Raw genomic sequence first — 57671 nt, 5'->3', positions numbered from 1 at the left:
GAACGATGCCGAATTTGTTCACGGATGTATTGCAGGAGGAAGACATTATCTGCATATTAATGCAAATGGTGATGTGGAGCCTTGTGTATTTATCCATTATTCAAACTGCAACATCAAGGATACTTCTCTTCTGGATGCACTGAAGAGCCCGATTTTCCAGGCTTATCACGACAACCAGCCATTTAATGAGAACATGCTCCGTCCATGTCCGATGCTGGAGAATCCGGAGATCCTGCGACGCCTGGTTGAGGAGACTGGCGCGAAGTCTACAGACCTGCAGTCCCCGGAGAGCGCAGATCATCTTTGCGGCAAATGTGATAAATATGCAGCCTGCTGGAAAGAAAGAGCGGATCAGCTGTGGGATGAGAGACAGAAGGAGAAGGCTGCGAAGGCTGGCTGCTGATAACTGAAAAATAGAAGTGAAACAGACTGGTGGGAACGCCAGTCTGTTTTTTTGAAAGTGCGTTAAAGCGGACGCATTCGGACAATGGGTATTACTCACTCACCGGCGCAACGCTACGATGAACTAATCGCAAACTGCGACTAAGGAGTTCCGGAGAGCCGTCACTCCTAAGTCTTCGTAAGCGCTGGATTTCATCTACGCTAAGGGCGCGCCTAAAATAGTTCGCTGGAGTAATACCCATTGCCCAAATGCTGTGTACTGGCAGAAACTGTTTAGATTCCAGTAATGCACTATATCAATTGGATACTTAGTAGTTATATGCACCTTCGTAAGCATTACAGTGTTCTTTACGTTTTGAATGATTTTCACATGTGCTGCACCGGTCGCAGAATTCCTGCTCGTAGCAGGTGGAACAGACGCAGCCTTTGCAAGCATCTCGGTCGTAGGCTGGGGTGCAGGTGTAGGGGAATTTATTATCGGTTGTCTTTTCTGACATTTGGATCACGCTCCTTTTTAATGTGATTATAGTTCAAAAAAATGTGCGGTTCAATTGAAAAAATCTGAAAAAAGAGGGGCGGATTTTTGGGCACTTTTTAATACTATAATATAGATTAAGAGGCAGCTGATCAGTCAGCTGCCCCATAATTTGTGGAGATTTAATGTGAAATTGTGTTTGAAGCTTATGCTCCAACTGTAAATTCATAGCTTCCGGATTCTAATGTATAAACAGCACAGGTGATTCCGTTATGCTCTGTCATTTCTACGAATTCAGCACCTTCTGGAACTGTTGTTACATTTGCCTGATCTTCAGAGATTGGAAGATACAGTGTTGCAGAAGTATTTGCGGGAACAGTTGCGGAATAAGAGAGAAGCTCTCCGTTATCTGCAGTCCAGGAACTCTTGATTTCGCCGTAGTTGGAGTTATAGCTTCCTGTTAAGGAAGTATACATAGAGCCAACCTGTGGCTGCAGTACAAAATTCTGATAGCCGCCTTCACTATCTGCGTAATCTGTTGTAATACCAAGCTGATATTCATACATCCAGGAACCAACAGAACCAAGTGCAAAATGGTTAAAAGAGTTCATTGCGCTGTTTCCACCATCCTCGAAAGCAAGCTCATAAGAATTCCATCTTTCCCAAGCTGTAGTAGCACCGAGGGTTACTGGATATAACCAGGACGCGTAGTCTGTACAAGTGATCATGTTATAAGCAGTCTCGCTGTTTCCGTTTCTGGAAAGTGCAGGAAGAATGTTTGGTGTTCCAGAGAAACCTGTTGTAATTGAATATGCAGGACAATCAATAGGATCACCACCATCCTGACCGAGGCTGGAAGCAGTTGCAAGACCGTTTCCTCCATTGCTCTGATTTGGATCAGCTGCCAGTTCTGCAAGACGTTTTGCTGCAAACTCTTTGTTTTCGTCATTAAAGCAGTTGAAGTTTAATGGTGTAGCATAAGAGGTTTGAGAATCAATAATTTCTCCATCTGCATTCTGAGTCATACCTGTTTCAGAATCTACATAAACTTCATTCCATTCCTGTTTTGCAAGATCATGGCGGTCACGAAGAGTTTGTGCATATTCTGTTTCGCCGATTTCGTCAGCCATAATTGCAGTTACTTCCATCATATAAATATAAATTGCATTGTTTACAATATCAGATGTAGTATTACCATCAATGGAAAGCCAATCAGCTAAACCAGTAGTTTTTCCAGATAGACCGGTGTAAGTTTTTCCATTTGCTTCAAAGTCAAAGCTGTCCATACCATCCAGCCATGCTTTCATAGTGTCAAAGTTTTCGCGGATGATCTGAGTATCACCATACTGAGTATAAAGCTGCCATGGTACCATGCATACAGCTGCGGCCCAGGTAGTGCCATCTGCAAATTCTACATCAGTAGAAGTAGTATAAGTCGGAACAGTACTTCCAATTCCTCCGTTATCGGCCTGGTCGTCTCTCAATGCAACCATCCACTGACGGAAGAAGTTCTCAACATCTGCATTATAGGTTGCAGTTCTGGAGAAGGCCTGTGCATCACCAGTCCATCCCATACGTTCATTTCTCTGTGGGCAGTCTGTCGGAATTGACATAAAGTTACCAACCTGGCTGCGCTGAATGTTAGAGAAAAGCTGATTTACATAATTGGTAATAGTATCATCTGTTGTTGTCGCTTCGTATGTACCGGTTAACTCCTGTACAGAAGAAAGAACAAGTCCCTGTACATTTTCTGTTGGGAGAGCTTCTGTGCTGGATGGAATGGTAATCTGGATATAGCGGTATCCACGATAAGTCAGGCTTGGCTGTATTGTAACATCTTTGTTTTCATCTTCAGCGCTTGCTGTGTAGAAATCTGTTGCCAATGCAGCTCGATAAGTATCATGGAGAACACGGCCGGCTACATTTGCATGGTAAGTTCCATTTTCTCCATAAAGTCCTGTATAATAATCGTTTGTATTCTGGGAATCCTCATTACCAGGATAGATGTCTTCGCCATATCGAAGAATAACGGTATCCCCTTCTTTTAACCAGCCCTTTGGAATAGTAATTGAAGGTACACCAACCATTGCAACACCCATATCATATGTATAAGTAGTTCCATCTTCACTGTGAGTTTCAAGAACTCTGTTCGCAGTAAGGTTTTCAAGAACATGGATAGGTACATCGTAGCGGGAAACAATATCGAAATCAATCCAGTCACGGGAACTGATTACATCTGGAGTTTCCCAGTCTGTAGTGTCATAATCAGATGTAGACCATCCCTCAATGGAGTCTTCTTTTTCTGCATTGTAACGCTCACCCTGGAAGAAACTACTATATTCAATTGGTCCATTATTGTATACCTGCCAGGTATCATCGTCAGAAACAATAACATCTTCAGTTCCGTCTTCGTAAGTAATTACAAGTTTTGAAAGAAGAGCAGGGTCATCACCAAAGAAGTTATAATTTCCGGGGCTGAAAGTCATGTAACCAGTATACCAGCCTCCACTGAGAATAGCACCGATTGCATTAGTACCTTCTGACAGCATGTCAGTGACGTCATAAGCGTGATAGCAAAGGGTATCTCTGTACTGGCTGTCAGCAGGATTAAACCAGTCATCTCCCATTCGCTGGCCATTGATGTACATTTCATAAATTCCCATTGCAGTGACATACATTTTTGCACTTGCAACTTTTTTTGTAACATCAAATGTAGTTCGAAGCATTGGCATGGAACCGCAGCTTGGATCTGCATACACAAAAGTATTTCCACTTACTTCGATATTGTCTCCATCAACCTGAATGCCTTCATTTCCATCAAAAATGCTGTAAGTTGCACCTGTAGTACTATTGAATAAAACATCCTGATCACTTTGGCCAATATCAATAATCTGATAATTACTGAAAGTTGCCTTACAACCATCTTTAGTGGAAAAACCAATAGAGTTAAGGTTTGGGAATGTGTTATAGTTGTTGCCGGTTGATAATGGGCTGACTGTTAAAGACGGACGGCTGGTTCCAAAACGTCCTTCCTGTTCGGGGCCTACGAATAATTCCTGATCATCAACTTTGATTGTAATGTTTCCTGTTTCACAGTAAATGTCAATATTATGTACATCGTTAATGTTTTCAGGAGTAAATAATTCATCGATGTTTGTATCTTCTGTATCAGCAGCTGAAATAGTTAAATATGGAGTATCAGCACTGTCTCCCTGTGCATAACCCACTCTGTATATGTTAAGTTTTGCGCCATTTCCAGCAGAAACACCATTAAAATCAAATTCCAGACGAATGTAGTTTTCACCCTCAACATTTTCAACATTCTGGAATTGATCATTAAGTCGATAGTCGTTAGCGCCAACAATAAGAGAAGCTTTGTTTCCTTCTGTAATCTGCATATCTGTATTGATATGCCATACACAAGCACTGGTTGCATCTAATGCTGTTGCAGTGGTTCCAATAAATTCGGCACCATCCCATCCTTCAAGATCGGGATTCATAATTCCGGTTTCAAAGCGGGAAGTCTGGGTGTATTCCTTTCCATCTTTGTCCCATACAGTAAGGGTCCACTGATATGCAGTCTCTGGTTCTAAAGAATCACCATTGTAACTGATATCAGCTGAGGCACTATCTTCCTGCTTCTGACTGTCCCATACAACATCTCCAGTTGCCTCTTTGGTGACGACAATTTGATAGGCGGTCTGCTTCTGACCGTGTAACTGAGAATCCATCTGCCAGCTGAAGACTGGTTTTTCATCTTCTACAGCAAGTGGTTCTGTATAATTTCCTACACGTAAATTGGAAATTTCAGTTGGGATACTTTCTGCCTCTGCCATAACGGCAACTCCTGATGAGGTTGCCATTAAAGCGGTAGATACGGCAATGACTGTTACACGTCCTAGTTGTTTTCTTTTTTTCATAGATACCCTCCATTCATAATTTTCTTGATGAGTTAATTATAAGAAAAGAGGAGTATCTTTTGGTTTTTTGTTTGGTATACAATTGTTGGATAATATTTGTTACCGAAAGTTTACCTTGCTTCATCGTAGGTTTTTTGCATTAAAGCCGTGATATGACTGACTGATATAGAGTCTCCTGCTATTTTCTGAGATATACCGTCTTCCAAAACCCATTCAACGTCACCAAGCCATCCCTGGTTACAGTTGATCGTATAACGTTGTTCAGCAAGAAGTGGTTGAAAAACATCCCAAATTCCTGTGAAAGCTTTTGAAGTAAAGGAAAAAGAAGAATGCAGTTTTTCCCAGATTTTTTTACATAAGTCGACATGTTTACTGCCGGAATAAATCGCAGTTCCGCCACCACTGGAAATAACGCCATAAATAGGAGAGCCTGTTTCATTTGCCGGTAAAGGAAATGCTCCAAGAGCATCTTCAGTCATTTTCTCTGTGAGGTAGGAAGAACTGAAGTTTCCGTTGAAAATCATGGCTGCATCGCCGTTTATGAAATGTTCAATGGCTTCAGCATTGCTCATACTTAGAGAATTTGACTGAACATAGTTGTTTTTATACAGAAGAAGATACTGATCAATTGTCTTATCCCAGGTATCTTTGGCTGTAAAAGCAGTTATACCGTCTTTTAGCTGCTGATTAAACAGAGGATTGTTTGCATATACCTGGTTTGCTGCAATTTGGTAGAGTCCAAATTGTAAGGAATAGGAATCCTTATTTCCTGAAATGATTGGAGTAATACCTGCCCGTTTTATTTTTTCGCAGACCTGTAAAAATTCAGGCCAGTTTTGGGGAATTGAAAGGTTGAGCTCCTGAAAAATCTGTTTATTATAATAAGTACATAAGGTCATGGAAACATGAGTTAAGGAATATACATGTCCATTGCAGCTGACAGGTTCTTTATTTTCAGCAGGAGCTTTTTGAACAAGTTCCAGATCATCAAGCGGTTCAAGATATCCTGCCGGGGCAAGCTTTTGTACTGCATTAGGTCCGGCAAGATTTGGCTGAATATTAAAAAAATCCGGCCCTTCCCCCATACTGAGTTTTGTGTTTAAAAGAGTATAATATTGTTCTTCTGGATAGGCTTCTACTGTAATTTCAATATCAGGAAAGTAGGGAAGTAATTGCTGTTCAAGTTTTTCTTTTTGCGTTTTTGCATAATCGCCAGTGCCGCTGACCATAAAGGTGACTTCTGTTTTTTCAGAAGTATTGTCTTGGGCTGACAGGATTTGTGGATAGGAAAATATACATAAGCTGCAGAGCGTGACTGTTGTAAAAAAATAAATTGTTTTTTTCATGAAAAGTCCTTTCTCTACCAAATTTTTAGTAGGTGTGATATGATTACAGTATAAATTTTATTTTGGAAAATGTAAACTGCAAAGAAATAATGAAACGAGGAAGAATATGAAGTTAAAGTATAGATTTTTCCTGATTTTTTCTGCACTATCATTAGTGCCGCTGCTGTTGTTTTTTTATATTGCCTATACTCATTATATTAGTTTGTCCAATACGCAGATTGTGACCACTTCATTAAATATTATGGATCAGGCTGTGAAAGAAACAAATTCTGTTTTTAGCGATATACAGCATATTCTGGAAACGGTGCAGTACGCAGCCCCTAATGAAGAATCATTTTTGCAGGAACTTCGTAAATTTTCAGATACAGATTCTGAAAATAGTGCTAAAGATATTTACGAAGCAAATAAGAGTTTGAAATCAACATTTCAAAATATGGTATTTTTATCAGAGTATATTAATGGTATTTTTGTATTTACGCCTTCTGGTGAGATTCTTGGCCAGGGGTATGGAAATGGTGTAGAAGTGCGGAGCGACTATAATCCTAAGGAATCGGAATGGTATGAAAATACATTAAGTCTAGAAGGCAAAATATATGCAGATGGGATTAAAAAAAGAGAATATCTTTTGAATGATACGCTATCTGTTTCTTTTTCCATGTGCATATATGATGTCTATTCCAGAAAATTCCTGGGAGTACTTTATGTTAACTGTGCGCCAGAGATTTTTTCGTTAGATAAAATAAATGTATTGCCAAAGTCTGCTGAATTTACGCTGAAACGGGCAGATGATGTGTTATATAGTACATCAGATGGTGATGTCGCAAAAGAAAATCAGGTTATTGAATATGAAAGAGATATTTCCTGTAATGGTGTAGTTTTGACGGCTGTTTTTGACAAAACCGAACTTGCCGCTGAGTATCGCATGATTTGGAAGCTTATGGTAGGTGCATTGCTGATTTTTTTGATTATATTTGTAGTTTTATCATATTTCCTAGCACAATATCTGACAAAGCCTATTACTGCTTTAAGCCGGATTATGGCGCAGCAAAAAGAGAAACTTATAATTTTGGAGTCACCATATTTTAATAGAACGGATGAGATAGGAACCTTATACAATCAATATTATAATATGTTGGAGGAAAATAAACGTTATATAAAATCTGAATATGAAAATAAACTGATTCTTATGGATACGCAGATGAAAGCGTTAGAATCTCAGATTAATGCACACTTTTTATATAATACTTTGGAGGCCATAAACAGTCTTGCAGAAATTGAAGGCGAAAAAGAGATTTCAACTATGGCACTGGCGTTGGGGGATATGTTTCGATATAGCATAAAGACGAAGGGTGCGGTAGTAACATTGGAAAAAGAGCTTTGCCATGTAGAGAACTTTGTTGCCATTCAGCAGATTAGATTTGACAATGCTTTTATTTTTAATATGGATGTACCTCAGGAACTTTTGTCCAGTCATATATTGAAACTGACTTTGCAGCCATTAGTTGAAAATGCTTTGTATCATGGATTGCTTAATTGTAGTATGGGAAGTACAATTACATTGTCTGCAAGAAAAGCAGGGGAGAAGCTTTATTTTTCAGTAACAGATGATGGAGTGGGAATTTCAGGGGAAGCTATGGAGCAACTGCGAAAATCATTAATGAAAAAAAGCAGTTTTGCAGAGCCGAACGGGGATGGAAATGGAAGTATCGGTTTGAAAAATATAAATTCCCGAATTCAATTATATTATGGAGAGCAGTATGGAGTAAACATTGTGAGCGAAACTGGAAAGGGAACGACAGTAACGATTTGTGTTCCTGAAATCGAGTAATCTGAGTGATAGAAAAAGAGGAATGGGAGATGTACACATATATTATAATTGATGATGAGCCGTTGATCCGTAGGGGAACTATAAAGAAACTGGAAAATTATCCTAATATAGAATGTATTGCGCAAGTGTCTAATGGAAAAGATGCTCTGGAAATTATGGAAAAGCAAAAGCCGGATTTTGTGATTACAGATATGAAAATGCCTATTATGGATGGAATGCAGCTTTTGCCTATATTATCTATACAATATACAGATACATTTATAATTGTGATTAGCGGATATAAAGATTTTGAGTATGCAAAAGAAGCATTGCGTGCCAATACATTAGATTATATTGTGAAGCCGTTCAGCAAAGAAAGTATATGGGAGGCGGTAACCCGGGTTGTAAATCGACTTGAGGACAGGGAAAATTTGAACCAGCAGATTACGTTGAATGAGGCAGAAAAAGAAAAGTTGAAGTATGAGTATGACCGCCAGATCCTGAAGAATATTCTATTTGGAATGGGGCAGGAAATTTCAAGCCTGAGTTCACAGAAAATGGCTCGAATGTCCGCTGAAAATTATGTACTTGTAACAGTAGTGGCAGAAGAGATAAACGAAAGTGAATTACTAGAGTTTATGTTTATGCGAAATATGGAAATGAATACGGTGATTTTGCAAAAAGATAATGTAGAAAATATGTGTTTTATACTGGTATTCTTTTCTGAAAAAGCATCTTATGATATTAAAATTAAATTATTGGAAATTAAAGATAGTGTAGAAAGGTTTTTTGAAAGCTGCAGGATACATCCATTTTATGGAATCAGCGGAAAACATAGTTCACTAAAGGAATTACATGAAGCATTTCTTGAGAGTACAGATGCATTAAATCAAATGACGATGATTCCTGAAAAAAATTACATAATCTATGAAGAGGGAATACATTCAGACTGTATAATAGTATGGCCTAAGGCGGAACAATTTATGTTTTTGATAGAGGCTGGAAAAATAGGTGAAGCTGAAGTGATTTTTCCAGAGTTGTTTCATTATTTTGCAAGAAATGAAAAATGTTGTTTAAAAAATGCTAAAAATTATTGCCTGGAAATGGCTGAAATCTTAAAAAAATCACTTCCGGATGAAATGCAATTGCATAAAAGTAAAGCTGCAAGTCTAAATCTCATTAATAATATGAATTTCATATTCAGTTTTAAAGAATTAGAAGAGTATTTCGGGAATCTTTTTAAAAACATGGCAATGGCATTTGAAAGTGCTGGTGTTTATTCCGAAAAAGATGTTTTAGATAATGTAAAGAAATATATTGATCTGCATTATGAAAAGAACATCACACAGGAATTTGTAGCTTCATTATTTAGATTGAACAGGAGTTATCTCAGTTCAGCGTTCAAGTCTCAGAATGGAATAAGCTTTGTAGATTATGTAAATCAAGTGAGAATAAGTCATGCTAAAGCTCTGTTAAGAAATACAGATAAAAAGATGTATCAGATTGCGCAGAGTGTAGGCTATGAAAATGTTAAATATTTCTTTCGGGTGTTCAAAAAAATGGAAGGGATTACTCCGGAACACTATAGAAATAATTAGTATGTTTAGGTATTAACAAAATTGACGAGGATATAGTTTTCTGCTATCATAAAATAATGTTTGATACAGAATAGAGAACGAGGTAAATATAAATGTGGATAGCAAATGGCTGGAAAGAATATGAAGTAATTGATACTTCCTGCGGCGAGAAGCTGGAGAGATGGGGGAAATATCTCCTTGTCCGTCCGGATCCGCAGGTAATCTGGGATACACCGAAAACTGAGCCGGGATGGCGCAAGATGAATGCACATTATCACCGCAGTTCCAAGGGCGGCGGAGAATGGGAATTCTTTGATCTGCCACAGCAGTGGGATCTTCATTATAAGGATCTTACTTTCCATCTGAAACCATTCAGTTTCAAGCACACCGGTCTTTTCCCAGAGCAAGCTGTAAACTGGGACTGGTTTGGGGATAAGATCCGCAAGGCTGGCAGACCAGTTAAGGTGCTGAACCTGTTCGCTTATACAGGTGGTGCAACTCTTGCGGCAGCAGCCGCAGGTGCATCTGTTACACACGTAGATGCCTCTAAGGGAATGGTTACCTGGGCGAAAGAGAATGCGGCAGCAAGTGGTCTTGCTGATGCACCAATCCGCTGGCTGGTAGATGACTGTGTGAAGTTTGTAGAGCGTGAAATCCGCCGAGGTAATCACTATGACGCAATTATCATGGATCCTCCTTCCTATGGAAGAGGCCCGAAAGGCGAGATCTGGAAAATTGAGGATGCCATTCATCCACTTGTGAAACTTTGCACAAAGATTCTCAGTGATGATCCACTGTTTTTCTTGATTAATTCCTACACCACCGGACTTGCTCCGGCTGTACTTACTTATATGCTGGCAACAGAGATGAAGAAGTATAAGGGACATGTAGATTCCCAGGAAATTGGTCTTCCGGTGAAGTCAAATGGGCTGGTATTGCCATGCGGTGCTTCTGGAAGATGGGAAGCGGTTTAAGAGTTGCTGCTCACTGGTAACGTTCCGCGAAGCGCGTTACTGTGAACGGAGTGAACAGTAACCGGTTTAAGGGGGATTTTATATAAAATAGAGCCAAACACTTGACAACCGACAATTTAGCATACTAAAATGGAAAAGATATACGAGGAGGATACACCAAACAGGCAACTGCCAAAGGAGGAATTTATGAAAAAATATACCGAAATGAATCATGAAGAGCTTCTGGCGCTGAAAAAAGAGCTGGATAAAGAATTCGAGGAGATCAAGGCACAGGGACTTGCCCTTGATATGTCAAGAGGAAAGCCAAGCAATGCGCAGCTGGCGCTTTCTATGGAAATGATGGACGTTCTGAGGGGCGATTCAGATCTGAAATGCGAGACCGGAGTAGATTGCCGTAACTACGGTGTGATCGATGGTATTCCGGAAGCCAAGCGTCTTCTTGGAGAAATGTCTGAGGTAGATCCGGAACACATTATCATATATGGAAACTCAAGCCTGAACGTTATGTTTGACAGTATTGCACGTTCCATGACTCAGGGTGTAATGGGAAATACTCCATGGTGCAAGCTTGACAAGGTGAAATTCCTCTGTCCGGTACCAGGTTATGACCGTCACTTCAAGATCACCGAATTTTTCGGAATCGAGATGATCAATGTTCCGATGACTCCACAGGGACCGGATATGGACATGGTAGAGAAGCTGGTAAGTGAGGATGCAGCCATCAAGGGAATCTGGTGTGTTCCGAAATACTCCAACCCACAGGGCTACACCTACTCGAAAGAAACTGTAGAGCGTTTCGCAAGACTGAAACCGGCAGCACCGGACTTCCGTATTTACTGGGATAATGCCTACAGCATCCATCATCTCTATGATGATAATCAGGATTTCCTGGTTGAGATTCTTGGGGAGTGTGCGAAGGCTGGCAACCCTGATCTTGTTTATAAATTCACATCCACTTCCAAGGTAAGCTTCCCTGGCTCCGGTATCGCAGCTGTAGCAGCTTCCAAGGCAAACCTGGATGATTTCCGCAGATATATGCAGGTTCAGACCATCGGTCATGATAAGCTGAACCAGCTCCGTCACGTAAGATTCTTCAAGGATCTTGACGGACTTCACGCCCACATGAGAAAGCATGCAGATATCCTCCGCCCGAAATTTGAGCTGGTGCTGGATACCCTTGACAAAGAGCTTTCCGGACTTGGAATCGGTGAGTGGACAAAGCCGCACGGCGGATACTTCATCTCTTTTGATTCCATGGATGGCTGCGCAAAGGCAATTGTAGCCAGAGCAAAAGAGGCTGGCGTTGTCCTTACTGGCGCAGGTGCTACTTATCCATACGGCAAGGATCCGAAAGACTCCAACATCCGTATTGCTCCATCCTTCCCTACACTTGAGGATCTTGGCAAAGCAGCACAGGTATTCGTACTTTGTGTGAAGCTTGTCAGTGTAGAAAAACTTCTCGGCTAAAAGCGTGCTGCTGTGAACGGCAGCCTTTCCGTAAAAGGTGGACCATAATTTTCTAACAGGCTCTGAAACCGGAAATTCGCGCATAGAATGTAACCATGCCAGATCAGGAAAAGTACCTGGTCTGGCATATAAAAAGAGGCAGAGTAATCTACTGTTATCTGTGAACAGTAAGCATCTGCTTTTTATTGTCTTTACCCGTCTGCATTTGGAAGGCAGAAATAAATACCGGCTATGGAGTTTATTTCCCGCATAAGGTAAATAGAAGATGTGGTCGTGTAAAGGCAATAAGAATTCAGCATAAGCAGGGAGGAATTTATGGCAAAAAATAAGGAAAAAGCAGGCGCAGGAAGAACGATTGTTATTTTACTTGTGGTTTTGCTGCTGCTTTTTACAGCAGGCGCTTATGGATATGGCGTGTACTACTTTTCCAGTCATTTTCTTCCAGGCTCTATGGTGAATGGCTTTAATTGTTCCTACATGACTTCAGAAGATACCGAGAAGCTTTTGAACCAGCGTGTGAGTGCTTATGTTCTTGCTGTGGAGACCATGAAAAACGGCCAGGAAGCCATTTCCGCCCAGGATGTGGGGCTTTCCTATGTGTCTACTGGCATTGTGAAGCAGCTGATCAGGGATCAGGACCGCTTTACCTGGTTTCTGGCCTTTAACCAGGATAAAAATTACGATATTTCAGAATCCCTCAGTTATAATGTGGAGCAGCTGCAGCAGGCTGTAGACAATCTGAACTGCATGCAGGCCGGGAATGTAGTCCAGCCTGTAGACGCCCAGATCCAGGATACCGGAGATTCCTTCGAAATCGTTCCCGAGGTGGTTGGAAATGCCCTGGACCGCACCAAGACAGAAGAAGTGATTGCCGCAGCAATGCTCCGTGGGAAAACCTCTGTAAATCTGGAGGACGAAAGCTGTTACCGGAAACCATCTGTGTACAGCTCTGATGAGCAGCTGAAATCCAACTGTGACAAAATGAACCAGCTGGCTAAGGTGATCATAACCTATGACTTTGCGGACCGCACGGAGACTGTGAACCGGAGTGTGATCAGGAACTGGTTCGGCTATGATGAGGATGGAAATGTGATCCTGGATGAAACTCTGGTGAGACAATATGTGGCGGAGCTTGGCATGAAATATGATACCATGGGACAGACACGTACATTTCTGACCTATGATAATCGGGAAGTGGAGGTAAAGGGCGGCGACTACGGCTGGGTGATCGATCAGGACGAGGAAGTAAAAGCTCTGATCGCTGCCATCGAAAGCGGTGTAACCCAGGTACGTGAGCCTGTTTATCTGTATTCCGGTTACAGCCGTGGAACCAATGATATTGGCTCCACCTATGTAGAAATCGATCTGACAAACCAGCGCCTGGTTTTTTACCAGAAGGGAACCCCGATCGTGGATACCCCGATCGTAAGCGGAAACCCTGATATTGAGGGCTGTGGGACTCCTACAGGCTGTTACGCACTGGATGCCAAGGAATCCCCGGCAGTACTTACCGGAGAGGACTACGAGGCAAATGTGACCTACTGGATGCCTTTTGCCGGAAATGTGGGAATCCACGACGCTTCCTGGCGTTCTGAGTTTGGAGGAAATCTTTATCTGTGGGAGGGCTCCCATGGATGCGTGAATGTTCCATATGACAAGGCAGCTGGGATTTATGCGAATATTGAGGTTGGTATGCCTGTGGTTGTTTATGAGTAACTATTCAGCAGGTAATATTCCGCGAGGTGTTTTGTGTGAACAAGGTTCACAGAAAACCCGGGAACCACAGCGCGAAATTATGCGGATGCATGATTTCTGTGCATCGCGAAGGGTGTAACTGTGAAGGAACTGAACAGTTTCGTTTATGAATAAAACAAAGGAGATATAAAATCATGAAGATAGTAGTTTTGGCTGGTGGAACCAGTACGGAGAGAGAGATTTCCATCGTATCCGGTACCGGAATCTGTGGAGCACTTCGTCAGAAGGGCCATGAGGCAATTCTTGTAGATATTTTTTGTGGTGTAGAGAACGTTGACTGGGAGAATCCTTTCCCGGCTGAGTATGATGTGGAGAAGGCTGCGGCATATATGAGCAGCTTTAATCCGCAGATCAAAGAGATGGAGAAAACCAGAAGAAGCTTTTTTGGTCCCAATGTTCTGGAGCTTTGTGAAAAATGCGACATTGTATTCCTTGGCCTTCACGGTGCAAATGGTGAGGATGGCAAGGTACAGGCAGCCTTTGACCTGATGGGAATCCGTTATACAGGAACTGGCTATCTCAGCAGTGCCATGGCTATGGATAAGCGCATTACCAAGGAAGTTTTCCTGATGAACCAGGTTCCTACCCCAGGCGGATTTACCATGACCAGGGACCATCTGGAAAAAGACGTTGCCAAACATGGCCTGGAGTTCCCGGTAGTCGTAAAAACAAGCTGTGGCGGTTCCAGTGTAGGTGTCTATATTGTAAATGGCCAGAAGGAGTACGAGGATGCGCTTGCTGATGCAAGCCAGTACGGGGCTGACATTGTGGTTGAGGAATATATCAAGGGACGTGAGTTCTCTGTTGCAGTGGTAGACGACAAGGCTTATCCCATCATTGAGATCGCACCGATCCAGGGGTTCTATGATTACAAGAATAAATACCAGGCAGGTTCTACTGTCGAGACCTGTCCGGCTGAGATTTCCCCGGAGTTGACTGCGAAAATGCAGGAAAATGCAGTAAAGGCAGCGAAGGCACTTGGACTTACCGGTTACAGCCGCCTGGATTTTATGATGAAAGAGAACGGAGATATGTATTGTCTGGAGGCAAACACCCTTCCGGGAATGACTCCTACCAGTCTGATCCCGCAGGAGGCGAAGGTGCTGGGCATGGATTACCCTACACTTTGTGAGGAGCTGATCCGTATTTCTTTAAAGAAGTACGAATAAAGATATAACGAAAAAGCATGAGGTGCCCTATTGGTATCGCAGAATCATTATTTCCCATATCAGACAGGACTTTATTTGGAGTGTGGTCTGGTATGGGAATATATTGCATTAAGAGAAATAGAAAATAAATAGTAAAAAATAGCATAAGGATCAAATCATATGAAAAATCTTACCCTGGAAAACCTGACAAAAGCCTGCGGCGGTGTTTATTTCGGACCAGCCGGCAAGCTGGATCAGGAAGTTTCCTCTATTACAACTGACAGCCGCAAGGCAGAAGCCGGAACCTTATTTGTACCCATCGTAGGGGAGCGGGTAGATGCCCACAGGTTTATTCCACAGGTGATGGAAGCCGGTGCCCTCGCCACCTTATCTGAGCGTACATTGGAGAATGCGGACTTTCCATACATCAAAGTGGAATCTTCCCTTCAGGCAGTGAAGGATATCGCAGAATTTTATCTGCAGCAGCTTCAGATTCCAGTTGTCGGAATTACCGGAAGTGTTGGAAAAACAAGCACAAAAGAGGTAATTGCTTCTGTCCTGAAAGAGAAATACCGTACCCTGAAAACCCAGGGAAACTTTAACAATGAGCTGGGACTTCCCCTCACTGTTTTCCGCCTTCGTGACGAGGATGAGATTGCAGTTCTGGAAATGGGAATCAGCGATTTTGGCGAGATGACACGTCTGGCGAAGATCGCAAGACCAGACACCTGCGTGATCACCAATATCGGTACCTGCCACCTGGAAAATCTTGGGGACAGAGACGGTGTGCTGAAAGCGAAGACTGAAATTTTCAAATATCTGAAAAAAGATGGCCACATTGTATTAAATGGTGACGATGATAAGCTCTGCACAGTAAAAGAGTATGAGGGAATCAAGCCGGTATTCTTTGGCATGGAAGAGGACAAGGATATTTATGCAGATGAGATCGTAAGCAGAGGACTGAAAGGAATGACCTGCCGCATCCATGCTGGCGGTGAGTCTTTTACTGCGGACATTCCAATGCCGGGACGCCATATGGTGTACAACGCACTGGCTGCTACTGCAGTTGGCCGTATTTATGGACTGACCCTGGAGCAGATCCGTCACGGAATTGAGACGTTAGAGGCCATCAGCGGAAGATTCCATATGATCGAGACCGACCGTTTCCTGATCGTGGATGACTGCTATAATGCAAACCCAATGTCCATGAAGGCTTCTCTGGACGTGTTGAAGGATGGTGCTGGCAGAAGAGTGGCGATTCTGGGAGATATGGGTGAGCTTGGGGAGAATGAAGTCCAGCTTCACGCTGAGGTTGGAGAGCATGCTGCCCAGTGTGGAATTGATGTTTGTATCTGCACAGGCCCTCTTTCCGCAAACATTGCAAAGATGGCCAGAAAGAACCCGGAGCTTACGGTTATCGAAGAACCAGACCGCGACAGCCTTCTGGCACATCTGTCTGATTATGTGCAGACCGGTGATACCATTTTGGTAAAGGCGTCTCACTTTATGCAGTTCGAGAAAGTAGTCGCTACATTGCAAGAAATGTAAAGAATGTAATGCTCTAAACGGGTTACTGTTTACTCCGTGACCAGTAACCTAGATGATACGCTGCCCTTTAAGCAGACTCTGTAGAAATAAGCAGAAGCTGTTTAAGGGGCATTTACATTTATTTCCGCTATATATTTGGCTTCTCGCGCGAAATATCAAAGCTATTCCGCAATATATCACACTTATTCCGCGATAAATCAAAAACTAACTGATATATTGCGGAACGTCTTTATATAAGTGATCATAAAATAGGAAAATATGCAGAAAAGCCACAGAATAAGCGGAATTCACCGGGAATTTGACGAACGATTTATGTTTCATACAGAGCAGGACAGCGGTATAATGTTCCTAAAAGTTAAGAATATGGGAGGACATTATGCTGGAGAAAATTATGAATCTGCATATATTGCTCTACAGTATGGCAGCCCTGGGGGCTCTTGGAGCAATTGGAATGCTGACGACAAACCTCACCTACAGAAGAATGTTGAAAAGTACCGGAAGCAAAACCACAGGTGCGAAAAACACCCAAGGAGCAGGCAGCAGCCAGCAGATCAGCCTGAAGGAAAAATGGCTGAGGCTTTGGAAAACACGGGACAGGCTTCTTCACAGAATGAACCGGCTGGTGTGGTATCCGGCACTTTTGTCCACGGCGGTCCTTGGCTGTGCCATCTATTTTTCCAAGACGTTAAGGATAGAAGAGGGACTCCCTCTGACCTATCTGTATGTGGGCGCCGCTGTACCGGTGGTGTTAATGCTTTTACGTCAGGCATTGGATTTTTCTTACAAAGAAGAGCTGGTGATGGATACGCTGGCAGATTATGTGGAGCAGATGAGAAGCTGGGCAGAAGAGATTCCAGCCGCGAAAAAAGCGGACCCTGTTTTACAGGAAGAAATTGTGGACAAGATTACCAGCAGCATCAAGCAGACCGCTGCCTCCGGAAGTCATTTCAGTAAGATGCTGACTCCTGAGGAAGAGAAGATTATGAGGGAAATTATCCGGGAATTTATGGTTTGATGACCAGGTATCGAAAATGTTTTATGCAGCATTTCCTCTTTGGGATTGCATTTTCCCGGAGAAAACGGTATTTTATAAAACAGATGAGGAAACGTACGACTATATAAGTGAGCACAGAAGAAAGCGAGGAGCACACTATGAAAATTGTAATTCTGGAAGCAGACAGCCTGGGACAGGATATGGTATTTACTCCATTTGAGGCACTGGGCGAAGTAGTAATATATCGAAGCACAACCGCAGATGAAATGGAAGAAAAGACAAAAGACGCAGATGTGATCGTAGCAAACAAGGTTCCAATCTGCGAGTCTACCATTGGGAAAGCACAGAACCTGAAGCTGGTCTGCCTGACCGCAACAGGCTTTAACAACCTGGATGGAGACTATCTGAAAAAAAGGGGAATTGCAGCTTACAATGTTGCCGGATACTCCACAAACGGAGTGGCACAGCATACCTTCGCTCTTCTTTTCTATGTTCTGGAAAAACTGAATTATTACGACAATTATGTAAAATCCGGAGAATATGCAAGAGGCACCTGCTTCTCCCACTTCGGACAGAATTTCTTTGAGCTGGATGGAAAAACCTGGGGAATCGTTGGACTTGGCGCCATCGGAAACAGGGTGGCGCAGATCGCCAAAGCATTCGGATGCCATATTATCTGCTACTCCGCTTCCGGGAAGAAATATCATACAGAATATGAGCAGGTAAGCCTGGATGAGCTTCTTTTCCGCTCGGATGTTCTTTCCGTTCATGCGCCGCTGAACGGGTACACAGAGAACCTGATGACACTGGAAAAATTCCGCAAGATGAAGAAATCCGCTATTTTCCTGAATCTTGCACGAGGCGCCATTGTAAATGAGCCAGATCTGTATACAGCTCTTACCGAAGGCTCCATTGCAGGTGCAGGCCTTGATGTTCTTTGCAAAGAGCCAATGGATCCGGAGAATCCGCTTCTTAAGATCCAGGACAGCAATAAACTGATCATTACTCCGCATATTGCATGGGCTGCAAAAGAGACCAGATTCCGCGTAGTGGATGAAGTGGTGAAAAACATTCAGCGGTTCCAGCGTGACGACAGGACTAACAGGGTATATTAAAGTTTCGTTATAATTAAAGAAAAAGTGTTTGAGAATGTCTGATACAAAGGGAGGCTATATGGTAAAGAAATACTATGCAGTAAGAACAGGTAGAAAAACAGGTGTATTTATGACCTGGGCAGAGTGCCAGAAACAGGTCACGGGATTTTCGGGAGCAGAATTTAAGAGCTTTCCCACTATGGAAGAGGCACAGGCATTTGCCGGCGTGGGGGAAGAGGGTATCCCGGATACACCTTCCAGAGCAGAAAAACCTGCGTCAGACCAGGTGATTGCCTACGTAGATGGCAGTTACCGCTCTGACACCGGCGAATTTTCCTATGGAATGGTTATTCTGAAGGATGGAGAAGAGCACACATTCTGTGAAAAAATGACGGACAAAGAGCTGGCACTGATGCATAATGTAGCAGGAGAAATCAAAGGCTCCGAAGCGGCAATGCAGTATGCTGTGGATCATAATATTCCGGAAATCACCATTTACCATGATTATGAAGGCATTGCCAAATGGTGCACCGGTGCCTGGAAAGCTACCAAACCCGGAACAATAGCGTATCAGAGCTTTTACCGGGAAATCACGCAGAAGGTAAAAGTACATTTTATAAAAGTAAAAGGCCATTCCAACGACAAATATAATGATATGGCAGACCAGCTGGCCAAGTCGGCACTTGGCATTTAATCCAGTATTGTATCTATAGCCTGAAATACCTTTGTAAGCCTTCTTTTATTGGATAATATTGTTAAAAATTGTACTCAGTGAGGAAGCTGCCCCATTTGGGTTGAAAATGAAAAATCCAGCTTATATAATAGGCTGCATAGAACAAGAACGGCTGTGAAAAAATAAACATAAAATTACGAAAAAATGCGAAAATACCAAATATAATTGAAAAACAGACTACAATGTACTAAAATAAGTACACATAAAAGAGCAGAAATTTTTATAGGGAAAGTATTAAATATATTTTGAAAATTCTGTCAGGAAAGAGTGAAACCATGAAAGAGAAAAAACTTTTCCGCAAATCTGGTATCTGATGCCAATGGTCAGATTGTGATCACGGATATGCCCAAAGGCAGCTACCGTGTGATCGAGACAAAGACTCCGGACGGTTATATTCCTTCCTCTGTGCCTTATGAATTTTCTATTGAGGCAGCAGGACAGGTGAAGGAGCTGGATGGTATTTATGAGGCTGCATCTGGCAGGGTTGCAGACGTGACGGTTATAAACACAAGGATTTCAACCAGTGTAAATAAGGTGGATGAAGAGGGAAATTATGTTTTCGGTGCAAAATTCGTTGTGAAGGATGCAGACGGAAAGGTTATTATGGACGGGAATGGGAATGCGAAATACGTATTTACCAGCGGAGCGGAACCATACATTCTGAAAGGAATCCCGGCCGGTGATTATTACCTGTCAGAGCTGGAGCCGCCAGAAGGCTTTACCGTTGCCCGTGATGTGAAGTTTTCGGTAAGCAATGAGCCAGATGCAGTGAACACAGTTACCATGGTGGATGAAAAAGAGAAGACTGCCAGCGGTGTAATCACGGTAACCAAGAATCTGTATGATGAAGAGTATAAAGATCTGATGGCAGAGGATGGGGTGTTCTATGTAGCGCTTTTTGCTGACCAGCAGCTGACCACAAGAGTTTCAGCAGTTTCCCCGATCACTTTTAAGGGTGTTTCTTCTTCCAGTACTACTTTTGAGGATCTGAATCCTGGCACCCAGTATTATGTGGCGGAGACAGATGAATATGGCACTGTAATAGATGCAGATATTTATAAGAATATTTACAGCTATACACCAGTTTACCCGGATGGCCAGGAGGTTCAGATCACGAGAAAGGCTCCTGCAAAGGATTATCACTTTAACAACCTGTTCTACGAGCTTCCGGAAGGATACTACTATCAGGGTGTGATCGCGGTCACTAAGAATGTACTGAAGAACGGTGAGGCTGCAGATTCCAAGGATACCTTCTATGTAGGAATTTTCACAGATCCTGAGCATACTAATTTGTTTGAAAATAACGTGTATGAGCTGGCTATGGATGGAAACAGCAGCGTGACAGTTGAAGTTCCGGTTATGATCGGTGATTCCAAGGATGCTGTTGTGAAGTATTACGTAACGGAGACGGATAAAAATGGTGTTCCGCTGGATGAGAGCAGCGACCTTACCTTTACTTATACAGTTAAGGATGGCGACGTGGTTCTGAATTATGAAAATAATAGAGCGGAAGTGGTCATCACCAACGAGTTTGAGGATGTGACACCGACCGTTACTCCGGCTGGGGATATTACAGAAACCCCTGGAGAATCCGATGATTCCCACACAACCAGTACGTATGTAAAGACGGGAGACGATACTCCAATCGGTCTTTATGTGACATTGCTTGTTCTGGCTGCGTGCGCAGTGGTTGCGGCAGTGGTGCTGGCAAAAAAGAAAAATAAAAAGGATTAAAGAAATAAAAATAAGAGGCAGAACCCGGATGTGAAGGGTTCTGCCTCCTGGCTTATAGAAGCTCAGCTGTGGAAATCAGGAAAGTCTGTATCTGAGAACTGCTGAGAGCTCGTAGGATCTTCTTGGAACACCGTAATATCTGCTGTAGCTTTTGGCTTCTGCAAAAAGAGGATCATAAACGTAGCCGTTGATCTCTGCCCATGCATGGGCGTTGTTGTCGCTTTGCTTGGCGTCTGCACAAACATAAACCTTCTTATAGCCGATTGCCTTGGCTAAGTAAGCAAATGCAGAGGCATCTGCGATACAGTCGCCTCTTCCGCGGAGAAAATGGTCGTTGGCATTGACTGCCGGCCAGTTCTTGCCGCCCTGGTCAAAGCGCCGCCAGGTGTAATAGTATTTCTTCATTACCCAGTTAAAACAGGTACGAAGCTTCTGGGATTTGGACATGCGGGAATTGGTGATCTCGGCAACAATCTGCTTGGAACGAAGGTCTGCAATCTGTGCCTGGGACATCTTCTTTCCATTGGCATTGTAGTAAGTGGAACCCTTTTTCTTACCGATCACGTGTCCTTTTTTATCGATAAAGTAGGTGAAGTTTTTGGTCCCACGTTTTACGGTTTTGTTCTTTAGCATGGTTCCATTGGCATTGAAATAAAAATAGTTTTTCCCAATTTTCTGGAAACCGGTAAGACGCTTGCCGTCTTTGTAATATCTTTTTTTGCCGCCTTTTATTGTTTCCCAGCCCTGTTTCTTAGGTGCGGGAGTAGGGGCTGCAGGTGCGGTGGTAACCACTTGTGTGGTCTGTGAGACTGCCGTTTCAGCTGCAAATGCAGATGTGGGTGTCAGTGTAAGTACGGCAGTCGTGAAGAGCAGGATAAGTGTTTTTTTCTTTTTCATATAAATCGCCTCCATAAAAATAAGCTGATAACTTAAAGCTACCCATATTATACTCAATCTTCCTCGATCACCTGTATTTCCAAATAATCGAAATCGATCTCTTCTATAAAATTATCCTGATAAAACCGTGCCTTGCTGTGCTTCTTGAAATCCCGGACTGTGGTATCAAGCCAGATGGGATTTCCAAGATCCAGTTCGTAGCAGATCTGCTCCAGACAGTGGAAAACCTTATGGGTTCGGGTATCCTGGCGGTCATCACAGATCACGGTATCTTTTAACATATGGTTATTTTTCCAGATTCGGCCCCAAAGACGAAACATTTTCGAACACCTCCCCATCATTTTGGAAATTCGTGACTTTTACCTTAACACTGTTTGGGAAAAGTTGCAACAGGAAAGTGGGGCGAAATTTCAGACTATTTTTTTATAAAATACAGCAAAAATACTTTTTAGCACGCTAAAGTGTTTTAGCTTGATTCTTGCGCGGAAATCTACTATAATTAACGGTAATATTTGTCACCCACTAATTACATCCAAATGAGGAGGATTTTTATTATGAAATTATATGATACCGGCGTGTATCTGCAGAACGGAAAGACGATTATTCCGGCAGAGGAAGCGCAGCTCCCTGTTTCAAAGGAAGAAGCAGCGGGAAATACCATTGCCTATTCTATTTTGAAAGCTCATAATACTTCCGGTAATATGGACAAGCTTCAGATTAAATTTGATAAATTGACATCTCATGATATTACCTTTGTTGGAATTATTCAGACTGCCCGCGCATCAGGGCTGGAGCGCTTTCCGGTACCTTATGTTCTGACGAACTGCCATAACTCCCTTTGCGCAGTAGGCGGAACCATCAATGAGGATGACCACATGTTTGGCCTTACCTGTGCGAAGAAATATGGCGGTGTCTATGTTCCGCCTCATCAGGCCGTTATCCATCAGTTTGCCCGTGAAATGCTGGCAGAATGCGGCAAGATGATCCTTGGTTCAGACAGCCATACCCGTTATGGTGCACTTGGAACCATGGCTATGGGTGAGGGAGGACCGGAGCTTGTGAAGCAGCTTCTTTCCCAGACCTATGACATTAATATGCCAGGTGTTGTTGCCATTTATCTGAAAGGCACTCCTCGCCCAGGCGTAGGACCTCAGGACGTTGCCCTTGCAATTATTGGAAAAGTATTTGCAAATGGCTATGTGAAGAATAAAGTAATGGAGTTTGTAGGACCTGGTGTGGCAAACTTAAGCGCTGATTTCCGTATCGGCATTGACGTTATGACCACTGAGACCACCTGCCTTTCCTCTATCTGGCAGACAGATGAGAAGATCCGGGAGTTCTATGAGATCCATGGAAGAGCCGGAAGCTACAAAGAACTGAAGCCAGGCGACGTAGCTTACTATGATGGCTGTGTGGAGATCGACCTTGGTGAGATCAAGCCAATGATCGCCATGCCGTTCCATCCAAGCAATACCTATACCATTGATGAAGTAAATGCAAATCTGGATGATATTCTTGCCGATGTTGAAAAAAGAGCGCAGATAAGTCTGGACGGAAAGATTCCATATACCCTTCGCAATAAGGTGGTAGATGGCAGGCTTTATGTGGATCAGGGAATCATCGCAGGCTGTGCTGGCGGCGGATTTGAAAATATCTGTGCAGCTGCTGATATTCTCCGCGGCAGCAGCATTGGTGCAGATGCTTTTACCTTAAGTGTATATCCGGCAAGTACGCCGATTTATATGGAACTGGCTAAGAACGGTGTTCTGGCAGATCTTCTTGAGACAGGTGCGGTTGTGAAAACTGCGTTCTGCGGACCATGCTTCGGTGCTGGTGATACTCCGGCAAACAATGCCTTCAGTATCCGTCATACTACCAGAAACTTCCCGAACCGTGAAGGCTCCAAGATCCAGAACGGCCAGATTTCTTCCGTTGCACTTATGGATGCCCGTTCTATCGCAGCTACAGCTGCGAACAAAGGCTTCCTTACCTCAGCAGAGAACTTTACAGGTGAGTACAGAGGCCAGAAATACTTCTTTGACAAGACAATTTATGACAACCGTGTATTTGACAGCAAGGGTGTGGCAGATCCGTCTGTGGAGATCCAGTTTGGACCGAACATTAAGGACTGGCCGAAGATGCCTGCACTTGCAGAGAATCTGGTACTGAAGGTTGTATCCGAGATCCACGATCCGGTAACCACCACAGATGAGCTGATCCCGTCTGGTGAGACTTCTTCCTACCGTTCCAATCCTCTTGGACTGGCTGAATTTACCCTTTCCAGAAAGGATCCGGCTTATGTAGGACGTGCGAAAGAGATCCAGAAGGCAGAGCATGCCATCGAAAACGGCGAATGTCCGGTTGAGGCAGTTCCGGAGCTGAAGCCGGTTATGGAAATCGTTCATAAGGATTATCCGGAGGTTGGCAAAGGAAACCTTGGAGTAGGAAGTACCATTTTCGCTGTGAAGCCAGGTGATGGTTCCGCCCGTGAGCAGGCTGCTTCCTGTCAGAAGGTACTGGGCGGCTGGGCAAACATTGCCAACGAATATGCTACCAAGCGTTACCGCTCCAACCTGATCAACTGGGGAATGCTTCCATTCCTGATCCCGGCTGGCGACCTTCCGTTTGCAAACGGTGACTACCTGTTTTTCCCGGAAATCCGCAAGGCTGTTGAGGAAAAAACAGAAAATATTACAGGCTATGTAGTGAAAGAGAGCGGACTGGTACCGTTCACAGTTACACTTGGGGAGCTGACAGATGATGAGAGAGAAATTATTCTGAAGGGCTGTCTGATCAATTACAATAGAAAATAGAGATGCTATGAGGCAGGTCATTTTTTCTTCGGAGAGAGTGGCCTGTTTTTTGCATGGAAGACGGGTGATTTCTGTAAGACGTTATCCTATAAATATTCTGAATAATCATAATAATTGATAAAATACACAGAAATACAACATAAAATAATAAAATAAAACAGAAATAAATGAAAAAATATGCGAAAAAGCATTGACAAATTAAAAGAGAGATGGTAATATAAACACATCAAAAGAAAACAAGAGAAAAACAAAAACACCCTCATAAAGAAAGGAGCTTCGTGATTCCAATGGGAACATAAAATTTTTCTAATCAATATAAGAGAGACAGGGATCGCATTTCCTGCAAGAAGACCTGATACGAGAACCGTGTAAATAGAAAATTTAGTATCACTTGATTCAGCTGATACTTAGAAACGTGTCAAAGGTGAATAGAAGCGATCACTTATATTGAATATCTGTCCACCACTAATACAAAGATCTGGAACTTGTGTAAAGAAACATTTCTCCAGAGAATATAACCCTTATCACAGATAAGAACGATATTTTGAGATCCATATTGAATTTTTAGAATATGAATCGAAGCTTTGCATTAGAAGAATATCACATTTGATATTCCAGTCAGAAATATATCTGGAACTTCCGCTCAGACTTTTTTCGTATAATACATATGAGAGAGCATATGAACCAGTAAGTGGTTTTGGATTTAACCTATTTAAGTTTGAAATTGTTTATAATAATGATTCAGAGCTTAAGAAGTGTATCCGGTATTTCTGCAAACGAAATTATAACCCGTGAAATTATAATTTCAATCTATCAAACTTCTAAATAAACCGAATGATAAACATCATATCGTTTATGAGCAGGAAATAAGTCAAGATATTTTAAATAAAAGAACAACTAAATATAGAACAACTGAATAAAGACCACGTAAATATTAAATTGTAAATCAATTTGAAAAACGAGGAAAAGACCATTGAATACTGAAGAATTTTAGGACGGTCATCATTTGAAACAGAAGTAAAATGATGACCGTCCTTTTCTTGGGTTGTGAAGGAAGGTGGCCCTGACAGAGGGAAATGCTTGTAAAACGGAGAGGGTTCCGCTATAATGAGGCAAAGAAATGCATGTAAGTGAATCAATGGAAGGATAAAAAGAATGTTCAGTGGAAAAATAGAGGATTACATCCTTTTCGAAGATAAAGAGATTATTGTTTGCCGCAAACCGGCGGGAATAGCCGTGCAGAATGCCAGGATCGGAGCCATGGATCTGGAGAGCAGTCTGAAGAATTATCTGGCAATAAGGGCTGGAGATGAGGGAAAGATGCCGTATCTGGCAGTAATCCACAGGCTGGACCAGCCGGTGGAAGGGGTTCTGGTATTTGCAAAGACGCCGAAGGCGGCGAAAGGATTAAACACCCAGATCACAAATGGAAAGATGGAGAAAATTTATCTGGCGGTGACCTATGGGCAGCCGGATACAAGGGCATGGGAAACAGAGGCCGGGCATGATGGAGACAAAAGTAAATCGGTTGTTTTGGAAGATTACCTGAAAAAGGATGGCAGAACGAACACCTCCGCAGTTGTAAATGCAGGAATCACAGGTGCGAAGAAAGCCAGACTTTCCTACAAGGTTCTTGGGGAGGCTGTGGATAAAATTTCGGGAAAGAAAAAATGGCTGCTCCGGATCCATCTGGACACAGGCCGCCACCACCAGATCCGGGTGCAGATGGCACATGCCGGAATACCTCTGGCAGGCGACCGGAAATATGGCACCGGAACGAATGTGACAATTGGAAGCGGAAGTCTGGCGCTGTGTGCTGCAAGCCTTACTTTTTCCCATCCTGTGACGGGCCGGATAATGAAATTTGAGACGAAGCCGGAAGGCAGTGGATTTGCAGAATTTCAAATGTGAAAAACTCAAAAAAACTATAGACGTGGAACGGAAAACGTGTATAATGTAGAAGCAAGATTAGAAAGAAGATTAGAAAGATACTGGACAATTACCATTCAACATTCAGATGAGGAGTGAATAAAATGAAAAAAGTAGCAGTGATACCTGCTGTTCTTCTGGCTGCATTATGCACTTTGACCGGGTGTAAGAAGGAAGAGGTACAGGAAGTAATTGCCCCGCTGGTAACCGATGGGCAGACGGAAGAATCCACAGAGGAAGTTCAGGAAGAGACGGATCCTGTGATTCCGGAGATTGATACAAATGTAGAGATCCAGGCAGGAGCCCGTGTGGCAGTTGTCAGCAAGAGCACAAGCGGTGAGTTCTGGAGCCTGGTAAAAAAGGGCATGGAGCAGGCCATCGCAGATGTAAATGAGGCTTATGGTTTCCAGAAGGATGACCAGGTGACTATGACCTTTGAGGGAGCCAGTGATGAGAAGGATGTGGAGAGTCAGGTGAATACTCTGGATGCGGTAATTGCAGAGAATCCGGATGTCCTTTGCATTTCTGCAAGCGATATGGATTCCCTTCAGGCACAGCTGGAGGCAGCCAAGGAGAATGGAATCCCGGTTGTGGCATTTGATTCCGGCGTCAGTGACAGCAAGATGATCCGGGCCTTCCGCGGTACCGATAATACCCGTGTAGGCGAGATCGCAGCGTACAGACTGGCAGTCTCCATTGGAAAAATGGGAAAGGTTGCCGTATTTTCCGCTCAGGAGAAAACGCAGAGCATTCAGGAGCGTGTGTCTGGCTTTACTGATTATATTGCCAATTATCCGGATATCGAGGTTGTGGATGTGATCTACCAGGATCAGGTGGATGATATGACCGCTGCCATGCAGGAGGTTCTGGATAAGAATCCACAGTTAGACGGCGTATTCTGTACCAATGCAGATATATCAGACATGTATCTGGATATGGAAAAAGATGAGACGAAGGATCCGGCTGTGATGGTTGGGGTTGATGCTACGGCGAAGCAGCAGGATGCCATCCGCAATAATAAAGAGGTAGGTGTGGTTTCCCAGCAGCCTTATGCCATGGGCTATCAGACAATCTGGACAGCACTTACGACCACAGCCCCGAAGAAGAGTGTGGAGATTACCAGAAATGTGCGGATCGATCCGGCATGGATCGATGGATCTGTGATTGACAATCCGGCTTATAGTGCATATTTGTATGCGAATTGATTTTACAAGGGGAAAATTGGGGACCGGTACAGGAAACAGAAAGGTTACGAAAGAAGTTTATAATTAATTTACGAAAGAGAAACTGCTTTGTATAGCATGATTTACCAGAGAATGGGAATGCTGATACAAGGCAGTTTTTTTGATATATTATAGACAAATTGGCAGTGGGTGTCTGAATTTTAGTCAATGCTTAACAATTGTATAACGACAAACTAACAGGAATTTGTTAGCATATAATTACTTTTTTGAAGTGTGAAAAAATTGACGATATGCTATAAAATAGAAGTCGGTTTTTAAATAATATGCACAAAAAAGTTGCTATCCAAACAGGATTGTGTTAAAATCTGTCTATAAAATGAGACTTGAGATAGGAGATTTTTATGAAAAAATGGGGAGATATCATCAAGAATATGACTTTGCTTAGTCAATTTAGCTTATCCTTTATTACTCCTCTGCTTTTATGCCTGCTGATCTGCTGGTGGATGAGTACGAATCTGGGCATAGGAGCATGGATTTTCATTCCCGGCTTTTTTTTCGGACTGGGAGGTTCCTTTACTGTAGCCTATAAGCTATACCTCTCCGTAACCGGCCATCAGAAAAAAGAGAAAAAAAAGAATAAAGTTTCATTTAACAGACATCATTAGAGTAACAGAAGGGAGTTTTTTATGGGCAGAATGTTTGCAGATGTGCAGCCAGCTGTGAAGAAAGAGACGAAGAAGGTTGCCATTGGTACATTTGTATGCGTAATTTTAATGTGGGCTGTATTTGGAATTGGGCATCTGGCAGCGCCGGAGCAGATTCCATTTGATTATACAGTGATCCTTGCCGGATTTATAGGCGGGGTGGTAGCAGTACTGAACTTTTTCCTTATGGGACTGACCGTTCAGAAGGTAGTATCCATGGAGGATGACAAACAGGCTGCGGCGAAGATGAAGACCAGTTATACCCAGCGAATGACATTTCAGATCCTCTGGGGCATTCTGGCAATTGCAGTTCCCTGTTTTCAGTTTGCAGCAGGACTTCTTCCATTGCTTTTCCCAAACATTGTGATCAAGACGGTGGGGATTCTTGGGGGAAAGAAGGCTGCGTCATAATGATATATGGCAACTATTTGGCATGGAGCATTCGTTGAAATGTCAAGTGGCTGCGATGTGAAAAATTTAAAATGACAGGAGGTGAGAGTACATGGACATAGAAATAACCGGTGGCAGGATATTCTATACGTTTCCCTTTGAAGTACCGGTCCTGGGGAAATTCCAGATCACGGAGACGCTGGTGGTAAGCTGGCTGGTCATGCTTTTGATCACAGGCTTATGTATCTGGCTGACACATGATCTGAAGGTGGAAAAGATATCCAGGAGACAGGCAGTGGCCGAGCTTCTGGTGGAGACAGCCAATAAGTTTGTGATTGGCAATATGGGTGAGAAATTCAGGTATATGATTCCTTTTGTGGCAGCACTTTTTGCTACCAGTGTGGTATCCAACCTGATCAGTCTTGTGGGACTCCGGAGCCCTACAGCAGACCTTTCTACAGAAGCTGCATGGGCAATCGTGGTATTTACCATGATCACGGCGCAGAAGATCAAGACAAATGGTTTCGGCGGATATATGAAGGGATTTACAACTCCAATTCCCATTATGACGCCGTTTAACATTCTTTCTGAGATCGCGACACCGATCAGTATGGCATGCCGTCATTTCGGAAATATCCTTTCCGGTGTAGTTATCAATGGTCTGATCTATGCAGCACTGGCGCTGGCAAGCTCCAAGCTGTTCGGACTGATTCCAGGTATTGTAGGTGATGTATTATCGAAGATCCCGTTCCTGGATGTTGGTATTCCGGCAATCATGTCAGTATATTTTGACTGGTTCTCCGGAATCATGCAGGCATTTATTTTCTGTATGCTGACTGTCATGTATATAGCGAATGCCGCAGAAGAGTAAGTACGTATTTAAAGCAAAAGAAATCATAAATAACAGGAGGATTTGATTATGGATTTTACAGTATTGGCAAAAGGTATCGCACTGGCTGGTTGTGCAATTGGTGCTGGTCTTGCACTGATCGCAGGTATCGGACCTGGTATTGGAGAAGGTAACGCAGTTGCGAAAGCTCTGGAAGCAATCGGACGTCAGCCGGAGTGCAAAGGTGATGTAACATCTACCATGCTTCTTGGTTGTGCTATCGCAGAGACCACCGGTATTTACGGTTTTGTAACCGGTCTGCTTCTGATCTTCGTTGCACCTGGTACCTTCATGAAATTCCTTGGATAATTAAGGACAAGTACAACAGGAGGTTAGAACATGCAGGTACAGGAACTTGTAGGAATTGTGCCGTGGACGTTTGTCGCACAGATCTGCAACCTTTTTCTCCAGATGTATCTGATAAAAAGATTTTTGTTCAAGCCTGTCAATGAAATGCTCCAGAAGAGAAGAGCAATGGCAGATGCCGAGATCCAGGATGCCACAAAGGCCAAGGAAGAGGCGCTTGCCATGAAGACAGAGTATGAACAGAATATGCAGCAGGCCAAGGCGAAGGCCAGCGATATTGTCACAGAGGCACAGAAGACAGCTTCCCTCCAGAGTGAGGAGATCCTGAAGAGTGCAGCCCAGGAAGCCAGCGCTATGAAAGAGAAGGCTGAGAGCGACATTGCACAGGAGAAACGCAAAGCTGTCAATGAAGTGAAAAATGAGATCGGCGGCATGGCAATGGAGATTGCCGGCAAGGTGATCGAGCGTGAGATCAAGGAAGAGGATCACGCGAAACTGATCGACGAGTTTATTTCGAATGTAGGTGAGGCATCATGACGCAGATTGCCAGATTATATGGCGGCAGCATGTATGACCTTGCTGCCGAAGAACAGCTTACCGACACTGTGTTGGAGCAGATGCAGACCATCCGGCAGCTTTTCCGGGAAAATCCCGATTATGTGAAATTGTTGTCAGAGCCCTCTATTCCCAAGGAAGAGAGGAAAAAGCTTCTTGATACTGCATTTGGAACAGAAGCAGAACGGTATCTGGTGAATTTTCTGAAGCTGCTGTGTGAGCGCGGGATCCTGGGAGAGTATTCCGGGTGCTGCGAGGAATTTACACGGCGGTACAATGTGGACCATAATATTGCTACGGCAGTGGTGACCAGCGCGGTTGCACTGACAGAGGAGCAGATGGCAGCGCTTAAGGACAAGCTGGAGAAGATTAGCGGCAAGACCGTTACTCTGACCCAGAAGACAGATCCGACGGTGCTTGCAGGTCTTAAAGTGGAACTGGAGGGCAGACAGCTGGACGGTACGGTAAAGAGTCGTCTGGATGGCCTTTCCAGGAAATTAAACGAGCTTATAGTATAAGGATGGATAGAGAAAATGCAGCTTAAACCTGAAGAAATTTCAAAAGTCATCCGCAGTCAGATCAAATATTACGATAACGCCATCAAACAGAATGAGACCGGTACGGTTCTCATGGTTGGTGATGGTATTGCCAGAGCCAGCGGCCTTATCAACTGTATGGCAGGCGAGCTTCTTGAATTTGAGGACGGAAGCTTCGGAATGGCACAGAACCTGGAAGAGAACAGCGTATCTATCGTATTATTTGGTGATGATTCCGGCATTGGCGAAGGTCAGACCGTAAAGCGCACCGGAAAGGTTGTATCCGTTCCGGTTGGAGAGGCTATGATCGGGCGAGTTGTAAATGCCCTGGGACAGCCTATTGACGGTGCAGGACCTGTAGTGACAAGTGAATACAGGGCAATTGAGAGCCCGGCACCAGGTATCTGCGAGAGACAGGGCGTTAACCAGCCCCTGCAGACCGGTATTAAGGCAATTGATTCCATGGTTCCTATTGGAAGGGGACAGCGAGAGCTGATCATCGGTGACCGTCAGACTGGTAAGACTACTCTGGCAGCAGACACCATTATCAACCAGAAGGGTAAGGACGTGATCTGTATTTACGTAGCGATCGGACAGAAACGTTCTACCGTATCTTCCTTGGTTGAGACACTTACCAGAAACGGCGCTATGGATTACACCATTGTTGTAGCGGCTACCGCATCTGAGGCCAGCCCTCTGCAGTACATTGCACCATATTCCGGATGTGCAATGGGTGAATATTTTATGTATAAGGGGAAAGACGTGCTTATCATTTACGATGATTTAAGTAAGCATGCAGTTGCTTACCGTGCACTTTCCCTGCTGATCCGCCGTCCACCGGGACGTGAGGCATATCCTGGAGATGTTTTTTATCTCCATTCCAGACTTCTGGAGCGTGCGGCCAGACTGGACGAGGCACATGGAGGTGGTTCCCTGACTGCGCTTCCGATCATCGAGACACAGGCAGGAGACGTTTCCGCATATATTCCGACAAACGTTATTTCTATTACAGACGGACAGATCTTTCTGGAGACAGAGCTGTTCCATTCCGGCGTTATGCCGGCTGTAAACCCTGGTATTTCCGTATCCCGAGTTGGTGGAAATGCACAGATCAAGGCAATGAAGAAGGTTGCCGGTACTTTGAAGCTGATTTATTCCCAGTATCGGGAGCTGCAGAGCTTTGCCCAGTTTGGATCTGATCTGGATGCAGATACCAAGGCCAGACTGGAGCAGGGTGCCCGTATTGTGGAGGTTCTGAAACAGAACCAGAATGCACCGGTACCAGTTGAGAAGCAGGTAGCGATCCTTTATGCGGTAACCAAGGGAATTCTTTCCAGGGTAGCCATAGATGATGTAAGAAGCTATGAGGCCGGTCTTTATACCTGGCTGGACAGCGATGCACAGGGCGCTGCTGCTATGCAGGAAATCCGCTCCACAGGCGCGTTATCTGTGGAGACAGAAGGCAGGCTTAAGAGTGCGCTGGAACAGTATACTGAGAATTTTGTGAATACAAGACCTGAGAAATAAATTGTGACAAGGAGGACTTTTTATGGCTGCAAACATGAAAGCGGTAAAGCTGCGTATCAAAAGTGTGCAGAGCACCATGCAGATTACCAAGGCAATGGAACTTGTAGCATCCTCCAAACTGCGTAAAGCAAAAGAAAGGGCTGAAGTCTGCCGGCCGTATTTTGAGACCATGCATCAGACTCTGGCGGATATTGCACAGGGGAATACAGATTTTTCCTCTGTCTATGCAAGAGAATCCCAGAATGAAAAGCGCTGCTACGTGCTGATTGCTGGTGACCGTGGCCTGGCTGGCGGATATAACACCAACCTGTTTAAATGTCTGGAAGCAGCCTCATCTGGACAGGATTTTCTTGTCCTTCCCATTGGGAAAAAGGCTGTGGAGTATTCGAAGCGAAATGGATTTGCCTGTGTTACGGAGAGCTTTGGCGAGATCGCTGATATTTCCGTGGCAGACTGCTTTGAGATGGCGAATCTGCTCTGCGGGGAATTTAAGAAAGGGGAGTTCGGACACATTGATCTGTGTTATACCAGATTTGTTTCCATGCTTTCCCAGCAGCCATCGGCAATTCCGGTGCTGCCTTTAAATGACCTGACCAAGGAGCAGGATATAAAGAGCATCCGGAACCTGATCCTGTATGAGCCGGATGCATCTGAGGTATTTGAAGCCATTGTTCCGGAGTATCTGGCAGGGCTGATCTATGGTGCTGTGTGCGAAAGTGTGGCCAGCGAGCTGGCAGCAAGACGTACCGCCATGGAGGCTGCTACCAATAATGCTGAGGAAATGATTGAGAAGCTGAATCTGCATTACAACCGGGCACGTCAGGCAAGCATCACGCAGGAGATCACAGAGATTGTTGGAGGTGCGGAGGGAGTATAAGATAGGTGCAAAATATATTGCTGCCACGAAAGAGACAGCACTTACAATATTAGTTGATATTTTGTATTTATAGAATATTCATCCGCGTTCTGGCTGGAGAAAAAGTGAGATATAGTGAAAAAATAACGAAATATCACTATATGGATTTTTCAGAGAGTCAGTTACAGAAATAATGATGATTATGAAGGATAGAAGCCTTCAATCTATAAGGAGACTGCTAAATGAGCGAAAAACACATTGGCGAGGTGGTGCAGGTAATCGGACCGGTACTGGATATCCGGTTTGGCCATGATGAGCTGCCGGCACTTCTCAATGCCATCGAAATTGATCATGAAGGCACCCGGCTCACAGCAGAGGTTGCCCAGCAGATCGGGGATAATACGGTACGCTGTATCGCCATGAATTCCACCGATGGTCTGGTAAGGGGCACCAAGGCTGTAGATACCGGGGAACCTATCAAGGTTCCGGTTGGAGAAGAGTGCCTGGGACGAGTATTTAACCTTCTGGGTGATCCGGTAGATAATCTTCCAGCACCAGAGACCAAGGAGCACTGGGCGATCCACCGTCCGGCACCATCCTATGAGGAGCAGATGCCAGCTACCGAGATTCTGGAGACTGGTATCAAGGTCGTAGACCTGATCTGCCCTTATGCAAAGGGAGGTAAGATCGGTCTGTTCGGAGGTGCTGGTGTTGGTAAAACAGTTCTTATCATGGAGCTGATCCACAACGTTGCTACAGCACATGGCGGACTTTCTGTCTTCACAGGTGTTGGAGAGCGTACCCGTGAGGGAAATGACCTTTATAATGAGATGAAGGAGAGCGGCGTTATCGACAAGACGGCTCTGGTTTATGGCCAGATGAACGAGCCGCCGGGAGCACGTATGCGGGTTGGTCTTTCCGGGCTGACCATGGCAGAGTATTTCCGTGATGTAAAGAATCAGGATGTGCTTCTTTTCATTGATAATATTTTCCGTTTTACACAGGCTGGTTCAGAGGTTTCCGCGCTTCTTGGACGTATGCCTTCTGCGGTAGGTTATCAGCCTACACTGGCGACCGAGATGGGTGCCCTTCAGGAGCGTATCACTTCTACCAGAAAGGGTTCCATCACATCTGTACAGGCTGTTTATGTACCTGCCGATGACCTTACAGACCCGGCTCCGGCTACCACATTTACCCATCTGGATGCGACCACCGTACTTTCCCGTGAGATCGCCAGCCAGGGTATTTATCCGGCAGTGGACCCTCTTGATTCCACCAGCCGTATCCTTTCCCCGGAGGTAGTTGGACAGGAGCATTATGAAATCGCACGTGCAGTACAGAGAGTTCTGCAGCGTTATAAAGAACTGCAGGATATTATTGCAATTATGGGTATGGATGAGCTTTCAGAAGAGGATAAGCTGACGGTAAGCCGTGCACGTAAGGTGCAGCGCTTCCTGTCACAGAGCTTCTCTGTTGCAGAGCAGTTTACCGGTATGCCGGGACAGTATGTTCCGCTGAAAGAGACTCTCCGTGGATTCAAGATGATCCTGGATGGCGAGTGCGACAGCATTCCAGAGAGCTGCTTCCTGTTTGCGGGAACCATTGACGACGTATTTGAGAAAGCAAAAAATAACCAGAATCAGTAAAGGAGGCTGCCTATGAGGACATTTCCCCTTAGAATCGGTACCCCCGACGGCCTGCTTTTTGAGGGAGAGGTGCAGCGCATTGTGTGCCGCAGCATTACCGGTGATCTGGCAATCCTGGCAGGACACTGCAATTTCTGTACCGCTCTTGGAATGGGCGAGGCCCATGTGATACTGGAGGATGGCACCAGCCGTAGCGCAGCATGTATCGGCGGTATGCTCACCGTGATGGACGGCAATTGCAGCCTTCTTGCAACCACCTGGGAATGGAAGGAAGACATTGACGCCGACCGCGCCGGCAGAGCCAAGGACCGTGCCAAGGAAAAACTGGCCCAGGGTGGCCTTTCCGATAAGGAATACAAGATCGTGGAAGCCAAGCTGCAGAGGGCACTGGTGAGACTTAGTGTGAAAAGTTAAGAAATGAAGGAAAAAGGACAGTTATACCTGAAAAGTATGAAAGGGGAGACTGTCCTTTTTATAGCCATATGAAAAGTGCGGGCAAATGTAACTGAAAACTAAATTTAAGTCGGGGAAACAAATCACGGTTAAAGGTATTAACACGTAAAAGGTTTATTGATTTCTTCCAGGGACATATCTGCGGTGTCATTTTGTCCAGCGGCAGTACGGAGTTCCTGCCAAATAGTGTGGATTTTCGACTTTAAAACGTCAAATTCCCATCACATAAAAGCGTTGACATAAAAGTGTGGGGGCGTTACAATAAGGTGTCGGAAAAATGTGAAAAAAGGGCTGGAGTGAACCGGTCCTTTTCTTACTTTCCAACAAAATAAGACCTGGAAAGTAGAGCGTGAATGTGATTAAAAATGGTTTCTGTTCACAGGGAATATTCTATAAAATGATTATTGAGTACAAGGTAAATAGAAACTAAAGCAGCAGCCAGGCACTATAAAATGAAAAAGCAAATAAGGGGGACGATTTGAAAGAAAGAGAAACATTTGGATCGCGGCTGGGATTTATCCTGGTTTCCGCAGGATGCGCCATTGGACTTGGAAATGTATGGAAGTTTCCGTATATGGCGGGAAAATACGGCGGAGCGGCATTTATTCTGATTTATCTGGTATTTTTGGTGTTGTTGGGACTGCCGGTTCTGGTATGTGAATTTACAGTAGGACGTGCAAGCCGTAAAAGTACGGCAAGGGCGTTTCACTACCTGGAGCCAGAGGGGGCAAACTTCCACAATTTCAGCTACATGAGCATGGTTTCCAACTATGTGCTGATGATGTTTTATACCATGGTAGCTGGATGGATGCTTTATTATTGTTACGCCATGGCAGCAGGCAGGCTGGCTGGGAAAGACTCCACACAGGTGGCAGACTATTTTACAGGACTTCAGGGATCCGCTGGTACAATGACCTTATGGATGGTTATTGTAGTTGTTTTATCCTTTGGTGTGTGCTCCTTAGGCGTGCAGCGTGGCCTGGAGAAAATTACAAAAGTAATGATGATGTGCCTCCTGGCACTTATTGCAGTTCTGGCTATCCATTCCCTTACACTTGACGGGGCAATGGAGGGCGTGAAGTTTTATCTGGTACCGGATTTCACCTCTATGAAAGAAATTGGAATCGGAAATGTGATCTTCGGCGCTTTGTCTCAGGCATTCTTTACGCTGAGTATTGGTGCCGGTTCCATGACGATTTTTGGAAGCTACCTTGGAAAGGACAGATCCCTTCTTGGAGAATCCATTCACATTACAGTGCTGGATACCTTTGTGGCACTGATGGCGGGACTGATCATTATTCCGGCATGCTTTGCATTTGGCGTAGAGCCAGGGGCTGGCCCGGGACTTGTATTTATTACTTTGCCAAATGTATTTAATCAGATGGCAGGTGGAAGATTATGGGGCGCATTGTTTTTTATGTTTATGTCCTTTGCTTCCCTGTCTACCGTAATCGCGGTGTTTGAGAATATTTTGTCTTATTCCATGGACCGGAAAGGCTGGAGTCGTGGAAAAGCTGTTGCAGTAAATATGGTGGCAATGATCCTTCTTTCCCTGCCTGCAGTTCTGGGCTTCAATGTGCTGTCTGACATTCAGCCACTTGGTGCAGGAACCAATATTATGGATCTGGAGGACTTCATTGTGTCCAATAACATCCTTCCACTTGGATCCGTAGTATTTGTAATGTTCTGCGTATCAAAGTATGGCTGGGGCTGGAAGAACTTTATTAAAGAGGCTGACACTGGAAAAGGACTGAAATTCCCTGCAAATGTGCAGAAATACATGTTATACGTGATTCCGGCGATTGTAGTTGTGATTTATCTGAAAGGCTATTATGATATGTTCAGCCCGAAAGGACCGGCTGTGCTGGCAGTATGGATGATTGTGAGTTTGCTGGTACTGGGCTTTGTGGGATGGATCATCTTTGGGAAGAAAAAGAAGAAGCGTTAAGAAAGCGCATAATGATTTTTACTGGCCTCGTCAGTGTACAGAAGTATCAGATGAAGTTGTTGAAAAAGATATGAAATTAAGCAAAGAGGAGTGACATAAAATGATAGCAGAAAAAATGAAACCTTACGTAAAAAACAATTCTGCAATCCGTATGATGTTCGAGGAGGGCAACCGCCTTCGTGCCATTTACGGACCGGAGAATGTATTTGATTTCAGCCTTGGCAATCCAAGCGTTCCGGCACCGGACTGTGTGCGCCAGGCCATCATTGATCTGGTAAATGAGGAAGAGCCGACTGTACTTCATGGCTACATGAGCAATGCAGGCTTCGAAGATGTGCGCCAGACAATTGCAGAGTCCCTGAACCGCAGATTTGGCACTTCTTTTGCAGCGAAAAACCTGATTATGACAGTTGGTGCCGCAAGCGGACTGAACGTGGCATTTAAGACGATCCTGAATCCAGGGGAGGAAGTAATTGTTTTTGCTCCATATTTCCTGGAGTACGGTGCATATGTGCGTAATTATGACGGCAACCTTGTGGAAATCTCACCAGACACCACTACCTTCCAGCCGAACCTGGAGGAATTTGAGAAAAAAATCACACCAAAGACCCGGGCTGTCATTGTAAATACTCCTCATAACCCAACTGGAGTTGTTTATTCAGAAGAAACAATCAAGAAACTTGCTGCAATTCTGGAAGCGAAGCAGAAGGAGTTCGGCACAGTGATCTACCTGATCTCCGATGAGCCTTATCGGGAACTGGCTTACGATGGTGTCCAGGTACCATATCTGACCAAATACTATGCAAACACGATCGTAGGCTACTCCTACAGCAAATCCCTTTCCCTTCCAGGAGAGCGTATCGGATATCTGGTTATCCCGGATGAAGCGGATGGGAGTGAAGAGCTGATTGCAGCCGCAGCCATTGCCAACCGCACCATCGGCTGCGTAAACGCTCCATCCCTGATCCAGAAGGTTATCGCCAAATGCGTAGACGCCGAAGTAGATGTGGCAGCTTACGACAAGAACCGCCTGGCTCTTTACAATGGACTGAAAGAACTTGGCTTCGAATGCATCAAACCGCAGGGAGCATTTTACTTATTCGTGAAATCCCCAGTAGCAGATGAGAAAGCCTTTTGCGAAGCTGGCAAGAAATACAACATCCTCATGGTACCAGGCAGCTCCTTCGCCTGCCCGGGATATGTGAGACTGGCTTATTGTGTCTCTTATGAGACCATTGTGAATTCCCTGTCACAGTTTAAGAAACTGGCAGAAGAATTTGGATTGAAAGATTGAGTTTGAGAGTAGAGAATAGTAAGATATATGAAAGAAAACTGGAAAATCTTTGTTGAGAATCATACTCCGGAAGATACCACTGTATTTTTGAGGGGAGAATGAGAGGATATTGGCAGATGAAATTTTCGGTTTGGACAGTAATAAATTTCAATAAATGGAGGAAGTCATGTCCAGTTTATATATCGTAATTCCAGCTTATAATGAAGCTGAAAATATCGGGAGAACCATCGACCAGTGGTATCCTGTAGTGGAACGCCACAATGACGAGGGCAAATCCCGTCTGGTGATCATCAACGACGGTAGCAAGGATAACACCTATGAGCTTCTACAGAAATGCGCCGCCACAAGACCGCTTCTTTTGCCCATTGATAAGCCAAACGGAGGTCACGGCCCCACAGTCCTCTATGGATACCGCTACGCCATCCAGCAGAAAGCAGACTACATTTTTCAAACTGATTCCGATGGACAAACGAACCCTGACGAATTCGAGCCCTTCTGGAACCAGCGTGGCTGCTACGACGCCATAATCGGCACCCGTTCCGTCCGCGGCGACGGCAAGTCTCGAAAGTTCGTAGAAAACGTAGTATGTTTCCTTCTCAGAATTATTTTCGGCGTGAAGGTTTCCGACGCCAATGCGCCATACCGCCTGATGAAGAGAGAACTGGTAGCAAAATACATCGACAAGCTTCCAGAAGATTTCAACATCCCAAACATTATGTTCACTACCTACTTTGTTCACTACAAAGAAAGAGTAAAATTCATTGACATCACCTTCAAACCCCGACAAGGTGGAACCAATTCCATCAACGTGAAGAAAATTGTAAAAATCGGCTGGAAGGCAGTAAAAGATTTTTATAAACTGAAGAAAGAGCTTTAGAGATGTTTAATAAAAAGAGCAGATAAATCTTATTTTCCAAAGATCTATCTGCTCCATTTTTTTCTATCATGTTTTACGCATTCTTTTTAATAGAAGCTCTCTTACGATCACGGGAATCCAGAATCTTCTTACGGATACGAAGGCTGCTAGGAGTAACCTCCAGAAGCTCGTCGGTATCAATAAACTCGATGGCCTGCTCCAGACTGAGAACTCTGGGCGGAGTCAGCTTCAGTGCCTCATCCGCAGAAGAAGAACGGGTATTGGTCAGATGCTTGGTCTTGCAGACATTCAGCTCGATATCCTCTGCCTTACCATTCTGTCCGATAACCATACCGCTGTAAACCTTTGCACCAGGTCCGATAAACAAAGTACCACGCTCCTGAGCTGCAAACAGACCATAAGTAACAGCCTCGCCGCCCTCGAAAGCGATCAGGGAACCCTGCTTACGATACTGGAAATCTCCCTTGTATGGAGAATATCCATCAAAAATAGTATTGATAATACCAGTACCCTTAGTGGAAGTCAGGAAGTTTCCACGGAAACCGATCAGTCCACGGGATGGAATATGGAACTCAAGACGAACAGAACCATCGCTGGCTGTGCTCATACCCTGAAGCTCACCCTTACGCTCGCTGAGCATCTGGATCACAGTACCGGAAAATTCCTCCGGAACATCAATATAAGCAATCTCCATTGGCTCTAATTTCTTGCCGCGCTCGTCGATCTTGTAAAGAACCTCTGGCTTGCTGACTGCAAACTCATATCCCTCACGTCTCATATTCTCAATAAGAACGGAAAGATGAAGCTCTCCACGTCCGGAAACCTTGAAGCACTCTGTGGTCTCTGTATCCTCTACACGAAGGCTGACATCTGTGTTCAGCTCTCTGTAAAGTCTGTCACGGAGATGACGGGAAGTAATGTATTTACCCTCCTGGCCAGCAAGTGGGCTGTCATTTACCAGGAAGTTCATGGCAATTGTCGGCTCAGAAATCTTCTGGAATGGAATTGCTTCCGGGTTATCTCCACCGCAAAGGGTATCTCCAATATGGATCTCCGCAATACCGGAAATTGCAACAATTGATCCAATAGTTGCTTCTTTTACTTCAACCTTGTTCAGACCGTCAAACTCATAAAGCTTGCTGATCTTAACCTTCTGTTTCTTGTCCGGATCGTGGTGGTTCAGAAGAGTAAGCTCCTGGTTTACTGCAATAGTACCGCTTTCAACCTTACCAACACCGATACGTCCAACATACTCATTGTAATCAATGGTACTGATCAGTACCTGTGTATCTGCATCCGGATCACCTTCCGGAGCCGGGATGTATTTCAGGATCGCCTCAAACAGCGGCTCCATGTTCTCAGGTGTATCCTTCAGATCCAGAACAGCGTGTCCTGTTTTTGCAGAAGCATAAAGGAACGGGCAGTCAAGCTGCTCATCGGAAGCACCAAGGTCCATAAGAAGCTCCAGAACCTCGTCCACAACCTCGTCTGGTCTTGCCTCTGGACGGTCTATCTTGTTAATGCAGACGATTACGTGCAGATCCAGCTCGAGAGCTTTTTTCAGAACGAATTTGGTCTGGGGCATAGCGCCTTCGAAAGCGTCAACCAGAAGGATAACGCCGTCTACCATTTTCAGTACACGCTCAACCTCGCCACCGAAGTCAGCATGTCCTGGGGTATCGATAATGTTGATTTTGGTGCCTTTGTAATGAACTGCTGTGTTCTTGGAGAGGATTGTGATACCACGCTCTCTCTCGATATCATTGGAGTCCATGACACGCTCCTGAACCTCCTGATTGGCACGGAAAACACCGCTCTGCTTCAGAAGCTGGTCTACCAGAGTGGTTTTACCATGGTCAACGTGGGCAATGATGGCTACGTTACGTACATCTTCGCGTTTCGTCTTCATAAAAATCGAAATCCTTTCTTTATCGCGACAGAAACTCTCTGCCGTTTTCTTTCCTTAATTATAATGTGAGTATTGTACAATGTCTATAGCTAAATACTGTTCGTGGATGTGTTCCGCGAGGTGTTTTTTGTGAACAAGGTTCACAGAAAACCCGAGAATTGCAGCGCGAAATCATGCTTGCATGATTTCTGTGCATCGCGAAGCGGTTGCTGTGAATGAAATGAACAGTAACCAAATTCCCAGTTTACCACAATTTTCGCAGATTACAAGGTGTTGAAAAAATTTTTTTAAAATTTCTGGTTCTAATCCAGGTGATTTTCTCATAGATATTATAGACCAACAAGTAAGACAAGTAATGATTGCTGTTCATAAGTGAGCGGCGGCAGGGATCCGGGTATGGACCAGGATACCCCATAAGTCTGCAGAAAAAGTGAAAATAAGGAAGGAGAACTACATCATGGCAGATAAAATTATTGAAAACAATCAGGTTTCCATAACAGGAAAAATCGTAACCGGTTTCACATTCAGCCACCAGGTTTACGGAGAGGGCTTCTACACCATGGAACTTCTGGTAAAGCGTCTCAGTGAATCCGAGGACCGGATCCCTGTGATGGTATCGGAAAGACTGGTGGATGTTACCCAGGATTATGTAGGACAGTATGTGGAAATCCACGGACAGTTCCGTTCCTATAACCGTCATGAAGAAAAGCATAACCGTCTGGTGCTTTCCGCTTTTGCACGGGAACTGAAATTCCTGGAAGAAGAGGATTCCCTGGCACCGGTGAACCAGATCTTTCTGGACGGCTTTATCTGCAAACCGCCTGTTTACCGCAAAACGCCACTGGGAAGAGAAATTGCAGATCTGCTTCTTGCAGTGAACCGGCCTTATGGAAAATCGGACTACATACCGTGTATCTGCTGGGGAAGAAATGCCCGCTATGCCTCTGCCTTTGAGGTGGGCGGACATGTACTGATCTGGGGCAGGATCCAAAGCAGGGAGTATATGAAGCGGATTGGCGAAAATGAAACCCAGAAGCGGATCGCATATGAAGTGTCGGTGAGCAAGCTGGAGTATGTGTAAAGCTAATATTACTGTTCGCAGGTAACATTCCGCGAGGTGTTTTTTGTGAGCAAAGCTCACAGAAAACCCGAGAACCTCGGCGCGAAATCATGCGAAAGCATGATTTTTGTGCATCGCGAAGCGTGTTACTGGTCACGGAGTGAACAGTAACACGCTAATTTTCCTCCCAGTTTCTTCTGCTTGCATTTCTTTACATTTTGCGGTAATATAAGCATATTAAAAATGGCGCAATTTGCGGTTATCGTCCAGTAGATAGTCTTGACAGAATGAATGGATGATAACATTATTTTTAACAACAAGAGGAATCAGTATGGAAAAAGAAATGGCAGAAGTTTATTGCGGTAATGGCAGAGGCAAGACCACATTGGCGATTGGTCAGGCTCTGCGGGCATCTTCTCAGGGAAAGAGTGTGATCATCATTCAGTTTCTGAAGGGAAATGAACGGCGTGAGCTGGATTTTCTGGAGGAACTGGATCAGCTGGATATTAAGATCTTCCGTTTTGAAAAGATGGAGACCTGCTACGATCAGCTGAACGAGGAAGAACAGGCAGAGGAGAGGCGCAATATTCTCAATGGTTTAAATTTTGCCCGTAAGGTAATTGCAACACAGGAATGTGATTTTCTGGTACTGGATGAGATTCTGGGACTTCTGGATAAGCACATCGCCGCTGTGGATATGGTTGTGGAGCTTTTGAAGCAGAAGGATGAATCCATGCATGTGATCCTTACAGGAAACAGGGTAGATCCCGGTCTTCTGGACTACGTAGACAGTGTGACTACTATTACTACTCTTGGAAGAGAGCAGATATTACCGACAGCCAGGTAAATGTTACGGTTCATTTTGCTGGCAGCGATACACTCTATGGGACGCTGCCAGTAAGCCGTAGCAGAGAAATGTAAATAACGCCTGCCGGCGATATCAGAATGACACAGAAGGATGAATAGGAGGAAATAAAATGGCAATTTTCAAAGGTGCAGCCGTTGCAATCGTAACCCCGATGCATGAAGACGGAAAGGTAAATTATGAGAAACTGGAAGAGCTTCTGGAGTATCAGATCGCGAACAGCACAGACGCCATCGTGATTTGCGGAACTACAGGTGAGTCTTCTACACTGACACATGGAGAGCATCTCCAGACCATCAAATTTGCAATTGACAAGGTAGCAGGAAGAGTTCCGGTTATTGCAGGTACTGGTTCTAACTGTACCGAGACTGCAGTCATGATGTCCCAGGAGGCTGCTTCTTATGGCGCTGACGCACTTCTGATTGTAACTCCATATTACAACAAGGCAAGTCAGAAGGGGCTGATCCGTCATTATACAGAGATTGCCAACTCCGTACCGGAGACTCCGATCATTATGTATAATGTACCAAGCCGTACAGGCTGCAACATCCAGCCAGCGACCGCAGTGGCTCTTGCCCGGAATGTGAAGAACATCGTGGGAATCAAGGCTGCAAGCGGAGATCTTTCCCAGATCGCGAAGATGATGTCCATGTCAGATGGGGCTCTTGAACTTTATTCCGGAAATGATGATCAGGTACTTCCGATCCTTTCCCTTGGCGGACTTGGTGTAATTTCTGTTTTATCCAATGTTGCACCGAAGAACACACATGACATGGTTATGAAATTTATGGAAGGTGATCTTGCAGGCGCTGCCAAGCTTCAGCTTGAGGCAATTTCCCTTATCAATGCCCTGTTCTGCGAGGTTAACCCGATTCCGGTTAAGACAGCCCTGAATCTGATGGGATGGAAGGTTGGACCGACCCGTATGCCTCTTTGCGAGATGGAGCCGGAGAATGAGGAGAGACTGAAGAAGGCTCTTGTTGATTATGGAATTAAGCTTGCATAAATAATGTTGAAATCCCGGAGGTTGCTTGTCAGTTCTAGAGCGTGTACACTGGCTGACGGCTTGTTGACGGGATTTCTTTGTAATATTGCAGGTAAAAAAGAAATCCGTTTGGAGTACGCTTTAAGGTTTACATAAGAAAAGAAAGGAAGTAATGAAAATGGTTAAGATTATCATGCACGGATGTAACGGTCACATGGGACAGGTTATTTCCGATATTGTTGAGAAAGATCCAAATGCCCAGATCGTAGCAGGAATTGACATTGCAGACCAGGGGAAAAATAGTTACCCGGTATTTACAAACATTGACGATTGCCAGGTAGAGGCAGATGCTGTCATCGATTTTTCCTCCCCGAAGGCTTTTGACAAGCTGATGGACTATTGCGAGAAGAGAACTCTTCCGGTGGTTCTGTGCACCACTGGCTTAAACGAAGAGCAGCTTGCAAGAGTAGAAGAGAGTGCAAAGAAGATCGCAGTTTTGAAATCCGCCAACATGTCCCTTGGAATCAACACCCTTCTGAAGCTGGTTCAGGATGCAGCCAGGGTTCTGGCAACTGCTGGTTTTGACATGGAGATCGTAGAGAAGCACCATAACCTGAAGGTGGATGCTCCAAGCGGAACTGCCCTTGCCCTTGCAGACAGTCTGAACGAGGCAATGGACAACCAGTATCATTACGTATATGACCGCAGCCAGAGAAGAGAAAAACGTGACGCCAGGGAAATCGGTATTTCTGCAGTCCGCGGCGGTTCCATCGTAGGCGAGCATGAGGTGATCTTCGCAGGCCAGGACGAAGTGATTGAATTCAAGCACACCGCATATTCCAAGGCTGTATTTGGCAAAGGTGCTGTAGAAGCAGCAAAATACCTTGCTGGCAAACCAGCCGGAAGATACGACATGAGCGACGTGATCGAGGGCTGACAGAAATATACAAAAATTGTAAAAGACATACAAAAAAATTGTTAAATTTATGGATTTACAGACAGCAGTCTGTTTGCTATAATTCCATCATAAGTTGCAACGGAGCAAACTACTTAGAGAGTTTGCTCCGTTTTTGCGTTTATGGAATGGCAGACCAGAGTCTACATTGGTGAAGTATTTTTGTACCTGCCGCCATAACGTACCAAAACTTCATATGAGAGGAATGCGATATTGCATTTCTGCCATGCAGAAAGGGCTGCCACAGGGCGGTCCTTTTTGCGTTAGTAAAGCTGGAAATCTGGATAGCATAACTGCGCAGGCTGTTATTGTTCACTTCAGGAACGGTAACAGCAGGCTATCTGTACCGGCGAGAGTCAGAGAGGAGAAATTATTATGAGAAAAACAGCAAAAGCAATGGCACTTTTTACAGCAGCTTCTATGATCATGACAGCTTTTACACCGGTTTACGCAGAGAGCACAGACACAGAGGACACAGCAGCAGTTGACTGGGAAAACGGTGAAAATATTAAAGCAATTAAAGAGAAAGGCGTGATCACCGTAGCAACCGGAACCTATGTACCCTTTGAATACCGGGACAATGACAATAATATCGTAGGCTTTGATATTGACCTGGCCCAGTACATTGCGGACAAGCTTGGGGTTGACATGGAAGTGACAGATATGGAATTCCAGTCCATCGTTCCTTCTATCCAGAATGGTGAATATGATTTTTCCATCGCAGCAATGTATAAGACAGATGAAAGATGCGAGGTTGTGGATATGTCCAAATCCTATTGCGACAGTGGTATGATCCTTGCCGTAAAAGAGGATTCCGAGTACGCAGACACTGTTAAGAGCCTGGCTGACTGTGATGGCCTGAAGGTTGCCGTAAAAGAGGGCGCAACTTCTTATAATGTAGCGCAGAGCTTTCTGGACGAAAATCCGGATGTTTCCTATGAGATCGTTCAGTACAAAGATACAGTAGGATGTGTATCAGACCTTCTGGCAGGCCGTGTGGACGTTGTTGTAAATGACCTTCTGAACCAGAAGATCCTTTCCCAGGAATACGAAGGAACCAAGATCGTGTGTGACCCATTTACCCACGCAGAGAACGCAATCGCCGTACAGAAGGGAAAAGACGATCTGCTTGCATTTATCAATGAGTGTATTGACGAGTATTATGCAGATGGTACTTATGATGCACTCTGGACAAAATGGATCGACGCTTCCGGTGAGGGAGAAGAAGCAGCTGCAGCAGAAGATACGGAAACCGCTGAATAAAACAGGCATATACTTCTATGCAGAAAACGAGTTGCTGTGAACAAAGTGAACAGTAACCGGAAAAGTAAGGAAGAAAGGATAAACCGGCTATAATTACTGGTCACAGGGGAAATAGTATGGTAACATTGAAATGGTCACTTGTATTTGACAAAATGTCATCACTGCTCCATGGATGTGCAGTGACGATGGAAATATCGGTTCTTACACTTATTTTTGGTACGATTCTGGGCGTTGTGCTTGCCCTGATGAGGGACAGCCGCATAAAAGTGGTTGCAAAGATCGCACAGCTGTACATCTGGATCTGGAGAGGAACACCGTTGATGGTGCAGGCATTTCTGATCTACTTCGGTCTGCCAAACCTGGGCGTTACTCTTAGCGCTATGACAGCTGGTGTGCTTTCCATGTCCCTGAATACAGGCGCATACATTGCAGAAATCGTCCGTTCCGGTATCCATGCTATTGACCCGGGCCAGAGAGAAGCTGCCAAAGCACTTGGAATGCCCTGGCATCTGGAAATGCTCCGAATTGTGGCACCACAGGCAACCAAGATCTGTATTCTGCCTCTTGTAAACCAGTTTATTGCCACCATCAAAAATACCTCGATCCTGTCCGCCATCACGCTGACAGAGCTTACAAGAGAGGGAACCCTGATCGCTTATAATTCTTTCCATTATTTTGAGCCGTACATAGCGGTTGCGGTATTATATCTGATCCTGACAACTATATTTACCCAGATTGCAGGAATTTTGGAAAGGAGGATGGCATAAATGGCGGAAGATGTTATTTTAAGTGTAAAAAATATCAGCAAAAGCTTTGGTGATCTTCAGGTACTGAAGGAAATCAGTTTTGACATACATAAAGGAGAAAAGATTGCAATCCTTGGCCCCAGCGGTTCGGGTAAATCCACAATCCTTCGGTGTATCAACCAGCTGGAAACCTATGATGACGGTGAAATCGATTATATGGGAAAACCTGTGAATTCCGGCCAGGCGCTGTATGAGCTGCGGCAGCATATTGGAATGGTTTTCCAGAGGTTTAACGTTTTTACCCATATGAGTGTGCTGCAGAATGTGATCGAGGCACCGGTCCATGTAAAAAAAGTCCCCAAGCAGGAGGCAATTGCAAAGGCCAAGGAGCTGCTGAAAATGGTTGGACTGGAAGGCAGGGAAGGGGCCATGGCAAAGAATCTTTCCGGCGGACAGCAGCAGAGGGTAGCCATCGCAAGAGCCATGGCTATGAACCCAGAGGTGATCCTTTTCGATGAGCCTACCAGTGCACTGGATCCGGAACTGGTTGGAGAGGTCTTAAGCGTTATCCGCAAAGTAGCAGCGGAAGGGGTATCCATGGTAATCGTCACCCACGAGATGAATTTTGCCAGAGAAGTAGCGGACCGGATTTTATTTATGGAAGATGGCGTGATCGTGGAGGATGCGCCTCCGGAAGAGTTTTTCGAGCATCCGAAGAATGATCGTATTCGTCAGTTTATCAGGAAAGTTGAGGAAAGGTAATTCAGGATGGACTACATAATCAAAGATGGCTGGATCGTAAATGGAAAAAAGGAAAAGCCATTTCAGGGAGATCTTGTAATAGAAAATGGGAAAATCGTGGAAGTGGGAGCTCATGTGGAGATCCCTGCCGATTTTCCAAAGGAGCGTGTACTGAATGCAACCGGTGGTTATATAACCCCCGGCTTCATTGACATTCACAGACACGGAGACTGGCAGGCATTTGGAAACGGGGATGACGAGCTTTTGAACCGGCAGGGACTGACCACTGTGGTGAATGGAAACTGCGGGCTTTCGGTGGCTCCGGCTGGAGAGAAGTTTGGGAAAGAAATCGCCGGATTCCTCAGCAGCGTGACCGGGGATTTTTGTTTGGAGAAAGATAAAACTATAGAGGATACTGAAAGCGTACTTTCCTCAAAAAAGAAAGAGGCGTCTTGCGAAATTTCAGCGAAAGAAAGCGAGAGAGATGCTCGTGAAATTATGTCAACCATGTCTGCCTACATGTCCGCACTGGCAAAGGAAAAGCGCAGCGTCAACACCGGAATGCTTGCAGGAAATGGAACCATCAGGGCCGGAGTAAAAGGCTATGCCCCAGGAAAGCTCTCTAAGGAAGAAGTACACCAGGTATGGAAGGCAGTGGAGGAATCCCTGGCAGCAGGAGCGCTTGGGATCAGCCTTGGAATTGCCTATGCCCCAGAATTTGAATATGACAGAGACGGGCTTGTGGAGGCACTGCAGCCCTTGAAGGGCACGGACATTCCCATTACCACCCATATCCGAAATGAAGGAGACGGGATCCTTCCGGCTTTGCAGGAAGTGATTTCTGTGGCGGAAGAGCTGCAGATCCCCTTGCATGTAAGCCACATGAAATGCATCGGAAGAAAAAACTGGGGAGAGACACCGGTGAAGATCCTAAAGCTGTTTGACCAGGCCGCAGAGCGCGGCGTGAAGGTGGATTTTGACCTGTATCCCTATCTGACTGGTTCCACCCAGCTGGTGCATCTTCTTCCGCCCCAGTTCCAGGAAGGGGGCACAGATGCCATCTGTGCAAGGCTGGCAGATCCATCCTGCAGGAAAGAGATTACAAAGGTTCTGAAGCAGCCTTCTGATATTTTCGAGAACATCGTAGAGCTGGCTGGCTTTGACAGGATCTATGCAAGTACCTTGCATACAGAGAAATTCAGAAGCTTTGCAGGACAGTCTATTGCAAAAATCGCAGAACAGTTTGGGCAGGATCCTTATGATACCCTGTATGACATCCTTCTGGCAGAGCGCTGTCAGGTCACCATGCTGGACACCATCGCCTCAGAGGAGGATATGCTGTATTTTCTGAAAGACAGCCGGGCCAACCTGATCTCTGATGCCATCTATCCTGCAGGCGGCAAATATCATCCCAGAGTTTACGGCGCTTTTCCCAGGCTGCTCACTGACTATGTGTGGGATAAAAAAATCTTTTCCATAGAAGATGCTGTATATAAAATGACAGCAAAACCAGCGCAGGTACTGGGACTCCCCCTGGGAATCCTGGAAAAAGGAATGGCCGCAGACATCAATGTATTTCATCTGGACCGGTTAAAGGTTCACGCGGATTTCCAGAACCCGGATCAGTACTGTACAGGATTTGATTATGTGCTGGCAGGCGGAGAAATCGCGGTAGAACAGGATAAATGGAAAAATTCCAGAAGTGGCAGAATTGTGCGGAGGAATGCTTAAGCGAAATTTGTTTTTCGGCTTTGTGGGAGAGTTTCCATGACATTATAGGAAACTGTATAAGGTTGCAAATGGAAGAAGGAAAGGTCATTATGAAATTAACAGAAGAGCGAAAAGCGGAGGTTCTTGCCCTCTGCAAAAAACTGATTTCCAATAGAAGCTATTCCGGTGAGGAAGACGCGGTTGCCGGAGCGTTGAAATATTTTATGCGGCAGAAGAAGTTTGATGATTTTTATACAGATCAATACGGCAATGTGGTAGGCAGGATTAAAGGTGACAGGCCTGGAAACAAGGTACTTTTTGATGGGCATATGGACACGGTTCCGGCTGATAATAAGGCGGCCTGGAAGCATGATCCTTTCGTGCCGGTGGTGGAAGATGGCAGATTATATGGACGTGGAACCTCGGATATGAAAGGGGCGGTTGCCGCATTTTTCTGCGCGGCTGCTTATTTTATGGAGGATCATGGAAAGAATTTTGCCGGGGAAGTTTATACGGCTGGAGTGGTTCATGAGGAGTGCTTTGAGGGCGTGGCAGCCAGAAGCATCAGTGAGCTGGTGAGACCGGACTATGTGGTGATCGGGGAAGCTTCCGAACTGAACATCAAAACTGGCCAGCGTGGACGTGCGGAGATCATTCTGGAAACCTTCGGAAAAGCAGCCCATTCCGCCAATCCGGAAAAGGGTATCAATGCAGTGAAGAAAATGTGCAGGCTTATTGGCGAAATGGACAAGCTCCAGCCGCCTGTCCATGGGCATCTGGGAAAGGGGATCCTGGAAGTAACCGATATTATTTCTTCCCCCTATCCAGGTGCTTCCGTAGTTCCGGAGTATTGCCGGGCCACCCTGGACCGCAGACTGCTTACCGGAGAGACCAGAGAGAGCGTTCTGGCTCCAATCCAGGAGCTGATTCGCCAGCTGGAAAAGGAAGATCCGGAGTTTTCTGCCAAAGCCTCTTTTTCCGTAGGCAGCGAGAAGTGCTATACAGATGAGGAAATCCAGGGTGAGCGCTTTTTCCCAGGCTGGTACTATGATCCCAAGGAGGACTACATCCAGAAAATCCTGAAGAAAGTCCGGGAAGCCGGCTACGATCCAAAACTTACCCAGTACAGCTTCTGCACCAACGGCAGCCACTACGCCGGCGAAAAAGGCATCCCAACCATCGGCCTAGGCCCGTCCAGAGAGGACCTGGCGCATACGGTGGATGAGTATGTAGAACTGGACCAGCTTTATGGGGCAGTGGAGTGTTATTATGCGGTGATGGAGGCGCTGTTACTCTAGAGCATGCTTGAAAAAGGCTTGTTTTGTTAAGTATTGAAAATAAAATAGAAATTTCTTCCAGAATAGTTTTTCTTCATCTGCACATATTAGAAATACACAGCAATATTTTCAGCTGAAAAATTTCTTAAGAAAAGGAGACAGATGAGATGAAAAAAATGAAACGTGTGCTCATAGGTACTTTGCTGGTGTTTTCATTATGTATGCTTACAGCCTGTGGAAATGACAATAACAATGCAGCAGACGAGGTTCCAAATAATACCAATGATGTCATGGATAATGCAGAGGATGGAACCGTAGAAGACAACAAGCTGGATGACGCGGGGAATAATGGCACAGACAAAAATGCAGCAGATAGTAATGTAACAGATGATACCGCAGTACCAGATGACGCTGACAATGCAGGCGATGGTGCTGTCCCTGGGGACAACGTGCCAGACAATAACAACTCTGTTTCCGGCGCAATCGGCGAAGGCGTGGAAGAGTTAGGCGACGGAGTAGCTGACGGTGTCCGTGATGTAGGGGATGGCGTGGGCGATGCAGTGGAAGGCGTTGGAGACGCTGTGGATAATGCAGCCAATGGAAGATAATAAGGAATAAATGTAGACTGAATTGGGAGTTGTCCGAATAGACAGCTCCCGAATTTTTTGAGCCGGATATTTATTAGACAGACGCTTCCGTTGAGTGAACAATATTTTCGATGACAGAAATTTTGTTTCTGTTATTATATGACTGCAACGAAAAAGTATGTCAATAGGAACAAAAGAATAGTAATTGATAAGACGGAAATAAATTGGCGTTGAATGAAGAGACATATTTTACTCAAGGCTTTTTTATGTTATGATTTCAATAAAATATAGACTTGTGAGAAGGAGAAATATCATGAAATTTCGTCCATGCATAGATATACATAATGGAAAAGTAAAGCAGATTGTAGGGGGAAGCCTGAAGGACGCGGGAAATCAGGCGCAGGAGAATTTTGTGTCGGAGCAGGATGGAGCTTTTTATGCTTCTTTGTATAAGGAAAAAGGGCTGAAAGGCGGACATATTATCCTTCTGAACAGTGCGGATTCTGAATATTTCCAGGCAACCAGAGCCCAGGCAATGCTGGCCCTTGGAGCCTATCCAGGCGGTCTTCAGATTGGTGGCGGTGTAAACCCGGACAATGCTGCCGATTATCTTATAGCCGGTTCCAGCCACGTGATCGTCACCTCTTACGTGTTCCGCGACGGTTACATTTCCTGGGAAAACCTGGAAAAGATGGTGAAAGCAGTAGGAAAAGAACACCTGGTTCTTGACCTTAGCTGCCGTAAAAAAGACAATGCCTACTATGTTGTCACAGACCGCTGGCAGAAGTTTACAGAGGAGAAGGTAACTCTGGAATTAATGGAAAAGCTGGGGGCTTATTGCGATGAATTTCTTATTCATGCAGTAGACGTGGAAGGCAAGGCAAAAGGTATAGAAGTCCCCCTGGCGAAGCTGCTTGGCGAATACAATGGGCACCCAGTGACTTACGCTGGCGGCGTTGGCAGCATGGAGGATATCCAGATCTTGAAACAGGCAGCAGGCGGAAAAGTGGATGTGACCGTGGGAAGCGCCCTGGATCTATTTGGCGGCACCATACCTTTTGAAAAATTGATGGGTAATTTATAAATGTGAAAAAATTCGTAATTTTTTCAGAAAATGATGTTAATTTTAAGAATAATGTGTTATAATATACCCATCAAACAGCAAAGGGGATGGAAGCATGAAATTCATTATCAGCGGAAAGAACATCACAGTGACAGACGGGCTTCGTACAGCAGTAGAAGATAAGCTCGGTAAACTGGAAAGGTATTTCACTCCTGACACTGAAGTTGTCGTAACTCTTAGTGTAGAAAAAGAAAGACAGAAAATTGAGGTGACGATCCCGGTTAAGGGCAACATCATCCGTTCCGAGCAGGTCAGCAATGATATGTATGTATCAATCGACCTTGTAGAGGAAGTAATCGAACGTCAGCTCAGGAAATACAAGAACAAGATCGTGGACAAGCAGCAGTCAGCTGCCAACTTCCAGAAGGCATACCTGGACAAGGACTACGAAGAGGATGAGGAAGTTAAGATCATCCGTACCAAGAAATTCGATATCAAGCCTATGTATCCAGAAGATGCATGCGTTCAGATGGAACTTCTTGGACATAATTTCTTCGTATTCTGCAATGCAGAGACCGATCAGGTAAACGTTGTTTACAAACGTAAAGGCAATACCTACGGACTGATCGAGCCGGAGGATTAAGCGGAACTGCTTCTTGATTTTAGAAAACTAAATATGTGAAACAATAGAGTCCCGGAGGCATATGTCTCCGGGATTTTTACGCAAATATGGGCGAAGAATCAGCTGGGAATATGGATGGTGAAGGAAAAAACAATCAAGGGACACAGTTTACATAAGTGTCTGGCATAGAATACGAAATAATTCTGGTGTTGAAACGATTTGAATTGGAAGCTCTGTGTCTGCAAAAACACTGTAAGCCAGAAAACCTGCCTCATTTTCCAAAGGAACTGCGTGGGTGTGCATATCCGGATGCAAAGTAAGAATATCCCGGAAGTTTCCGGTAATCCCCTCCCCGGTAAGCTTGACTGCGCTTTCCTTCATTGTCCAGATCCGGCAGAAATCCTGGGAAGACTTTAAGGAGGCAAGCTCATCCTGGGTGCAGACCCTGCGGATCAGAGAATCCCTGGGCTCCGTAATTTCCTGGATGTCCAGCCCGATTTCCTGGTCATGTACCGCACACCCAACGAAATTCCCACTGTGGCTGAGATTAAAAAAAGGCATATGCGTCTCTGGAAAAAAAGGCTTCCCGGAAGCTGCTTTCCGAAATTTTGGAACCGCTTCCATTCCATATTCTTTCCGCAATCCGTATGCCAGAAGCAGCCACGCCAGGGCAGAACGCTTCTGGTCCTCTGGATGTTTGAAATGGAACGCATATTCCCTGCGTTCTGATGGGAGTAGCTGCAGACTCTCTTCAAAGGATCGCGCTGAAAATGTATGAAGTTCCTGAAAAAGATAGATCATAAATAAAATTCTCCTAAAATTGTGGATGCTCAAGATGTTATCATCAAAGGTGAACTGGAATGTCTTGTCATTGGTAACTGCAAACCTCAGATGGCTGCGCTTACTTTACTATAGCACATTTGCATCTTTCTGGTAAATCCCGTCAGGCTATTTTATAAAAACAAGGCGCAATTTCAGACATATTTTGTTCACCAAATATTTATTGTTTTCCATGGCAAAAAGTGATAAAATAGACTGGTATGTTAAACAAACTATACAATTCCATAAGAAATGTAATTCGTTATATTACACAATATAGCATCTAAAATGATAGACAGGAGTATAAAAGTTAAATGAATATGTTTTCAAAAGTTTTCGGAACCCGCAGCCAGCGTGAGGTAAAGCGTATCATGCCTCTCGTTAAGAAAATTGAGGAGCTGCGTCCCGAAATGCAGAAATTAACCGACGAAGAGCTTCGCGGTAAGACTAGAGAATTTAAGAAACGCCTGGAAGAAGGAGCTACCCTGGATGACCTTTTACCAGAGGCATTTGCGACTGTCCGTGAGGCGGCTAAGCGTGTACTTGGAATGGAGCATTTCGAAGTACAGCTTATCGGTGGTATTGTACTTCATCAGGGCCGTATCGCCGAGATGAAAACTGGTGAAGGTAAGACCCTTGTAGCTACCCTGCCATCCTACTTAAACGCCCTGGAGGGCAAAGGGGTTCACGTTGTCACAGTCAATGATTACCTGGCAAAGCGTGATGCCGATGAGATGGGACAGGTTCACAGATTCCTTGGACTGACCGTAGGCGTGGTTCTGAACGATATGAAGCCGGAGGAGCGCCGCGAAGCCTATAACTGTGATATTACTTATGTAACCAATAACGAACTTGGATTCGACTATCTTCGTGATAACATGGTTATCTACAAGGAGCAGCTGGTACAGCGTGACCTTCACTACTGTATCATCGATGAGGTCGACTCCATTTTGATCGATGAGGCCCGTACTCCTCTGATCATTTCCGGTCAGAGCGGCAAGTCCACCAAGCTGTACGAGGTTTGTGACATCCTTGCACAGCAGTTAGAGCGTGGAGAAGCCAGCCATGAGATGACTAAGATGGCAGCAATCATGGGCGAGGAAGTTATCGAGACCGGTGACTTTGTTGTAAATGAGAAAGATAAGATCGTCAACCTTACCGAGCAGGGTGTGAAGAAGGTTGAGAAATTCTTTAATATTGAGAACCTTGCAGATCCGGAAAACCTTGAGATCCAGCACAACATTATTCTTGCACTTCGTGCCCACAATCTGATGCACCGTGACCAGGATTACGTTGTAAAAGATGACGAGGTTATGATCGTCGATGAGTTTACCGGACGTATCATGCCGGGCCGTCGTTATTCCGATGGTCTCCACCAGGCAATCGAGGCGAAAGAGCATGTTAAGGTAAAACGCGAGAGCAAAACCCTTGCAACCATCACCTTTCAGAACTTCTTTAACAAATACGATAAGAAAGGTGGTATGACCGGTACTGCCCTTACCGAGGAGAAAGAGTTCCGTGATATCTATGCAATGGACGTTGTTGAGATCCCGACTAACAAGCCGGTTCAGCGTAAGGATTTAGACGATGCCGTATACATGACAAAGAAAGAAAAATTTAATGCAGTTGTCCAGTCCGTTAAGGAAGCTCATGAGAAACAGCAGCCTGTACTGGTTGGTACTATTACCATTGAGACTTCTGAGCTCCTCAGCCGTATGCTGAAGAGAGAGGGCATCCAGCACAACGTACTGAATGCCAAGTTCCATGAGCTTGAGGCTGAGATCGTAGCACAGGCTGGTCAGGCAGGTGCAGTTACCATCGCAACCAACATGGCAGGTCGTGGTACAGATATTAAGCTTGATGACGTGGCAAGAGCTGCCGGCGGTCTGAAGATCATCGGTACAGAGCGTCATGAGTCCAGACGTATTGATAACCAGCTGCGTGGACGTTCCGGACGTCAGGGAGATCCGGGAGAATCCCGTTTCTACATTTCCCTTGAGGACGACCTGATGCGTCTGTTCGGATCTGAGCGTCTGATGAAGGTGTTCACCTCCCTTGGCGTAGCTGAGAATGAGCAGATTGAGCATAAGATGCTTTCCAATGCAATTGAGAAGGCACAGGAGAAGATTGAGTTTAACAACTTTGGTATCCGTAAAAACCTTCTTGATTATGATCAGGTTAATAACGAGCAGCGTGAGATCATCTACAAAGAGCGCCGCCAGGTACTTGACGGTGAGAACATGCGTGATGCCATCTATAAGATGATCACAGATATTGTAGATAATGCAGTAGATATGTGTTTTTCCGATGATGTAGATTCCGAAGAGTGGGATCTGGACGAGTTCAACAGCGTTCTCCGTCAGATCATCCCTATCGAACCGCTTACCACTGAGAAGGTGAAGGGCAAGAAAAAGAACGAGATGAAACATCTCATCAAGGAAGAGGCGGTGAAGCTTTACGAAGCAAAAGAGTCAGAGTTCCCGGAGCCAGAGCAGCTGCGTGAGCTTGAGCGTGTTATCCTTCTGAAGAGCATTGACAGCAAGTGGATGGATCATATTGATGACATGGAGATCCTTCGTCAGGGTATCGGCCTGACTGCTTATGGCCAGAGAGATCCGGTTGTTGAGTACAAGATGGCTGCATTTGATATGTTTAATAGCATGATCACTTCTATTCAGGAGGATACTGTCAGAATGCTGTATCATGTACATGTTGAGCAGAAGATCGAGCGTGAGCAGGTAGCTAAGGTGACTGGTACCAATAAGGACGATTCCAGCGTTCGTAAGCCGGTTCAGAGAAAAGAGATCAAGGTTTATCCGAACGATCCGTGTCCTTGCGGAAGCGGTAAGAAGTACAAACAGTGCTGCGGTAGAAAGACCGCGAATGTGTAACATATGATAAAAGAGCGAATTTCGAAGAAGTAGGTAATATCTTTGAAATTCGCTCTTTTGCTATTTTGTGGGTTGGTCGTTACCACGTACGCGATTTCACAATGTATATTCACCGCCGCGCGGAGCAACGTTCCGGCAAGCTAGCTGGTAACTACGACTAAGGCGCTCGGGAGAGCCCTCTCGCCTAAGTCTTCGTAACCATCGGATCTCGCCTCCACTAAAACCGCTCCTGAAATGCGCGGCTACGTGAATATACATTGCAAAATCGCTGGTTACTGGCAGAGGGAAGAAAGAAACAGTAACGACAACAATGGGGGTGGGTGACGTAGCTGCTATCCCGCATATTTACTGGCTTTTCTAATCTACCGTTGTCAAAAGGTATCGGGAAACCAACACATGT

At 44.8% G+C, this 57671-nt stretch carries 48 protein-coding genes (1 of these 48 running past the window's edge); 41 read left to right on the top strand and 7 right to left on the bottom strand.

Translation table 11 applies throughout. From position 1 onward, the window contains the following. A protein-coding gene (locus LIQ05_RS11555; protein ID WP_226820756.1) for a radical SAM protein crosses the window boundary here: on the top strand, positions 1-403 show its final stretch. Its footprint begins 971 nt before the window's first position; 403 of the gene's 1374 nt are visible here — the last part of the coding sequence; the start codon falls outside the window, past its left edge; the stop codon is at positions 401-403. Positions 404-710: 307 nt separating this feature from the next. Here LIQ05_RS11555 and LIQ05_RS11550 read toward each other — a convergent pair whose 3' ends face one another. The 3 genes from LIQ05_RS11550 to LIQ05_RS11540 all read right to left on the bottom strand — a co-directional run bounded on the left by LIQ05_RS11550 (position 711) and on the right by LIQ05_RS11540 (position 6143). After that, complete coding sequence (locus LIQ05_RS11550) at positions 711-899, bottom strand: hypothetical protein (RefSeq protein WP_148460996.1); 189 nt, start codon at positions 897-899, stop codon at positions 711-713. A 184-nt stretch (positions 900-1083) separates the two neighbouring features. Continuing rightward, positions 1084-4797 (bottom strand): family 78 glycoside hydrolase catalytic domain, encoded by a 3714-nt coding sequence (locus LIQ05_RS11545; protein ID WP_226820754.1) that lies wholly within the window; start codon positions 4795-4797, stop codon positions 1084-1086. A 110-nt stretch (positions 4798-4907) separates the two neighbouring features. Continuing rightward, on the bottom strand, positions 4908-6143 hold the full coding sequence (locus LIQ05_RS11540; RefSeq protein WP_226820752.1) for an ABC transporter substrate-binding protein: 1236 nt from the start codon (positions 6141-6143) through the stop codon (positions 4908-4910). 106 nt (positions 6144-6249) lie between these two features. Between LIQ05_RS11540 and LIQ05_RS11535 the strand changes: the two genes are divergently transcribed. The 11 genes from LIQ05_RS11535 (at position 6250) to LIQ05_RS11485 (ending at position 20974) form a co-directional block, all read left to right on the top strand. Next, positions 6250-7971, top strand: coding sequence for a cache domain-containing sensor histidine kinase (locus tag LIQ05_RS11535; protein ID WP_226820750.1), 1722 nt, complete (start codon positions 6250-6252; stop codon positions 7969-7971). A gap of 29 nt (positions 7972-8000) precedes the next feature. Further along, complete coding sequence (locus LIQ05_RS11530; RefSeq protein ID WP_226820748.1) at positions 8001-9548, top strand: response regulator transcription factor; 1548 nt, start codon at positions 8001-8003, stop codon at positions 9546-9548. 92 nt (positions 9549-9640) lie between these two features. Continuing rightward, positions 9641-10501 (top strand): class I SAM-dependent methyltransferase, encoded by an 861-nt coding sequence (locus LIQ05_RS11525; RefSeq protein WP_148461001.1) that lies wholly within the window; start codon positions 9641-9643, stop codon positions 10499-10501. 186 nt (positions 10502-10687) lie between these two features. Continuing rightward, complete coding sequence (locus tag LIQ05_RS11520) at positions 10688-11968, top strand: aminotransferase (protein WP_226820746.1); 1281 nt, start codon at positions 10688-10690, stop codon at positions 11966-11968. Between the two features lie 315 nt (positions 11969-12283). After that, entirely contained in the window at positions 12284-13684 is a 1401-nt protein-coding gene (locus tag LIQ05_RS11515; protein WP_226820744.1) for a L,D-transpeptidase family protein, read from the top strand. A gap of 173 nt (positions 13685-13857) precedes the next feature. Continuing rightward, the gene (locus LIQ05_RS11510; RefSeq protein WP_226820742.1) at positions 13858-14892 is read left to right on the top strand and encodes a D-alanine--D-alanine ligase family protein; all 1035 of its coding nucleotides are present in this window, start codon (positions 13858-13860) and stop codon (positions 14890-14892) included. 159 nt (positions 14893-15051) lie between these two features. Then, positions 15052-16419: a UDP-N-acetylmuramoyl-tripeptide--D-alanyl-D-alanine ligase gene (locus tag LIQ05_RS11505; protein ID WP_226820740.1), complete on the top strand. Its 1368-nt coding sequence runs from the start codon at positions 15052-15054 to the stop codon at positions 16417-16419. Positions 16420-16795: 376 nt separating this feature from the next. After that, positions 16796-17434, top strand: a complete 639-nt coding sequence (locus tag LIQ05_RS11500) for a hypothetical protein (RefSeq protein WP_226820738.1) — start codon at positions 16796-16798, stop codon at positions 17432-17434. Between the two features lie 137 nt (positions 17435-17571). Further along, the gene (locus LIQ05_RS11495) at positions 17572-18528 is read left to right on the top strand and encodes a D-2-hydroxyacid dehydrogenase (RefSeq protein ID WP_226820736.1); all 957 of its coding nucleotides are present in this window, start codon (positions 17572-17574) and stop codon (positions 18526-18528) included. A 58-nt stretch (positions 18529-18586) separates the two neighbouring features. Next, entirely contained in the window at positions 18587-19201 is a 615-nt protein-coding gene (locus tag LIQ05_RS11490) for a viroplasmin family protein (RefSeq protein WP_226820734.1), read from the top strand. Positions 19202-19543: 342 nt separating this feature from the next. Continuing rightward, positions 19544-20974: a SpaA isopeptide-forming pilin-related protein gene (locus LIQ05_RS11485; RefSeq protein WP_226820812.1), complete on the top strand. Its 1431-nt coding sequence runs from the start codon at positions 19544-19546 to the stop codon at positions 20972-20974. Between the two features lie 75 nt (positions 20975-21049). On the opposite strand, the gene LIQ05_RS11480 is transcribed toward LIQ05_RS11485, so the two are convergent. Next, a complete protein-coding gene (locus tag LIQ05_RS11480) occupies positions 21050-21871 on the bottom strand; it encodes a transglutaminase domain-containing protein (protein ID WP_226820732.1) in 822 nt (273 codons plus the stop codon). Between the two features lie 53 nt (positions 21872-21924). Further along, positions 21925-22191, bottom strand: coding sequence for a hypothetical protein (locus LIQ05_RS11475; RefSeq protein WP_226820730.1), 267 nt, complete (start codon positions 22189-22191; stop codon positions 21925-21927). A gap of 234 nt (positions 22192-22425) precedes the next feature. On the opposite strand from LIQ05_RS11475, the gene LIQ05_RS11470 reads away from it, so the two are divergent. From LIQ05_RS11470 to LIQ05_RS11395, 16 genes are all read left to right on the top strand, one after another. Continuing rightward, positions 22426-24684: a hydratase gene (locus LIQ05_RS11470; protein ID WP_226820728.1), complete on the top strand. Its 2259-nt coding sequence runs from the start codon at positions 22426-22428 to the stop codon at positions 24682-24684. Between the two features lie 1155 nt (positions 24685-25839). Further along, on the top strand, positions 25840-26595 hold the full coding sequence (locus LIQ05_RS11465; protein WP_226820726.1) for an RluA family pseudouridine synthase: 756 nt from the start codon (positions 25840-25842) through the stop codon (positions 26593-26595). A 122-nt stretch (positions 26596-26717) separates the two neighbouring features. Beyond that, a complete protein-coding gene (locus LIQ05_RS11460; protein ID WP_226820724.1) occupies positions 26718-27818 on the top strand; it encodes a substrate-binding domain-containing protein in 1101 nt (366 codons plus the stop codon). A 380-nt stretch (positions 27819-28198) separates the two neighbouring features. After that, entirely contained in the window at positions 28199-28462 is a 264-nt protein-coding gene (locus tag LIQ05_RS11455) for an AtpZ/AtpI family protein (RefSeq protein WP_226820722.1), read from the top strand. Positions 28463-28483: 21 nt separating this feature from the next. Beyond that, complete coding sequence (locus LIQ05_RS11450) at positions 28484-28912, top strand: ATP synthase subunit I (RefSeq protein WP_226820720.1); 429 nt, start codon at positions 28484-28486, stop codon at positions 28910-28912. A gap of 91 nt (positions 28913-29003) precedes the next feature. After that, the gene (locus LIQ05_RS11445) at positions 29004-29762 is read left to right on the top strand and encodes a F0F1 ATP synthase subunit A (RefSeq protein WP_226820718.1); all 759 of its coding nucleotides are present in this window, start codon (positions 29004-29006) and stop codon (positions 29760-29762) included. Between the two features lie 48 nt (positions 29763-29810). Further along, a complete protein-coding gene (gene atpE, locus LIQ05_RS11440) occupies positions 29811-30089 on the top strand; it encodes an ATP synthase F0 subunit C (RefSeq protein WP_179962564.1) in 279 nt (92 codons plus the stop codon). 30 nt (positions 30090-30119) lie between these two features. Then, positions 30120-30623: a F0F1 ATP synthase subunit B gene (gene atpF / locus LIQ05_RS11435; protein WP_226820716.1), complete on the top strand. Its 504-nt coding sequence runs from the start codon at positions 30120-30122 to the stop codon at positions 30621-30623. Next, the gene (atpH, locus tag LIQ05_RS11430) at positions 30620-31159 is read left to right on the top strand and encodes an ATP synthase F1 subunit delta (RefSeq protein ID WP_226820714.1); all 540 of its coding nucleotides are present in this window, start codon (positions 30620-30622) and stop codon (positions 31157-31159) included. Before atpF ends, atpH begins: the two co-directional genes overlap by 4 nt. Before the next feature lie 15 nt (positions 31160-31174). Then, positions 31175-32704, top strand: coding sequence for a F0F1 ATP synthase subunit alpha (gene atpA / locus LIQ05_RS11425; RefSeq protein ID WP_226820712.1), 1530 nt, complete (start codon positions 31175-31177; stop codon positions 32702-32704). A gap of 22 nt (positions 32705-32726) precedes the next feature. Then, entirely contained in the window at positions 32727-33581 is an 855-nt protein-coding gene (atpG, locus tag LIQ05_RS11420) for an ATP synthase F1 subunit gamma (RefSeq protein ID WP_226820710.1), read from the top strand. Positions 33582-33802: 221 nt separating this feature from the next. Further along, positions 33803-35206, top strand: coding sequence for a F0F1 ATP synthase subunit beta (gene atpD / locus LIQ05_RS11415; RefSeq protein WP_173716854.1), 1404 nt, complete (start codon positions 33803-33805; stop codon positions 35204-35206). Between the two features lie 12 nt (positions 35207-35218). Further along, positions 35219-35620 carry an ATP synthase F1 subunit epsilon gene (gene atpC, locus LIQ05_RS11410; protein WP_226820708.1) on the top strand — a complete coding sequence of 134 codons (402 nt, stop codon included), beginning with the start codon at positions 35219-35221 and terminating at the stop codon, positions 35618-35620. A 517-nt stretch (positions 35621-36137) separates the two neighbouring features. Then, complete coding sequence (locus tag LIQ05_RS11405; RefSeq protein ID WP_226820706.1) at positions 36138-37607, top strand: sodium-dependent transporter; 1470 nt, start codon at positions 36138-36140, stop codon at positions 37605-37607. Positions 37608-37707: 100 nt separating this feature from the next. Beyond that, positions 37708-38901 (top strand): pyridoxal phosphate-dependent aminotransferase, encoded by a 1194-nt coding sequence (locus LIQ05_RS11400; RefSeq protein ID WP_226820704.1) that lies wholly within the window; start codon positions 37708-37710, stop codon positions 38899-38901. Between the two features lie 166 nt (positions 38902-39067). Next, positions 39068-39778: a glycosyltransferase family 2 protein gene (locus LIQ05_RS11395; protein WP_226820702.1), complete on the top strand. Its 711-nt coding sequence runs from the start codon at positions 39068-39070 to the stop codon at positions 39776-39778. A 73-nt stretch (positions 39779-39851) separates the two neighbouring features. Here the strand turns inward: LIQ05_RS11395 and typA are convergent, their stop codons facing one another. After that, entirely contained in the window at positions 39852-41687 is a 1836-nt protein-coding gene (gene typA / locus LIQ05_RS11390; protein ID WP_195478461.1) for a translational GTPase TypA, read from the bottom strand. A 457-nt stretch (positions 41688-42144) separates the two neighbouring features. On the opposite strand from typA, the gene LIQ05_RS11385 reads away from it, so the two are divergent. From LIQ05_RS11385 to hpf, 12 genes are all read left to right on the top strand, one after another. Continuing rightward, entirely contained in the window at positions 42145-42768 is a 624-nt protein-coding gene (locus LIQ05_RS11385) for a single-stranded DNA-binding protein (RefSeq protein WP_226820700.1), read from the top strand. A gap of 310 nt (positions 42769-43078) precedes the next feature. Further along, complete coding sequence (locus tag LIQ05_RS11380) at positions 43079-43594, top strand: cob(I)yrinic acid a,c-diamide adenosyltransferase (RefSeq protein ID WP_226820698.1); 516 nt, start codon at positions 43079-43081, stop codon at positions 43592-43594. Positions 43595-43724: 130 nt separating this feature from the next. Continuing rightward, positions 43725-44618: a 4-hydroxy-tetrahydrodipicolinate synthase gene (dapA, locus tag LIQ05_RS11375; RefSeq protein ID WP_226820696.1), complete on the top strand. Its 894-nt coding sequence runs from the start codon at positions 43725-43727 to the stop codon at positions 44616-44618. Positions 44619-44775: 157 nt separating this feature from the next. After that, on the top strand, positions 44776-45534 hold the full coding sequence (gene dapB, locus LIQ05_RS11370) for a 4-hydroxy-tetrahydrodipicolinate reductase (protein WP_226820694.1): 759 nt from the start codon (positions 44776-44778) through the stop codon (positions 45532-45534). Between the two features lie 393 nt (positions 45535-45927). Further along, the gene (locus LIQ05_RS11365) at positions 45928-46815 is read left to right on the top strand and encodes an ABC transporter substrate-binding protein (RefSeq protein ID WP_226820692.1); all 888 of its coding nucleotides are present in this window, start codon (positions 45928-45930) and stop codon (positions 46813-46815) included. A 116-nt stretch (positions 46816-46931) separates the two neighbouring features. Next, positions 46932-47582, top strand: a complete 651-nt coding sequence (locus LIQ05_RS11360; protein ID WP_226820690.1) for an amino acid ABC transporter permease — start codon at positions 46932-46934, stop codon at positions 47580-47582. After that, positions 47583-48323, top strand: a complete 741-nt coding sequence (locus LIQ05_RS11355) for an amino acid ABC transporter ATP-binding protein (RefSeq protein ID WP_264292763.1) — start codon at positions 47583-47585, stop codon at positions 48321-48323. A 6-nt stretch (positions 48324-48329) separates the two neighbouring features. After that, entirely contained in the window at positions 48330-50033 is a 1704-nt protein-coding gene (locus LIQ05_RS11350) for an N-acyl-D-amino-acid deacylase family protein (protein WP_226820688.1), read from the top strand. A gap of 86 nt (positions 50034-50119) precedes the next feature. Next, positions 50120-51310, top strand: coding sequence for a YgeY family selenium metabolism-linked hydrolase (locus tag LIQ05_RS11345; protein WP_226820808.1), 1191 nt, complete (start codon positions 50120-50122; stop codon positions 51308-51310). A 146-nt stretch (positions 51311-51456) separates the two neighbouring features. Further along, the gene (locus LIQ05_RS11340; RefSeq protein ID WP_226820686.1) at positions 51457-51897 is read left to right on the top strand and encodes a hypothetical protein; all 441 of its coding nucleotides are present in this window, start codon (positions 51457-51459) and stop codon (positions 51895-51897) included. 292 nt (positions 51898-52189) lie between these two features. After that, positions 52190-52960, top strand: a complete 771-nt coding sequence (gene hisA, locus LIQ05_RS11335) for a phosphoribosylformimino-5-aminoimidazole carboxamide ribotide isomerase (RefSeq protein WP_226820684.1) — start codon at positions 52190-52192, stop codon at positions 52958-52960. A gap of 94 nt (positions 52961-53054) precedes the next feature. After that, on the top strand, positions 53055-53582 hold the full coding sequence (hpf, locus tag LIQ05_RS11330) for a ribosome hibernation-promoting factor, HPF/YfiA family (protein WP_118582188.1): 528 nt from the start codon (positions 53055-53057) through the stop codon (positions 53580-53582). A gap of 147 nt (positions 53583-53729) precedes the next feature. Here the strand turns inward: hpf and LIQ05_RS11325 are convergent, their stop codons facing one another. Further along, the gene (locus LIQ05_RS11325) at positions 53730-54362 is read right to left on the bottom strand and encodes a 4'-phosphopantetheinyl transferase family protein (RefSeq protein ID WP_226820682.1); all 633 of its coding nucleotides are present in this window, start codon (positions 54360-54362) and stop codon (positions 53730-53732) included. A 332-nt stretch (positions 54363-54694) separates the two neighbouring features. On the opposite strand from LIQ05_RS11325, the gene secA reads away from it, so the two are divergent. Continuing rightward, positions 54695-57271, top strand: coding sequence for a preprotein translocase subunit SecA (gene secA / locus LIQ05_RS11320; protein ID WP_226820680.1), 2577 nt, complete (start codon positions 54695-54697; stop codon positions 57269-57271). Positions 57272-57671 lie beyond the last annotated feature (400 nt).

It is taken from the genome of Blautia glucerasea (assembly GCF_020537505.1).
Lineage (GTDB): Bacteria > Bacillota > Clostridia > Lachnospirales > Lachnospiraceae > Blautia_A.
Note: the sequence above shows the minus strand (reverse complement) of the source record. Positions and strands in the feature narration are given on the sequence as shown.

Excerpts from the sequence above, each read along its gene's own strand:
- LIQ05_RS11550 (WP_148460996.1), bottom strand. The coding sequence starts at position 899 with ATGTCAGAAAAGACAACCGATAATAAATTCCCCTACACCTGCACCCCA.
- LIQ05_RS11545 (WP_226820754.1), bottom strand. The coding sequence starts at position 4,797 with ATGAAAAAAAGAAAACAACTAGGACGTGTAACAGTCATTGCCGTATCT.
- LIQ05_RS11540 (WP_226820752.1), bottom strand. The coding sequence starts at position 6,143 with ATGAAAAAAACAATTTATTTTTTTACAACAGTCACGCTCTGCAGCTTA.
- LIQ05_RS11535 (WP_226820750.1), top strand. The coding sequence starts at position 6,250 with ATGAAGTTAAAGTATAGATTTTTCCTGATTTTTTCTGCACTATCATTA.
- LIQ05_RS11530 (WP_226820748.1), top strand. The coding sequence starts at position 8,001 with ATGTACACATATATTATAATTGATGATGAGCCGTTGATCCGTAGGGGA.
- LIQ05_RS11525 (WP_148461001.1), top strand. The coding sequence starts at position 9,641 with ATGTGGATAGCAAATGGCTGGAAAGAATATGAAGTAATTGATACTTCC.
- LIQ05_RS11520 (WP_226820746.1), top strand. The coding sequence starts at position 10,688 with ATGAAAAAATATACCGAAATGAATCATGAAGAGCTTCTGGCGCTGAAA.
- LIQ05_RS11515 (WP_226820744.1), top strand. The coding sequence starts at position 12,284 with ATGGCAAAAAATAAGGAAAAAGCAGGCGCAGGAAGAACGATTGTTATT.
- LIQ05_RS11510 (WP_226820742.1), top strand. The coding sequence starts at position 13,858 with ATGAAGATAGTAGTTTTGGCTGGTGGAACCAGTACGGAGAGAGAGATT.
- LIQ05_RS11505 (WP_226820740.1), top strand. The coding sequence starts at position 15,052 with ATGAAAAATCTTACCCTGGAAAACCTGACAAAAGCCTGCGGCGGTGTT.
- LIQ05_RS11500 (WP_226820738.1), top strand. The coding sequence starts at position 16,796 with ATGCTGGAGAAAATTATGAATCTGCATATATTGCTCTACAGTATGGCA.
- LIQ05_RS11495 (WP_226820736.1), top strand. The coding sequence starts at position 17,572 with ATGAAAATTGTAATTCTGGAAGCAGACAGCCTGGGACAGGATATGGTA.
- LIQ05_RS11490 (WP_226820734.1), top strand. The coding sequence starts at position 18,587 with ATGGTAAAGAAATACTATGCAGTAAGAACAGGTAGAAAAACAGGTGTA.
- LIQ05_RS11480 (WP_226820732.1), bottom strand. The coding sequence starts at position 21,871 with ATGAAAAAGAAAAAAACACTTATCCTGCTCTTCACGACTGCCGTACTT.
- LIQ05_RS11475 (WP_226820730.1), bottom strand. The coding sequence starts at position 22,191 with ATGTTTCGTCTTTGGGGCCGAATCTGGAAAAATAACCATATGTTAAAA.
- LIQ05_RS11470 (WP_226820728.1), top strand. The coding sequence starts at position 22,426 with ATGAAATTATATGATACCGGCGTGTATCTGCAGAACGGAAAGACGATT.
- LIQ05_RS11465 (WP_226820726.1), top strand. The coding sequence starts at position 25,840 with ATGTTCAGTGGAAAAATAGAGGATTACATCCTTTTCGAAGATAAAGAG.
- LIQ05_RS11460 (WP_226820724.1), top strand. The coding sequence starts at position 26,718 with ATGAAAAAAGTAGCAGTGATACCTGCTGTTCTTCTGGCTGCATTATGC.
- LIQ05_RS11455 (WP_226820722.1), top strand. The coding sequence starts at position 28,199 with ATGAAAAAATGGGGAGATATCATCAAGAATATGACTTTGCTTAGTCAA.
- LIQ05_RS11450 (WP_226820720.1), top strand. The coding sequence starts at position 28,484 with ATGGGCAGAATGTTTGCAGATGTGCAGCCAGCTGTGAAGAAAGAGACG.
- LIQ05_RS11445 (WP_226820718.1), top strand. The coding sequence starts at position 29,004 with ATGGACATAGAAATAACCGGTGGCAGGATATTCTATACGTTTCCCTTT.
- atpE (WP_179962564.1), top strand. The coding sequence starts at position 29,811 with ATGGATTTTACAGTATTGGCAAAAGGTATCGCACTGGCTGGTTGTGCA.
- atpF (WP_226820716.1), top strand. The coding sequence starts at position 30,120 with ATGCAGGTACAGGAACTTGTAGGAATTGTGCCGTGGACGTTTGTCGCA.
- atpH (WP_226820714.1), top strand. The coding sequence starts at position 30,620 with ATGACGCAGATTGCCAGATTATATGGCGGCAGCATGTATGACCTTGCT.
- atpA (WP_226820712.1), top strand. The coding sequence starts at position 31,175 with ATGCAGCTTAAACCTGAAGAAATTTCAAAAGTCATCCGCAGTCAGATC.
- atpG (WP_226820710.1), top strand. The coding sequence starts at position 32,727 with ATGGCTGCAAACATGAAAGCGGTAAAGCTGCGTATCAAAAGTGTGCAG.
- atpD (WP_173716854.1), top strand. The coding sequence starts at position 33,803 with ATGAGCGAAAAACACATTGGCGAGGTGGTGCAGGTAATCGGACCGGTA.
- atpC (WP_226820708.1), top strand. The coding sequence starts at position 35,219 with ATGAGGACATTTCCCCTTAGAATCGGTACCCCCGACGGCCTGCTTTTT.
- LIQ05_RS11400 (WP_226820704.1), top strand. The coding sequence starts at position 37,708 with ATGATAGCAGAAAAAATGAAACCTTACGTAAAAAACAATTCTGCAATC.
- LIQ05_RS11395 (WP_226820702.1), top strand. The coding sequence starts at position 39,068 with ATGTCCAGTTTATATATCGTAATTCCAGCTTATAATGAAGCTGAAAAT.
- typA (WP_195478461.1), bottom strand. The coding sequence starts at position 41,687 with ATGAAGACGAAACGCGAAGATGTACGTAACGTAGCCATCATTGCCCAC.
- LIQ05_RS11385 (WP_226820700.1), top strand. The coding sequence starts at position 42,145 with ATGGCAGATAAAATTATTGAAAACAATCAGGTTTCCATAACAGGAAAA.
- LIQ05_RS11380 (WP_226820698.1), top strand. The coding sequence starts at position 43,079 with ATGGAAAAAGAAATGGCAGAAGTTTATTGCGGTAATGGCAGAGGCAAG.
- dapA (WP_226820696.1), top strand. The coding sequence starts at position 43,725 with ATGGCAATTTTCAAAGGTGCAGCCGTTGCAATCGTAACCCCGATGCAT.
- dapB (WP_226820694.1), top strand. The coding sequence starts at position 44,776 with ATGGTTAAGATTATCATGCACGGATGTAACGGTCACATGGGACAGGTT.
- LIQ05_RS11365 (WP_226820692.1), top strand. The coding sequence starts at position 45,928 with ATGAGAAAAACAGCAAAAGCAATGGCACTTTTTACAGCAGCTTCTATG.
- LIQ05_RS11360 (WP_226820690.1), top strand. The coding sequence starts at position 46,932 with ATGGTAACATTGAAATGGTCACTTGTATTTGACAAAATGTCATCACTG.
- LIQ05_RS11355 (WP_264292763.1), top strand. The coding sequence starts at position 47,583 with ATGGCGGAAGATGTTATTTTAAGTGTAAAAAATATCAGCAAAAGCTTT.
- LIQ05_RS11350 (WP_226820688.1), top strand. The coding sequence starts at position 48,330 with ATGGACTACATAATCAAAGATGGCTGGATCGTAAATGGAAAAAAGGAA.
- LIQ05_RS11340 (WP_226820686.1), top strand. The coding sequence starts at position 51,457 with ATGAAAAAAATGAAACGTGTGCTCATAGGTACTTTGCTGGTGTTTTCA.
- hisA (WP_226820684.1), top strand. The coding sequence starts at position 52,190 with ATGAAATTTCGTCCATGCATAGATATACATAATGGAAAAGTAAAGCAG.
- hpf (WP_118582188.1), top strand. The coding sequence starts at position 53,055 with ATGAAATTCATTATCAGCGGAAAGAACATCACAGTGACAGACGGGCTT.
- LIQ05_RS11325 (WP_226820682.1), bottom strand. The coding sequence starts at position 54,362 with ATGATCTATCTTTTTCAGGAACTTCATACATTTTCAGCGCGATCCTTT.
- secA (WP_226820680.1), top strand. The coding sequence starts at position 54,695 with ATGAATATGTTTTCAAAAGTTTTCGGAACCCGCAGCCAGCGTGAGGTA.